Genomic DNA, 56,935 nt, shown 5'->3' with positions numbered 1-56,935 from the left:
TAGGGCTTTTTATTTATCTCACAAACTTTTTCTGCCTTTTTTTGAAAAAAAATTCTACAACAATAATCAATATGCTGTAAATCAAATATTTATATCAAACAACGGAAAAACATCCTTCTATTAAACCTTTTACTTCTTATTGCTAAAAAATATAATAGTTGCCGATATTTATTAGAACAAGTCCGCTCTGTACAATATAAGGACGCCTTGGCACATTGTGTCAAGGCGTCCTTAATAAAGCAATCATTATATCATCCTAATACCATCAAAAGTTCTTTGGAAACCTTCTCTGCTGCATCTTTTCCGGCTGCTATAGAAACTATCCCCACAGCAAATTTCAAAGAATCGGCGACTCCCCTACCTGTTATTACATTATCTTGTATTTCGATCGGTAATCCGGTATAAGTTGCACCCGATAAAAAATGCATATAAGCGGGTAAAGCTGTTGCATTCTTTTCATTTAGCATTCCCAAATCGCCGAAGATAGCAGGAGCCTCTCCTATTGCAGCAACATGTCGTCCCTGATTATAATGATTCAATAAATTCATTTTAAAGTCATCATTCATAAAAAGCTGCTTGGTCCCCTCTTCCCCTCCGGGTAAAATATAGAATCCTTCTACATCGTCAAATTTTATATCTTTATATAGCCCATCCGCCATAACTGTTATTCCATGTTCACCGGTTACATCACGGCCATCGGCCATAGATATCATTTTAATTTCCGCGCCAGCCCTGCGCATTACATCGACTACAGCCAAGGCCTCAATTTCCTCAAACCCTTTGGCTAAAAACAAATAAGATGTTTTCATTATTTTATCATTTTATTAGGTTCCTATTTTCTGATTTAAAAAACAACACGATTCGATGTTTTGTTTTTAGATTGTATCTAATTCAGTCAATTATTGTTTTTCGATAAATATTTATTGTTTCTTTTGTTTATATTAAAAAAGTTTGTATGTTTGCAACGTTAATTACATTATACTATATAATAGAATATTCAAACTAATTTAAAATACAAATACATGAAAAAATTTTTCACTACTATGTTCGCCTGCGTTTTTGGCGTTCTTATTGCCGGATTTGTCATGTTCTGGATCATGATTTTATCTTTTGCAGGCATAGCGACCCTATCTTCTTCTGCAGAATACCAGACAAGTCCTAAAACAATTCTTCATATTAATCTAAGCGGGATATTAACTGAACGTACGAAAGAGGACCCCATGAATATGATTTTCGGAGATAATACCGAAACACTAGGACTGGATGAAACTCTTAAAGCTATATCTATTGCAAAAGATGATAAAAATATATCCGGTATTTATATAGAAGCCAACGGACTAAGTGCAGGGGTTGCATCTATAAACGCCATACGCGACGCTTTGAACGATTTCAAAGAATCAGGAAAATTCATCTATGCTTACGGGGACAATTATTCCCAACGGGAATATTACCTTTCTGCCGCTGCCGACAGCGTATTTATGAATCCGGTAGGCATGCTTGATTTTAGAGGACTTGCCAGCGAAATAACATTTTATAAAAACCTGATGGAAAAGGTTGGAATTGAAATGCAAGTTTTCAAAGTGGGAACATACAAATCGGCTGTAGAACCATATATTGCGACTAAAATGAGCGAAGCTAATAAAGAACAAACCAGAATATACATGGATGCCATCTGGAGCGATCTTCTGACGAACTTATCAAAAAGCCGCTCTATCCCCGTTCTTCAATTAAATGCTTATGCCGACACATTATTAATGACTAAAGCACCGGAAACCATTTTAAAATATGGTTTTGTCGACAAATTAATTTATCGTCCGGCATTCGAAAATCTCCTAAAAGAAAAGGTAGGTATAGATAAAGATAAAGAACTTACATTAGCCAGTGTTAAAGAAATTGCATCTATTTCCCAACCGAAAAACAATGCAAAAGATAAAATTGCAGTCGTATATGCCGTTGGTGAAATAGACGGTGCTTCTGGAGACGGCATAAATACCGAAAAATTAGTAAAAGACCTTACTAAAATCGAAGCGGATAAAAATATAAAAGCTGTTGTTCTGCGCGTAAATTCACCGGGTGGAAGCGCATTTGGCTCAGAACAAGTATGGGAAGCTTTGGAACAGATCAAAAAAGCAGGTAAACCTGTAGTTGCATCCATGGGAGATGTCGCTGCTTCGGGCGGTTATTATATTTCATGCGGTGCTAACCGCATTTTTGCAGAACCTACTACATTGACAGGTTCAATAGGAATATTCGGTTTGATTCCTAACTTCGGGAATTTACTGACTGACAAAATAGGCCTTACCTTCGATGGCGTCAAGACAAACAAATATGGAACTTTCCCGAATGTTACGAGTGCCATGACTCCCGACGAAAGACTTCAAATGCAACAATATGTAGAAAGAGGATATGAATTATTTGCTTCACGTTGTGCCGAAGGCCGCCATATGGACATTGCTGCTATCAAAAAAATAGCCGAAGGTCGTGTATGGGACGGAACCACCGCAAAAAAAATAGGTTTGGTTGACGAACTTGGGAGTATGAAAGATGCTATTGAATGGATAGCCCAGGAAGCTAATATGGAAAAATATGCTTTAGAAGAATATCCGAAAAAAAAGGGTATATTTGAAGAATTAATGGAACAATTCGGCAATAAAACAAAAACAGCTGTTCTTAAATCATATTTGGGAAGTGATTATATATACTTCGAAACTTTAAAGAATATGCGTGAAATAGATCCGTTACAATGCCGGATGGAAGACATAGTTATTTATTAATAAATATGCTTGAAGAAAACCACGTAAAAATAATCACTGCACTTACTCCTTTATCTTTACTTTACGGCGTGGGAGTAAGCATAAGAAATAAACTCTTCGACTGGGGCATCCTCTCCAGCGAAGAGTTTGATATTCCTGTTATTTCGGTTGGAAACCTGACTGTAGGGGGGACCGGAAAAACTCCTCATATAGAATACCTCATCAGATTATTCTCCGAAAAATACAGAGTAGCAGTTTTGAGTCGCGGTTATAAACGAAAAACAAAAGGATTTATCCTCGCACACAATAATTCGACTTCGGCTGAAATTGGAGACGAACCTTATCAGATACTAAAAAAATTTCCTAACGTAGTCATTGCAGTCGATACCGATCGACGCAGGGGCATAAGAAAATTGACGGAACTGGAACCGGCTATAGATGTTGTACTTCTGGATGACGCATTCCAACACCGATACGTATCTCCTTTGATATCCATTATTTTGACAGACCATCACAGACCTATCTATGACGACAAATTATTACCTGCGGGTAAATTACGCGAACCAATATCCAGCTTATACAGAGCAAATATAGTTATTGTAACCAAATGTCCGGAAGATATCAAGCCAATAGATTTCCGTATTATTTCCCGTAAATTGAATTTATATCCTTATCAAGACCTATATTTCTCGCATTTCACATATACATTACCCAAAAAAATGTTTGGAGAGGAAGAAGAATTATCCCTATCCTCTCTTACCGGAGACGATTCTCTCCTATTGGTTACAGGTATCGCCAATCCGGCATCATTATATCAGTATATAAAAAATTTCCCTGCTCATTCAGAAGCGATTTCTTTCCCCGACCATCACAATTTCACTCTTAAAGATATTAAAACCATTGAAAACAAATTCAAGACTCTTCCTGGCAAAAACAAATATATCATTACGACAGAGAAAGACACAGCGAGACTATGTTCTTCTCCTTTTCTCTCAGAAGAATTAAAATCTCATTTTTACAATATACCTATATCTGTCGATTTTTTACAAAATGCTAATACTGTTTTTTCTAAAAAAATAATCGAAACTGTACAGAAGAATCGGCGTAGTAAAAAGAAATAAATATCTTTCTTTTGAAGCAAATCAGGTATTTCTATTTTCAATAAAAAGATTATTAAGATTTGTTATTGGTAGAAGATTTATTATATTTGTAAATTAATACCTAACTTGTTAAACTATGATTGAAAAAATTAAAGAAACAGCAGCGTATCTTAAAAGCAAGGTACCTGTTATGCCTAAAACAGCTATTATACTAGGTACCGGATTAGGCGAACTGGTAACACATATTACTGATAAGCAAGAAATCCCGTATAACGAAATACCTAATTTTCCTGTATCTACTGTAGAAGGCCATAGCGGAAAACTTATCTTCGGTAAATTAGGCAAAAAGGATATCATGGCCATGCAAGGTCGTTTCCATTATTATGAAGGATATGACATGAAGCAGGTCACTTTTCCTGTACGAGTTATGAAAGAATTAGGTATAGAAACCCTTTTTGTATCCAATGCTGCGGGAGGCATGAATCCGAATTTTTCCGTAGGAGATATCATGATTATACGGGATCATATCAATCTATTCCCCGAGCATCCGCTACATGGGAAAAATTTCGAAGAACTGGGAGTACGTTTCCCGGACATGAGTGAAGCTTATTCTAAAAAACTTATTGATAAAGCTCTTGAAGTAGCAGCAAAAAATAATATCAAAGTACAGCAAGGAGTATATGTAGGAACTCAAGGACCTACATTTGAGACTCCTGCAGAATACCGGTATTTCCATATTATTGGTGGAGACGCCGTCGGCATGTCCACAGTTCCCGAAGTAATCGTTGCCCGCCATGCAGGAATGGATGTATTTGCGGTATCTGTTATTACCGACCTGGGAGTAGAAGGTATTGTGGAAAAAGCTTCTCACGAAGAAGTGCAGAAAGCCGCAGCAGAGGCCCAGCCTAAAATGACACTTATCATGAAAGAACTCGTAGAACAATTCTGATAAGAAAAACATTGTATTTGTTATATATCCTGAAGCCCACACACTACATCGCATAAAAGGGTGTAATATGTGGGCTTCATTCAATAAAATTTGCATGGAACAGAAAAAACGAACAGAAATATCTACCTTAGGGGAATTCGGCCTTATTAATCATTTGACCGATAAAATAAAACTTAAAAACACCTCCTCTGTTAAAGGAATAGGAGATGATGCCGCCGTAGTTGATTACAAAGATAAACAGGTGCTTGTTACTACCGACTTACTTTTAGAAGGCGTACATTTCGACCTTACCTATGTTCCGTTGAAACACTTAGGATATAAATCGGCAATTGTAAATTTTTCTGATATTTACGCTATGAACGGTCAACCGAAACAAATGACCGTATCTCTTGGTATATCCAAAAGATTTTCAATAGAAGACCTGGAGGAAATATATTCCGGATTACAATTGGCCTGCGATGTATATGGCGTAGATTTGGTAGGAGGAGATACTTCTGCTTCTATGACAGGTTTAACCATCAGTATAACTTGTCTCGGAGAAGTAGAAAAAGAAAAAATAGTATATCGTAACGGAGCAAAAGAAAACGACCTGATATGCGTAAGCGGAGACCTGGGAGCCGCTTATATGGGTTTGCAATTATTAGAAAGAGAAAAAAAAGTTTTCTCGGGAGAAAAAGTATTTAAACCGGCATTCGAAGGAAAAGAATACATTCTTGAACGCCAGCTAAAACCGGAGGCCCGAAAAGATATCATAAAAGAATTATCTGAGCATCATATTGTACCAACTTCAATGATGGATATATCGGACGGCCTTTCTTCCGAACTACTGCACATCTGTAATCAAAGCCATACAGGATGCCGCATCTACGAAGACCGTATTCCCATAGATTATCAAACAGCTACTATGGCTGAAGAATTCAATATGAGTCTCATAACGGCAGCTCTCAACGGAGGTGAAGACTACGAACTACTTTTTACCATTCCCCTCTCTGCACACGATGAAATCATCACTATTCCGGGCATACGTATTATAGGACATATCACAAAAAAAGATCTCGGATGTTACATGATCACTCGGGACGGAACTGAAATCGCCCTTAAGGCTCAAGGATGGAACTCTCTTAGCGAAGAATAGCATATATTTCTTCAATATAGTTGGAAAAATAAAAAATATATCTATCTTTGCATTCGCAAAAATGATGGTGCCATAGCTCAGTTGGTAGAGCAAAGGACTGAAAATCCTTGTGTCCCCGGTTCGATTCCTGGTGGCACCACTTTTAAAAGACTTCAAATTTGGTAAATCCCTGAAAATTAAACATTTCAGGGATTTTCTTTTTCTCTCAATCCGCATATTTCTGGCAAAATAACGCACTTCCGTAGTGCTAAATCGTGGACAATTTTAGTTTCGAAAAAAATATCCACGAATTGTACCGTAAGTCGTTGATTGTCTTAGCGTTTGATTCTTGCTATTCTGCACGATTCAGTAACTTTAAACATTAATTTTTAGAGTATGAAACGACAGACTTTCAACGTGCTGTTCTTCATCCGCAAAACAAGAACAGTAAAATCAGGTGAAACACCTATCATGTTGCGGATAACTATTCAAGGTCAATTAGCTGAAATGCAGCTAAAACGAACCGTTAAGCCAGAACTTTGGTCGCAAGCTAAAGAACGGTGTACAGGTAAAGATTCTAAATCAGTAGAAGTAAACCGTTATCTGGAATCGGTAAAATTACGCTTGTATGAGATTCATCGGACTTTGGAAGATGAAAACAAACTTATTAATCCGATGGAAATCAAAAGACGTTTTCTCGGGCTGGATGAAAAGCACATGATGTTCTTTGAAGTATTCCAAGAACACAACGACAAATGCAGAGAACTGATAGGCAAGGATTATGCAAAGGTCACTATCTCCCGTTTTGATACATGCTTAAAGTATTTTAAAGAAATGCTTCTAAAACAGTATCATCTAAAGGATATTCCGATGAAAGAAATAAATAATGCCATCATTCAGGATTATATTCATTTCTTGAAGTCGAAAAAGAATCTGCAAGAAAATACAGTTATCCGCTACATGAAAGTAGTCAAGAAGATTACTAACATGGCTCTTGCAAATGACTGGATAGATAAGAATCCGTTTATGAATATCCACTTCCATGAGCAGGAAGTACATAAGGAATTTCTAACCAAAGAAGAATTAGAAATTTTACGAACTAAAGTTTTCAATGTGCCACGTTTGGAATTGGTACGTGATATTTTCTTATTTCAGTGCTGGACTGGATTAGCGTTCATAGATGTATCGGAATTGAAACCCGAACATTTGGTATCAGATAATCAAGGGAACGTCTGGATAAGAAAAGCTCGCCAAAAGACAAAAGTCATGTGTAACATTCCACTCTTGGATATTCCATTAGCTATATTGGATAAGTACAAAGGCTATCCGCTTTGTGAAAAGAAAGGTACATTATTACCTGTTCCATGCAACCAAAAGGCAAACAGTTATTTGAAAGAAATAGCTGATTTCTGCGGAATTAAGAAGAACCTGACCACGCATACCGGACGTCATACATTTTCGACTGTCGTTACGCTGGCTAACAATGTATCATTGGAAAATGTATCTAAGATGCTCGGTCATACCAATACAAAAATGACACAGCGATACGCCAAAGTATTAGATCAAAGTATTCTCCGAGATATGCAAAATGTACGGGAGAACTTCTCTATTAAAACGACCTAAAGATGAAAACGGCTACCCAATCTATTCAGACGGTAGCCGTTTATCTATCTTCATTATATTAAAAGCTAAAGAGAATAATCTTCTATATTATAGGCAGAACGAAACCTATCTTCCAAAACCTTCTTTATATCCGATTCACGAAACAGCACTTTGCCCAGAAGTTGAATAAAAGGGAAAATACCATCATCCCGATAATACTGTAAAGTTCTACGGCTGATTTTGAGTATAGAACAAAGTTCTTCACTTGTCAGATACCGTTCACCCTCAAACATGGGCTTATTACTCTTCAATACATATTCTATATAAAGTAAAGCCTTATCTAAAGATTGCAATAATTCTTGGCTATCCTCATTCGTGTACAAATCCATAAGTAATTATTCTTTAATGGTTACTTTTATTCTACCTGAATCCAATAATTTTTGTACTTCGGAAACCTTATAATATACTTTCTTGCCAACGGTCGAAAAAGAAAGTTTGCCACTCTCCCGTAAAGACTGTAATGTCCGCAAAGATATATTTAAGGAAGCTGCCAATGTCTTGCCCTCTATCCATTCTTTCTCAATACACATATCAAAGGAAACTCTTTCTATTGCTACTATATCCATATATAAATTACTTTTCAAAATTCATTATCTCAATCCTTTTTTAAGTAAGTTTTGAGGGTAGCAGGTTATTCCTTCCAACTTTCAAAGTAGTGCTTTTCGAGCAGTTTGTCAATATCACTTTGGCGGTAGATGATTTTACCTTTTATCTGGATAAAGGGGATTAATCCTGTATCTCGCCATTCTTGCAGAGTTCGTAAACTGACATTCAGCTTTTTGGAAACTTCATGGTTAGAAAGAAAATGCTCTCCGTTCAGGTGGGGCTTGTAGTGCTTGACAATAGATTCAATGCCGTTCAGCATTGAATCGAGCGAAGAAATAAAGTCTTTGACTTGCGGTGTATCTTTATTTATAAGTTCCATGATTGAAAAATTGTTTTATTGAAAGATTGATTTCAAGATTGCTAGATAGCTAATCAGTTATATGATTAGCTGGTTGATATGTTAGTTACGCAGATAGTCACCTAGTGATGAAATGCCAAGTACATCTTTTGCCGGATCATAATCAATATAGAGCCGTTTGGATGCAACGGTAATAAAATACTGGCTACCATCTTTCTGTATCTCATACGTAGCAGGAGAAGCCTGTTTGGTGGTTTCCGATACATATATAATAGAAAGGAGATGTTTTTTGTCATTCCGGTAGATGATAACCGTAGGATTCAGATTAACGCTTTCCCATGTGCCGACAATGGAAAACAGGTTGAAGGACGGATAATCTTCTTTAGTTCTTTTCATAAGGCGTGGTTTGTTTGGGTGATTGATTCAGTTTTTCACTGTCTGCAATAATTCTTTCAATATCAGCAGATTTATAATAAATCTTACTGCCTATTTGAGAATAAGACAATCTTCCGCTACTCCGATAATATTGCAGCGTTCGTTTACTAAAGCCCAATAATAGGCACACAGCCTGACTATCCAGCCAGTTTTCTACTTTTTGTGTATGAGTGCTGCACAAACTTTCTATCCGTTTGGCAAACTCAGTGAATCGTTCGCAGACATACGAAAAGGTTCTCTTTTCAATGGTTACTACTTCCATACTTTTAATTTTAATGGTTTATAAACGTATTGATTCTATTTTCATCGGCAAATGAAAGAAGAATCAAGAGCCGTTTTAAAAACTGTCTGGAAGTGGCATAGTAAAGCTACTAATGTCTAATCTCATCCTTTAGGCTTAAACCCTTTTATACAATGCCTATGAGTGAATTACATAATCGTTACATAGACGTTGAAGATTTAGAGGATATAGAATAAAACCAGCTAAGAAGTTCCATTTCTAGCGAAAGAAACATTCAGACATGTATTCAGTTTATCTATAGAATGTTTTACCGAAATACGAAAAAGAGTTGCCCGTCAAATTTGTTTTCAGAAAAACATTAAAATATATCTCTATTTAAAAAGGAATCACTATTTTAGCCCACTGAATCAATACTTTCTATATGTAGATACACGGATATTCTATCCATACAAACTTTTAGATGTAGCAGAAAACCTTTCTGTTACTCGTTTGCGTATCATTTCCAACGTTTTTGTAATATTGTCTTTAGCCCGAAAAAGGTGCGTGAATTTTCATGTTTGTAACGGATAGTTGTATTTCATATCCTACTATGGGATTTTCTAATAACAAATATTCAGAATACAAATGAGAATCATCAACAAAAAGCCCGCTTTATTCGAAAAGTCCAATCATAATATTTGGACTGATCCTTATATTCAGCAACAAATACTAAAAAAGCATCTTGATTTACAGTCTGATGGAGCTAGCCGAAAGCAAGAGTCTATTTTAAAGATAGTGAATTTTGTTCTTAAACATTCAAAACCTGAAAGTCATTTACTTGATTTGGGATGTGGTCCGGGATTATATACTTCGCTTTTCACAAATGAAAATTATATTGTAACAGGTATTGACTTTAATAAGGCTTCGATAGAGTATGCAAGGAGAAAACAGGATGGAGTCGAATACATTCTGAATGACTACATTAATAATTATCCCAAAGGTAACTATAATACTATAATCATGATCTATTGCGATATGGGAACACATTCTGATAGTGATCGTGACCGATTACTGAATAGTATATATTGTTCTTTGACTGATGATGGAGTTTTTATTTTTGATGTTTTTTCAGAAGGTATTATTAATGATAGACAGGAAAATCAAAGTTGGGAATATGCGCCTCATGGTGGTTTTTGGAATGAAAGCGAATATCTGCTTTTAAGTCAAACATTCCATTATCCAAAGAATAAAGTATTCGCATACCAATATAATTTGATACTCGAAGGAACAATTAAACATTTCATTATTTGGGAGAGATATTATTCAGAAAAAGAAATAATAGATGTATTAAAAAAGGTCGGATTCTGTAAAATTTCTATTTATAGAAAATTACTTGGCAAGAACAATTTCACGTCCAGCAGTGAAATTTTTATAGTTGCAAAAAAAAGAAAGATATGATTATGTATGTAACGTAACTATTTAAAGTGTAAGTGAAACGTTTTTTAGAAACAAAGTTATTCAACCTGCTCTCTTGTTCTGCTAATGGCAAAGAGATTGACCGTATAGAGTTATCAATAGCTTATGATGATTTTGTACGACAACTCTTTTTATTTTGTCAGGAGGAACAGAATATTATACTATTATGTTTTACCATAAATTACACGGCAGCAGAGATAAAAGAATTGAGCATGCGGCTAGAAATTAAAAATGATAATTCTTTACTTGAAATCCGGTTGTTATTGGCTAAACTATTGAATATATTGGATTCTACTTTTAGAGTGGTACAATTTCGCTTAGATAATCCTGATTCCTTCCCACTAAACACAGAGGATAGTTTTGAATCTGATGTTTATTTAGCCAATGATGTGGATATGATTGATATAATGGAATTAATTTGCGGCTTGTTCTATTCTCATGCTGTAAGGAACAAGGTTGGCAACCCTGTGAACTTTTCTGAACTGACACGGGTATTTGAGAAAGGAATGAATTTTAAGTTTGCGGATATATACAAGAAAAGGGATGATGTTTTTAAACGCAAGGCAACAAAACTGACAGAGTTTCTAAATGAATTGATAGTCGCCATTAAAATAGAAAGTAAAAATAGAGGTTATTTGTAAATCAGCAACTTACTAATAATTTATAGGGGAATAGGTGATCTACTCCCCTAATTTATTTTTCACCATTTGCTGAACTTTGCTTCATCAATCGATTGAAAACAATAATGTTGAACTAAAAAATGAAGCAAAATGTATATAGACAATGAAAACTTTGACATGTGGATGGAAAAGCTATCCAAGAAGCTCACTGAAATAGGTAAAGACTTAAAATCCCTAATCAATACCGATAAAGTATTAGATGATAATGAAAAGATACTCGATAATCAGGATTTAGCCTTTCTTCTGAAAGTATCTTTCCGAACTCTTCAACGTTATAGGGTAAGCGGGCAACTACCTTTCTTTACCATCGGAAAGAAAACTTATTATCGTGCTGGTGATATTAGGTCTTTCGTTCGTGAACGTGCCGATTTCCAAACCTACAAACAGTTTGAAAAAGCCAATCAATTAGAGAATCAGCTCTGAAAGCAAAAGGTAGCAAATTTAGGAATGAAGCATTCCTGTTACTCCCTTGTGCTATCACCCTAATTTAGCTGAAACAGCTACGCCTTTCGGCTTCGCTCGTTTCGCTAAATTGAGCAAGAGGGAACTGGACAAGTCCTGTTCTTCCCTCTTGCCCTGCGGGGCAAAGCCTTCGGCTTTAGCGGTTTAAGTTAAACCGCTGTAATGACACCTGTAATAATCAATTTAAGTTTATTGCTTATTATCAGGCGATTAATAGAACGAATTTCTATAAAATTGTAATTACTCATGCAAAATAGCAGCAGGAAAACCATATTTACCACCGTTTCCATAGACAAGGAAACCGGCGGGTTAGTAGAAAAGATAAGCAAACGCTATTCGCTGAAAAAAGCGGAAGTAGTGAAACAGGCTTTCAAGTATATCGACAAGGCAAATATCAATCCTGCCGATGCCCCCGAATCGGTCAAAGCCGAACTTTCCAAAATCAACAAACGGCAGGATGATATTATTCGTTTCATTCGGAACTACGAGGAAAAGGAACTTAACCCGATGATACGGGCGACCAATTCAATAGCCGTCCGCTTCGATGGCATTGTGAAAGCATTGGAAACGCTTGTTCTTTCACAATTAGAGAAGAATCAGGAGAAATACAACGCCGTTCTGCAAAGGATAAGCGATAAATTTACCGAGCATGCCAATGTGATAAATGGTCAGGGCAAGCAAATCGGCACATTACAACAGGTACAGAAAAGAGATAACGAAAAACTTTTGAAGTTGATTAGCCTTTATGCGGAGTTGGCAGCTTGCGGAGTGATGGACGGCAAACGTAAAGAAAACCTAAAAGCAGAAATAACGCACCTGATAAACGAATAGTAAGCATGAATATAGATTTTCCGCCACCATCAAACGGAGTTTACAACAATGCAGGTAGCAGCCGACAGTTGGCAAATTATTGCGAGCATGAAGATTTGCAACGGATGGAGCAGGGAATTTATACCGAAGGCTTTTTCAACCTTACGGATGATAATGTCTATAAATCCCAAGTTGTAAAAGACATTGAGGGGAACATCGGGCAACTGCTAAAAACGGATGCCAAGTTTTACGCTGTCCATGTCAGCCCATCGGAAAAGGAACTGCAAGCGATGGGCAGCACGAAACAGGAACAAGCCGAAGCCATGAAACGGTATATCCGAGAAGTGCTCATTCCCGAATACGCCAAGAATTTCAATAAAGGACTATCGGCAGAGGACATAAAATTCTATGGCAAAATCCATTTCAATCGCGACCGTTCCGACAATAAACTGAACATGCACTGCCATTTGATTGTAAGCCGTAAAGACCAATCGAACAAAATCAAGATAAGTCCGCTTACCAACAACCGCAACACCAAGAAAGGCGTTATCACAGGCGGTTTTGACCGTACAACCTTATTTGAGAATGTAGAAAAAGGTTTTGATAAACTGTTCGGCTATAATCGGCAACTATCCGAAACGTTCGAGTTTTGCAACACCATGAAAAATGGCAGTATGACAGATAAACTACGGATGCAGGAACGGGAACTGAAAGCCCCCGAACAAAATTTTGCTGGTGAAAAGAAAAAGATTGTTGATATACAAACAGATGAAAATATAAAAACACAAACAAATAAAAATATAAAAAACGATTTCAGATACTTCAATACAACAGCAAATCAGTACGTCAGTAAATCAATCAACTAATAATTCAGTAGGTCAATCAAACGATGGAAATGGTTTGTCTTCTTTGTTTTCGATACTTCCATCGGCTGCGGATGTCAATCCAGTGGATGAACAACAAGCATCGAAACCCAAGAAAAAGAAGAAACGAAGACCAAGATTTAGTTGAAAAAATTAGATTTATATTGTGCCAAAAGTTATCTCCCGTCCAACTTCGGTTATTTCCCGTTCATGGCTTCCCAGCCCGTTCTGAAGGGCGGAAACCCCACGAGAATAACCGATAGTCCGAGAATTACTTTTGGCAGTGTAATGGCGATTTTATGCAGCTTCATAATAGCGTGGTTCAGAAGATTATTATGTGCTGAAAATCATCAAAATACCAATAGAAATTAGTATCTTTACTCAAAATTTTAAAAAATGAGCAATTATATCTATTTAGACTGGAATATTTTTAATAAGATAGAAAAAATGGATGACTTGGATGAAGAAGAGAAACAAGTTTATTCAACAATTGAAGGATTAATAGTTAGTGAGAAGATTACAACTCCTTACTCTAATGCTCATATTAATGATTTGCTACGAGGATATGCTAATAATCCTGTTTACATTCCACAGCACCTCAATACTATCAAGCGTCTAACGAATAACCTTTGTATTGTTCAATATTGGGGAAATACTCAATCAACATGGCATTATCGAGATGTTGATGAATTTTTCAATTCGGCATTAAATGAAAAAGACAGAACTTCTGATTCATTTCTTGGACTTATGGACTGCGATGACACAGGCTTGATGAGAAAAGCCATGGAAATGTATCGTTTTATCCATGTGCCATCAAATTTTAAAGAGATATACAAGGCTGCTCCAATTTTCAATTTAATGTTTCCACAAACAAAATCGGAAATGAATATGCTTGCACTGATGGAAGATATTTATAATTTTTCAAATAATGCAAAGAAAGATTATTCGCTTTACAAATCATTGAAGACGTATATAAATCAAAGTAAAACGAAACTTAAACAACAAAAAGATTTGTTTAAAGGAATTAATAAAGACCTCCCTTCATATTTGGAATCTGACAAATTTTGGGAAGAATATGCTCCGAAGAATAAAACAAGTGACAATCCTGCATATCAAAAAATTACTGATACTTATTTTAGAATTGATTTTAAAGGATACAAATCGGATGCTCGATTTTCAAATATGATTGATGATGCTTTACATGTGTTTTATGGAGCTCATTGTGACTACTTTCTAACCATAGATGATAAATGTCATTATAAAGCGGCAGAAACTTATCATAAGTTAGGGATTATGACAAAAGCACTTAAACCAACAGAGTTTGTTAACAATCTTGGAATATTAAAAACATAAAACGTTAATGTTCCATTTTGCGGCTGATAAACGCAGAGTGTAGTTAAAGGTATAAATATTATGGTTTAAAAATGACTTATATGAATAAAACAACAAGAAATAATGAAATAACAGAGGAAATGATGAAAGATTCAAGATTATTTCCCCTGTTCTGTGATACAACAAAATTATTATTTCAATTATTTGTATTAGAAATTAAGAATAATGACACCAATGAAAAAATATATAAGATTGTATATGGTTTGTGTATAAGAACGACTCGAGAAGATGTAAGTGATGAATACTTTTGTAGTGATTTCAACAAGGTTTATACTTCCATTAATAATACGTATTCTATTTCCAAAATCAGCATCTACAATTATCCTTCAATAATTATTGACTTAGTTAATGAGTTATTATTAGGAAAAAGCCTAAAAAATGCAAGTGACAAATTAAATGCTAATAAATTAAAATTTGATGTATTTTATGCGAAAAACTTCAGTATACGTCCTGTCATTTTCAACGAAACAAATACTTTCATTTCTCGCAATCCGTATGAAAAAAACGCATTGATTAGTCCATTTAAAGATATTCCTTCTTTTACTTTAATTATCTACAATTTAGATAAAATGAATGTTCTTTTTATAGATGAGAAGATAAAGAACTCTGCTTTATTATCAGTGCTAAAATATTTACAAGAAGAAACCAACTTGCCTTTTCTGACAACGGGTTGTGTCCGATTTGGTAATATTGAATTTATCAATACTCAATGCGCCGATGAATTTGAAGTCGGGTATGTAAATTCTGGAACTATTAAAGAAACTATCACAATTGATTGCAAAGAAGAATCCATTTGTAAGAAGATTTCTATTTCAATAAAACCCAATATTTATACTTGCTCTAAAAAACTGTTAATTAATTGTTTCTTGAAAAATGGGGAACAAGTGATATTAGATGAATGCAAGGAAATATTTCACGAAAAGGAACAAAATCTCTCAATCATTTTTGAGAGCCAAGAACAAATAGGGAGTATTTCTATAAGTATTTGGAAAGAAGAAAATAATGTATTTCAAATATGGTATAAATATTCTGTAACATTGTGCCGGCAAATTCAATTTAATATGGGAATGGTTGGTTTGCATGGAATTGTGCAATCTCCTTGGTTGGACGCCATTGAAAATAGTAATAAGAAGACGAAAGAAAAAATATCAGAGGCTAAAAAAATATCGAAAACATCATATAAATCCTCAACCATTGGTCAATATACTCAAGACCCTTGGGTGGAAATAGATAGAAATTTTTCCAAATATGTTAATCGAATAAATCCAAAAAAGTCTGATGCTGAATTCTTCCCACAAGGTTGGGATGCGAAAACGGAGGAACATGGCTCTATTTCTTTTTTAGAATGGTTTAAGGAACAAACAAAAAATGCTAAACAAGTAGTTATTCAAGACCCTTTTTACGATATTTTAGGATTAGAATTTCTTGTCCGAACAACGAATGCGGATACAGATTATATCATCCTTACTTGCACGCAAGTAACATCAACAGATGACGATAAAAAAGAAACAACTGATAGTTCTAAATTTAATTTATACTCTCAAATTTTTAGCATATTTCGAAAGAGAAAAAAACCTAAAAAGGATATAGAGCCTAATAGAGCAACTAGAATAAAGTCATTTATTTTTTCAAATCCTTCATTATGTGATTCACTGAAGTTAAGTATTTATGATATGAGGAGCACAGGAGGTGGAGATATAAATCTTTTGCATGACCGGTATATTCTAATTTTTAACGGAAATATATTGCAAAAGGGGTTCCATTTATCAAATTCAATACAAGGAGCAACGAAAAAGCAACCATTGCTTATCACGCCCATTCCAGAGGATGTACTTCAAAAAGTTAATAACCATATCAATGATTTAATCAGTAAAACAGAAATCGAAAATAGTGTTATTAAAATAATCCCATTGTATAATTATAAAGACACAAAAACGAAATTAGAAATCAATGATGAGGAAAAAATAGCTAATGCAAAATTGTATGAGCAATTGAAACTAGAAATTACAAAAGATGAAAATGTATCGAAAAATGTCATTGAAAATTTTATATCTAAGGCTTTATCGAAAAAAACATTTCCTGAATTTTGGGCAACTTTCGGATATCTATTAGCAACAACGACCCATGATGATAAAATCATATCTATATTAGAAACAGTAGATAATCCAATGTTTGCTGTTGAATTAAGAAAATATATGGAATCAACTATCTCTGCAAAATTTCCGCTTGGATTTTCTCAAAGAAGACGTTACCGAGAATATGATTTTCATTTTTTATTCATTGAAGAATTTAAAGATATTGTCGAAAAGGTTGTACGATTGGGTGACTATATATCGGAAACTTATGGTTATGGTAATTATGGCGTCTATTATGGTTGTAGTTTACTTTTAAATATTAATTTTAATGAATACATTACACTCATAGAATTCATTAAAAATCAATATGCCAGAAACAAAAATAAAGATTTGAAAAATGCTCCATTGTCCAAGTTGTCAACGATTTTATTTGCCAACTTATTAGAATCTCTATTTTGGCGAGATGACTCAGGTTTTTTAACAGAAAAAATACTTCACTGCAATATCCCTTTTATGAAAGCAGTGGCAACATCTGCACTTATTTCTAATATTCTGAAAGAAACTCCAAGTATAACATTTGATAAATTTAAAAGATTGCTATTTAGTAATTTATCTATTGATGAATCACTGTGCGCTTTTGTTATCTGCTTGCTTAACCATAAATTCAGGAATCGACATATTGATACCCCTCTTGAATCTAGTGTTTTATCTTCTATTTCATCTGTTTTAGTTGAAAATTATAGCAAAGACCGACTTGAAAATATGTTTAGGCAGATATTGTATTCTTACTATCCATCGATTGAGAAAAAATTTGTAGAAGAAGTTTTGTTGAAATTAGAGGCAGAAAATTTAATTGATGCTAAAGCTATATTTCAATTATGGAGTGATGAATTTTTAGCATTAATCGGCAATTTCGATTCTGTTCGGAATTATTCGGGAATTATCGATATGACAGGTTGGTCTTTTCAAATTATTGACAAAGAAAATAAAGATAAGTTTGTTGAGAAATTGAGAAGATTATTAAAAAAAGAAATAAATGAAATCAGAAAACCTTTTAGAAAAGAAACAAAAGAATGGAGTACATCATTTGAAAGGATTTTATTGATTAAAACGGTTCTAATGATAGCCGTTTTATATACACGAGAAACAACCGATTGCTCTGATGAAATTCAAATAATAAACGAAATAGGCAAATTGGAGAGAGATTATCAATACAATAAAGATTATAGCACGATATATTCTTTTTCTCAACAAATTGAAACTGAATACGAAAAAGTAATCTAAGACACTATATTTCTGTACTATCGACAAGACAAAAATAGTCTATTTTCGTCTCGTCAACAGAACAAGAATATCTTCAATTCATCCCAAATATTTTATTTTGTTTCTAAAATGCACTATATTTGCAGCATAATGGAAACAAAATAAAGAAATGAAATTTCTGGAATTTAAGGAACAGCTATTTGATTTGGCATGCTTCAATATCTATCAGGTATATGCATGGCAACCGGATTTTGACCGCAACAACCTTACACGTTGGGCGAAGAAAGGATATCTTATCCGGTTACGTCAGGGGTATTTCGCTTTCTCGGAATATAAGAGCAAGCCGGATTATTCCCTTTATTTTGCCAATCGGATTTACCGTCCGTCCTATATCAGCCTGCACACGGCATTGGCGTTTTATGGGATAATACCGGAAGCAGTGATACAGATTACCAGTGTGACGTCATTAAAAACGGCATCATTCGCCAATGACTTTGGCGAATACTCTTATAAGAACGTCAAAGAAAACCTGATGTTCGGATACGAGTTAAAGCTCATGGCAGACAATCGCACCATACAGTTTGCCACACCTGAAAAGGCATTACTTGATTTGCTGTATCTTTATCCGTTCTATGATAGCAAGCAGGAATTGGAAGAACTGCGGTTGGATGAAAATTACCTGCAAGATGATTTAAACAAGGATTTACTAATGGACTACTGTGCCAAGTTTCAAAGCAAGGCGCTTGACCATCGGGTAAAGTTACTTTTTAAGACTTACGATTTATGATACAGATTGAACAAATAAGAAGTTATTTTCCGGCTCAAATCCGTGGAAATTCGGGTTCCGATAAACACATACTGAAAGAGTATTTACAGTTGATGATTCTGGATTACCTTTCTTCTACGCCAAGCATCCAAAAGATGGCTTTTATCGGTGGGACAAATCTGCGTTTGGTAAAAGGGATAGACCGATTCTCAGAAGATTTGGATTTTGACTGCAAAGACCTCTCGAAAGAAGAATTTATTGAAATAACAAACGGAGTAATTCAGTTTTTGGAACGTTCTGGGTTACGAGTGGAAGCAAAGGACAAAGAAAATCCGAAACTAACAGCTTTCCGGCGCAATATCCATTTTCCTGAACTATTATTCGATTTGGGGTTGAGTGGACACAAGGAAGAACGTTTTTTGATAAAGGTCGAAAGCCAAGACCAAGGAATCGTTTATCCTCCAGTTATCACAAATATTAAAGGTTGCGGATTCTTTTTCCCGTTTCCCGTTCCTTCCGATGGTGTATTATGCAGCATGAAAATTGCCGCTATGTTAGCCCGTGCCAAAGGCCGTGATTTTTACGACCTGATGTTTCTACTATCACAAGCAAAACCCGATTACGATTTTCTTTCAAAGCGTTGCGGAGTGCATAATTTGCAAGAGTTCAAGCAAGCGACAGCCGAATTGCTGAAAACAATTGATTTGAAGAAGAAGCAAAAGGATTTTGAACACTTGCTTTTCAATAAAGCAAATAGTGAGAAGATTTTAAGGTTTGGTGAGTTTGTAGATTCGCTTACAGAATAATTCAGTTCCGAAATGGGCATTTCGGAACTGACGGTTTCGGAACAAAGAAAAAGCAAATTAAACAGCCGTAAATTTTACCGCCATAAAAATTCCATTTCTATTTCTATTGTGTATTATTTTTACTGAACAACAGAAATAGAATGACTGATTGTTTCAACTTTTCGGGCAAATAATGGATTGATTTAATATTCTTTCTTACCTTTGCACTAACAATCGTGTTAAATCACGGGTAGAACGATGAGAAATAATCGTGTGCTAAATCGTGTGGATTTTCCAATAGAAGAAAAGATAAGTCGGTGATTGTCAACGGTGATACGTAAAGCGTTCACTTTCTGGTGGCACCACAAACGAAAGACAAAAATCCTTGTAAGACAAGAACTTACAAGGATTTTTCTTTTTGGGAGCCCAGACGGGTACTCACTCGGATATTGCGAGATTGCAAAAAACGAAGGATACCCAGCTTAATCGATATCCTTTGTTTTTCTTTAAATCTTGGAGAGGTCCTACAAAGTAACCTCCTAAATAAATAACTCTTTTTGGGGCTAAATTCTACTTTGCTAAAATATACATCTCTTTTCTAAGAGATGTAATCAGGTTTGAAAAATACTTATTTACCTAACCTTATTCTTATATATAATCTACAAAATGCTTAAAATACTCTCTTAAATTATCATCGCATACATAAATATAAGTGCCTTCAATAGCTCTTGTAAAAAGTACAGCATATGTATTCAATACATATTCTTTTATTTCTTCTTCTGTTGCATTCTTTTTTACGTCATTAGAATATAAATTTTTTTTATTGACTTTTATTTCATTATCTTTTTTATCGAAGTAAAGATCCGGACCTATTACCAAACCAATATAATTTAGATCAAGTCCTCTAAGAGTATAAATACTTCCCATCTCATATCTGGAATCCATATTTCCGATCCATTTTTCTTTATCGCGATTCCATCTAATCTTTTCATCTTCTATAACAATATCGGGAATTGAAGCATCATTCTTACTAATCCATTTCCACGCATACCCACCACAAAGTTTACTAAGTCCATAAATATCTTCTTTTCGAGATATTTCTCTTCTCATCTCAACAAAAGAATTGTAAAGTTTAAAATCAAAATTTTCAAAAGTTTGCTTTTGTATTGACCTTTGATAGAGAATATCATATATATAATTAACATAAGAATCTCCCGCTTTATTTCTCATTTGCGTTTTCAATTCTATAGGTCTGAATCCTCTTAGCTTATTATTATGAATCTTTTCTTTAACATAATCACTACGAATATCGGATCGTTTAACCATTTGTTTTTCATCATAAAACAATATTTGATACTCTGACTGCTCTAATATCCAATCTAATTCATTGTGAGTATTATCAAGTCCTAATCGCTCATTCCCAGCTTCAAAATGTTTTTTATAGAACACTAAATTTTCACCTCGTCTTAATGCATGAACTTCATCGCAAATAATAATATCATATTTCTGTTTTGTCAATTCTATTGGGCTAATTACATCTTTTTTACTAAGTCCCTCACACGTTTCATTGAATACATCTTTCAATATATTACGCATTTGCTCATTAGCAACGACCAAGGCTATTTTTTTATCCTTATAGCTGTTATCATTTCTCAAATAATGAAAAAGAGAAGTTGCTACAACAGTCTTTCCTGTGCCGGCACTACCGTTTATGAGTATAGGTCTTCTATCATATTTTTCTGAATATGGTTCTGTTTCATCCGAATTCAGAATATTCATAATATAGGTTAGTGCATCTATTTGTTCCTTTGTAAATGTAATGTATGGAGAATATTTATAGGTATTTAAATTTAGTACAAATTGAAAAGATTTTCTTTTTACCAGTTTTTTTTCAACCAACTGACTCCAAAGCTTATCAAAATGCAATTCAAATTCGTTCTGCCTTTGATAATGAGTTTTATACCCATCATTACCATTCACAATATTAAATAACCCATCGACTTTCATTAATCTTATTAACAACCTTTCATAATGTTTTGCCGGCGTTTCTTCCATCAGATCGCTTGTAATAATATGCATTCTTTTAAAGTTCAAATTCCAATATTTATTTCTATGTTGTTGAGCCCTAACTTCAGCAACTAAAGTCTCCCCAATATAAGCATCCCTACCGTTTTCCAAAACATAAACACAATGATAGTCATTTGGTAATTTCCATTTTTCAAAATCTTTCATGGAATAATTGTTAGAATATTCACAAGTTGTTATATTAAATATGTTTTTTCCCATTGAATATTAATTTTCGGTTATTATAAAAATTACTCATCAAAACAATGATTATTATAAAATTAAATTTAAATATTTACACAAATATAATCATGAATTTAAAATATAAAACTATATTTAAAAGCTTAAAGAGGCTTGTATCCTTATCGATCATGCTCCATTATTAAATCATTCAATTTTCCGTTTATTATATAAGGAATATTTTTCTTAATCTTACTAACCGGCCACTCCCACCATTTCAACATTAACAATCGTTCTATTACATCGGCATCAAAACGTTTTCGTATTTCCTTGGCAGGTATCCCCCCTACGATTGTATAAGGAGGAACATCTTTTGTTACTACGGCACACGCAGCGATTATCGCACCATCTCCGATATGAACTCCTGCCATAATCACAGCCCCATAACCGATCCAGACATCATTGCCAATTATAATATCTCCCTTATTATCCCAAGCCCAACTAACATTTGTCTTATCTAATCCCCACTCTTCATAAAACAGAGGAAAAGTATAAGTAGATAAAGACTTTAATGTGTGGTTAGCGCAATTAAACAAAAATTTCGCACCACAAGCGATTGAGCAAAACTTGCCAATAATCAATCTCTCCGAGTGAATTGGATAATGATAAAGCACGTTATTTTTTTCAAACAATAATGGATCGGACACAAAATCATTATAAATAGTATAATCACCAACTTCTATTTGCGGATCTTTCACGACAGCATTAAGATAAACCGTTTGCTTATCACTGAAACGCGGATATACTTTAGTTTTCATAAGTTCTTCAATTTAATAATGTTTTTTCTTTAAATAAACAACGGATTGTACTGCCAGCAAAATAACAAAAAGATATTCCGCTGTTAAATAGACAGCCAGAGAGTCCTGAAAATAATTACTCAACCAATAAAGATAAAGCAAATACACCACTGTTGTGATTACCTGAAATAAAAATGTAATTCTCGTTTTTCCCGTTCCTCCTACTGCATTAAGGTATACATACCCGGGTAAAGCAAATATATAGTTCAGCAGCATGACGATAAAAGGAATAAACGCGAGTTGCACCAACTGTTCATTATCAGTATAAAGACTTATGATCCAGCGGTTACAATACAATGCAATGCATGCTAACGGAAGTCCGATAGCATAGCCTAATTTTAAAATTTTACAGCAAATGGGAAAAAGAGCCTTCTTTTCTCCGGCTCCAATAGCATTGCTCACCAGCGATCCTGTAGTAACAGCAAAAGAATTCGCTATTACAAAGAATAAAGCTGAGACACTTCTGATAATATTGGAGACAGCCAGTTCCATTTTTCCTAAATGTTCAATCGCCACAAAAAACAAAAACCAAGGGGCTACACTAATAAAGGCATGAAACATACTCCATATTGACAAGTTCAGTACTTTAAAAAAGATCGTTCTATTATAAATCGGATTCAATCCATATTTTTTTACATCTATTTTTTTCCACATATAGATACAAAGCATAATAAATGAACCTGATTCTGCCAGTAACGAGGCTATTGCCGCTCCAGAAATCCCCAACTTCAATGTAAAGATCAAAAGAAAATTGAAACAGATATTGATTACCACAGCAATAATGGCAGCACCAAGCAGAGCCTTAGTATGTGTAATTCCTACTAAGAAAGACCGAACCGCCAGAAACGGGAATGAAAATAATAATCCGAAACTACGCCAATCTAAATATTGAACTACGGCCTGATAAATATCCGGAGAAATTATTAATCGTTTCAGGAAAAAAGGAGAAACGATCCGAATAAACAAACAAAGAAAAAGGGCCAACCCCAATAAAAAGAATAAACCCTGAAAGAAGGTCTTTCCTGTTTCCCTATAATTTTGCTCTCCATTTCTTCGGGCGACCATTACCTGTAGTCCTATGCTGAATCCAAAACCAAGCATATAAATAGCCAAATAATAAATTCCGGCTATAGCAGATGCCCCTAATTCGACTTCTCCCACATGACCCAAAAAAACAGCATCGGTAATATTAATTAATTGTTCTATTAAAATGCTCATCATCACCGGAAAGTTGATGAGCCATATTTGTCTATATGTATAATTCATTACTCAACTGTAAATAGAACGATATAACATACTACTATAAAAACAGTATGCCAAATCGCAAATTGAAAAACTAAAGGATTATTAAAAAAACTCTGTGACAAATATTAAATTATTCGTCAGATAGCTGAACAGCATTAGTTCGTAAGTAAGGCTATTCATTGAGTGTAGCTATATACAGAGTTTCATAAAAGATAAATATTACTAATTGAGTCTTACGCAAAAGTATATAAAAATAAAATAATTCAGGTTCTTATATTGTATTATTTTTTTCAAATAGACAAATAAGGAATTCACTTTTTATACTCTTGTACAAAAGTAACTTTATGAGAAAAAGATAAAAATAAAAAACGAATATCTATAGTAATAGTATATGAAACAGACTCATACAGAGTATAGAAAAAATGTGAGCAAGGCAACACTTTTAGTTTCAATCACTGATTATAAAATATGAGAGAATGGTAAAATGATGTTTAATTAATTATCAAAAATCAACTTAAGTTGTACACTTGTGGTATATATCAATAAATACAGATATACTTACGCGTCCATTAATTTTGGAGACAAGTTCGGATATGATGTCATAAAAAGCTACATACATAGTAAAAGCAAGGGAATTATTTAAATCCCGTATTCATCCAAGCGACAAATCTCAGCTCTAAACATTGCAAATAAATCTTAGCCAATTTATTTATAGTTTACCTCCCAAACAGAGACATGACAATATAACATTTGCAGTTTTCATATAAATAATACAAAATTCCATTAAAACAGTCAATCGGGCTATTAAGCCCGGGGGCTTAAAATAAAATCAAGGAATCCACTCTATAATTCCGGATACAGGATGTTGTTTTATCCATTCTTTAAATTCGGTATAAGTCCGCACACCACCCTGAATAACTGCCTGATAATAAATTATACCCATGATCTTTTCTGTTTCTGGTGTTTCAAATTTCAATTTCAGGATAGCATATTTGATTTCATCGGTCAAAAGAGCAGCAATACGTTTTGCTACATTTTCAAAATACCCCTCATATCGGGAACCCTTCAAAAGATGAATCATATCTATCTGCCAAAGTTCATGTTCCTCATCTTCATACCACGCATGCCATTCCAAACATGCTTCATCCGTATTCAACAAATTTGCATACTCTATTTTCCGGATAGCCGGGTTTTCCGCCAATTTTGCCATAATCCGGAAATCATCCGCCAAACTAACGGAAGAAGAATAGATATGAAAATCTATATCCCTATGTTTCATTAATAGCCCCATAGATAAAGAACCTACCAAATTAATATCGGCTCCGGTTGATCTCCAGGAATTCTCAATATCCGTTTGTCTGATAATTTCCCATGCTTTTTGCTGGTTCCGAGTCGCCAATTCTATCATTTGCCTCATAATATATTATTTAAAACTGCGAAGTTAGAAGGAAAAACAAAATAAAAAAATAGTTATTTATAATTATACTGAGAGTGATACAAGAAATGATCGCTACTGATATAAACCCGATACAAAAAAGTAAAACGACTCTAATAGAAATATGCTAAATGATCCTTGTCTTTTAAATTTATAAAACTGAATTTAAACGAATAATGAAGGGATCGGTTAAAAATAACCGATCCCTTCATTATTCGTATTTATAGAATATACAGCAAATAACACTGTAAACACTCTTTAGACAATAGTATGATCACCGACAAGTTCTGCAAGCGGCATGCCCCAGCTTGGAACTTTTCCGCCTAATGTATAATACATATTTTTAAATCCCATTTTGAGCAGATATGGAGTATAACCCATTTTCATTACACTTATGTCTCCACCCCACCATTCATTCGTATGCATATAGAAGCCTTTATGACTACCCATATCCCCAAAACACACAACCATAGGACTAAGCGGTTTTACTTCTTTTTTCTCACCTACTTCATTCGCTATCATTTTCGAAACGATCTCGGCTTGCATATGTCCTATAGCTCCTAATTTAGGAACGCTCAACGAAGCAGCATCTCCGACTGCAAAAATTTCAGGATAATCAGGATTATGCATATAAAGGTCTGTCACTACAAATCCCTGATCATCAACAATGGGCAAAGACTTCATAAATTCATGAGCTTCCCAATTCGGAAATATAATTTTTAATTCCGCCTCAAGGCTACTCCCGTTACGAAATTCAATACCATCTTTGTAAATACGTTTAATACCCACCGTATCGTTGATATAACCAAATCCCATATCCTTTACTATAGGCAACAACTTACCAAGTATTTTCTCTCCCGCATCTTCTGCAATCACTTTTCCAGGTGTAAACAATGTTACTTTTTTCGCATCCCCCAGTTTATGATGCTTAAGCCAGTCGGCAAATGAAAAGCCTAATTCTACCGGAGGCCCTTCACAAGCGGCAAGTGCTACCGGTATTTTGGGGAGTTTAGGACTCTGTCCCTGCACGAACCTGTCCGAACCTATAACAATCGGGCCTCCTTTATATTCATTGTAAAGGTATTCACGAACCTGATTTCCATAATACGTATCTGAAAAAGTATGCCCGAATTCAGCAAAACCTTCGATCTTGTCGTATGCCAGACGTGCGCCCAGTGCTATAACCAGATAGTCATACCCGATTTTCTCTGACGGCGAACCATCCCTTTCATTCGGTTTATACCTCACCATACGGTTTTCCGGATCTATCTCTTCAATCTCACCCTGAATGAACCCGGACCTGTCATGTTTAAGAAATTTCTCAAACATAAATTCAAGATTATCGGCCGGATTATGACCGTTGAAAACCTCTATAGGTATATTAGGAATAAAATTGATGAAGTTTTTACGATCGATAACCGTAATATTTACATTGTCTTTCGCCTCCTGACGAATAAATCTCGCAACCGTTAAACCAGCGAAATTACATCCCAAAATTAATACACGTTTTTTCTCCATATTTAAATATTTAATATCGGTTCATTACTTAACTTCCCGTCTTTTATCTCAGCTCTGCTGCTTTATAATACAACAAATAATATATTTATAAAACTAACGATTATAGATATCAAAAATCAAATAGACAATTTGTGGTTGTGAAGTTTTCAAAGATTTATTTTGCCGGTAAATGCGGCATTTCTTTCTGCTTGTCGTTTGTCCCTTTACTCCTCCATATAAACCGGAAACTCACAGACTAATCATATAAAACAATAATCTTTATATATAAAGAGAAATCAATTGTTTTTGTTTTCTTTATAAAGTTATATTTTCCCTTATATTCTTTCTATCTGTTTTTTTATCCCTCAAAAACACATTCAACCTTTATTGCCCTTAATATTATTTCAAAAAAAACAAAAACATAAACTAAAGCATCTGATTGCCTGTTTACTATCTAAAAACTATAGAATATGGACAAGATAATAATATACTCATTATTCTGTTCTCTTGCTTTTTTTGCGACAGATTGTTCAGATGGCGACAAACATTCCAGCAATGACGAGCCAAGGGGAAATCTTATTCAACCGGAACTATATGCCAATGTGAGTACTATAAACTCCGTATCTCCACTTACAGGGATTCTGGAAGCTTACCCATGCAAAGAAAATACATCCACCTATATAGGCAATTATAGAAATGGTTCTTTGAATTCCATATATGCAAGTTATCAGGTAAGTAACGGGAGCACTATATCCGGTAATAATCCGGTATGGCTTCCGATAGGAACTTACAATATGATATATTGGGCTGTACCAAAAGCGACCGTCCCTATTTATGAGGGCATGGCCGAGAATGATCCCCCCATAAGCATAGGAATGAACCTTGCCAATACATACAGATCTTTAAGGTTACGTTCAGGTAGCTCCGGTAATTATTATCCGGTTTTCGACTATGTTTTCGGCACACAAAAAATAAATATAGGAAAAGATAAATTGAATGCAGCCCTTCAAAGAGTAGTCGCAGCAGTTAATGTAACTATTAAAAATCAAAATGATTCTGTTTTCGATTCAGCAATAGACAGTGTATGGGTCACGATAGGCAATATATCCGAAAAACTGGATTATTATACGGCGACGGCTTCCAATCCGAGTAAGACCGTGAGTTTTGAACTGACACCGACCGCTGACAGGAAGCAGATGATAAGTAATATGGTCAACCTTTTTCCTTCAGCCGCGACTCCCCCATTTCAACTGAATATCCTATTATCCAACAATAAAGTAAAAACTTATCAGCAAAACCTCTCATCCACCCTGTCTGCGGGAACAAAAGTTACCCTGACGCTCACTTTAAACGGGATTCTTTCTGAAGAAGACGAAACCGGACACTTCGAAGTAACGGATTGGGTGGAAAAGAGTGAAAATATAGATGTGCCACCTTTGCAATAAATCATTTTATATAAATAGACCCTTAAAAAGCTGAAACTTAAAAGTCCCGGCTTTTTTCATAACCCTACAAGCGCTCCCTATAAATGGATATCTGAAAGAACATATCCGGTCCTCCAACCGGACGCTTGTTAAAATACATACCCGAGATTCAGATAAAAACCCACTTTATGTGTTCTGTTAGAATAGCCGAATGATATTTCCAAAGGTCCGGCAATACTATCATAACCATACCCGATACTTCCGCCGAACAAATGTTCCCCATCCCATAACTTTAAGAAATCATTTTGCGTAATTCCGTAATTCAATATCAGAGATACATAATTTTTAGGCCATAAACGCTGGCGGAACTTCGTACGAATCACCAGAACCGAATTATCCACCATTTCCAAATAATTAATTCCGGCAAATGGCAACTGCTGAGGTACATAATGACCGTAAATATCACCTCCCAAAGCATTCCTGTATGGATAAGGGACATCTGTCCCGAATAATATTCTTCCATAAACCGAAGGTATTATAGCAAAACGCCTGTTCAGAGAATACACCGAAGTCCAAGAACCCGAAAGTGCAGAGAACGGGGCATGTCCTTTATAATGTATCATATTGTCAGTATAAAGCGAATAAGTAATCTCGGACATAGTACCTTTCGTAGGAAAACTCCGTTTATTATAAGTCAAATAATTAAGCCCTGTAAAATATCCCAGAAAACCTTCCGGCTTCACTTTCAGGTCGCCACCTATCATATTATTATAATTATAATGTTCAAATCGTAACCCGGCAGAAAACTTTATCATCCTGTACAAATAAACAAAATAACTTATTTCTCCCTGATTATATTTGTATGTAGTATTATAGGCACGCTTTCCACGATTATATATATTTACGTCATTATATTGAAACATATACGAAAAATTAAAATTTTTATCCAGCCACGGTTGTACAGAAAAGTCTATTTTCCCGAGCGATCTCTTCCCCAGCCGACATGTGGCAGAGACTGAAGACGGTGTTTCTGTCTTAAGCTGTAATGTTGCATTTAGCAAAATAGCGGCAACCTCTTCATTATCTACTCTTACCCCCAGATTCAGAGTACTTGTCCTCCGGCTTTTTACATCAAAGCGAAGATCATATCCATCGGGAACACTTATAAGTTCATAATTTATATCCTGATAAGACTGTGTTCCCGCCAATATAGAAAGAGCATTCTGTATCTGCTCCATCGTATTCTTGTTATCTTGACGCAAACCACTCTTTTTCATGAGCCATTCACCATTATTGCCACTTAACCCGTCAAATATTATCTTATTAATATAAAAACTGTCACTGCCTGCATACGGAACAAAAGGGCCGGGCCGGTTAGCCATGTAAGAAGAGTCTAATCCCAACTGCTGTTTCACAGCTAATAAATCGTTCCACTTATCACGGGCAGCTTTCTCTCCCCTTTGTATTAACGTATCTATGGCAGGTATCGTAAAACTGGCAGCAGAATATCCCTCCACATCCACCTTCATATATACAGTCGTATTTTTTATATTTTCTTCATAGTTCTTTATACCGAGCAAATCAATGATCTGTCCCAGAATATCCGGAACAGTATTTAATTCACTTCCGTCTTTCAATCCGCTTTGAACATCAACACCGATAATAATATCTGCACCCATTTCACGGGCGACGTTGACTGGAAAATTATTTTTCATTCCTCCGTCTACCAAGACCATTCCATTGACACGTACCGGTGTAAACACCGCAGGAATAGCCATACTGGCACGCATGGCTTTTGCCAGAATTCCTTCATGAAAAACGACTTCATCCCCGTTTACCACATTTTCCGAAACACATGCAAACGGAATAGGTAACCGGTTAAAACTGATTGAATCGTGATATCCCACCGTCAAATCTGAAAAAAGAATATCCAGATTAAGGCCTTCAATAACACCGGCCTTTAATATATCGGATGGCTTCTTTGTAAACGGTACCGATAAAACATATTTCTCTGCACGTTCTTTCTCAACATAAGACTGGTCGCTGCGGCGTATTCCGTCACTGAGCAGTAACTTCCAATCCTGTTTATTCACCATGCTGTCCAACTGATAGGGTGTATAACCTATAGAATACAGTCCTCCGACAATGGCTCCCATACTGGTACCCACCACAAAATCGACCGGAATACCCGACTCGTCAATGATCTTCAAAGCTCCTATATGAGCCATACCTTTCGCACCTCCTCCACTAAGCACCACCGCAACTTTTTTACGAGACTGCACCGCGAAAGGTATCAGAATAAATATCAACAAAAAAACAAAGTATCTTTTCATAGACAATTATTTATAACCATAAAAAAGGAATAAACTTTGTTTTTATATTCATTCACAAAGCTTACAACTCTAAAACAAAACAAAAGACACTAAGTTTTATTTAATAGTTATAAATGCAAACAAATATCCATTCTGCAAGATATATAAACCTTTTTTCCTAACAAGCAATAGATATATCTTGACTCAAAATAGGGATAATTGAGGATCTGGAGAAGAATGATAAAAAATCATCTCGGAACTTAATCCCAAACGAATAACCTCATTCTGAAAAACATCACTCAATAATCTTTGTTTCGGACTATCGCATATATATCTTTTTCCAAAATCAGACTCATATTTCTCTTTCAGTCCCGGAAAAGTCTTCTCCAATGATTTATAAAAATAATCTCTTGAACCGTTTCTCATAGTTACACCGAACATAGGTAGCACATAAGCTGCACCGGAATCCTTCGCCATACGGAGTAAAGAACAAAGATTCTCAGGCGTATCATTGATATATGGCAATAATGGCATCAAAGTCATACCCGTATAAATACCGGCCACCGCTATTTTCTCCATTGCCTTAAAACGTCTGGAAGATACCGGTGCTCCAGGTTCCAGTTTACAACATAAACAATCGTCTGCCGTAGTTATAGAAAAACTTACGGCAGCATAAGTTCTGGATATATCCTTCAACAAATCGATATCTCTTTCAACCAGACTGCTTTTCGTTATTACATGTACCGGAAAATTATATTTTGCAATAAGAGCCAAAGCACGGCGTACAAGCTCTGTATCTCTTTCCAGCGGCATATACGGATCATTCATAGAACCAGTACCTATCGTACCCTTCTCCCGTTTGACACGCAATTCTACCGATAGTAAATCCAGTGCATTTTCTTTTATACATATCTCCGAAATATCCCCGATACCATAACAATCGCTTCGAGTATCGCAATAAATACATCCATGCTGGCATCCCCTGTAAAGATTCATATTATACGATATCCCGAAAAAAGTATCGCACACACGCAATTTCGATAAAATAGTCTTAACCTGTATATTTTGCGACATACCTCAATTCAAATTTATAATTCCTGCGAAAGTACCTAATAAACGGCATTCACTGTTATTACCGGAACCTGCTTATTATCATATGCCCCACATGTAAGCATAAGGTTTACAATGAATACGAAAAATAATGAAAGAATGCCGCAATAATAGTATATCGGAACAATTTTCAAATGATCATAAAGACAACATCTGCAATAATCGATCCTATAACAAAACATTCATAGGATAATTGAGCAGATACAAAGATAAAATAATATCATTACTTTTGTACCCAAAATCCATATCATAAATAAAATGAAACATATAAAAATACAGGGAATATTCGGGATACTATTCCTTTGCTTAAGCATGGCTGCATGTACTCCTAAGCCCGAAACAACAGCCCGCGACTTTGTAAATGCAATGACCCGTACCGATTTCGATAAAGCAAAAGAACTGTGTACAATCGAAACACAACATAATATAGACTTTTTTGCTGTTCTCATAGGAAATCAGAAAGAAGAAGTTCGGAATACACCCGTTAAATTCGAAATAGATAAATCCATTTCATCTGTCAATAACGATACAGTACAGATAATTGGTCGCTTGTACGGAGAAGAAGGAACAAAACTTTTAAAAAAAATAGATTTACAAATAATTAAACATGATAACAAATGGCTTGTCAATTACAACAAACAAGGTTATTAAACTTGTACGAACTGTTTACCCCAGCATTTGTTATTTCTTTATAAATACAAAATAAATACAGATATGAACAATTTTGAGGAAATGATATCCGGAGACAAACCGGTTTTGGTAGATTTCTTCGCCGAATGGTGCGGACCTTGCAAAGCCATGAAACCTATACTTGAAGAAGTAAAAACAAAAATGGGCGATGTAGTAACTATCCTGAAAATAGATGTGGATAAAAATAATACCGTAGCATCGAAATACAGGATACAAACCATACCAACCCTCATCATATTCAAAAACGGTGAGGTCAAGTGGAGACAATCCGGCGTTATGACAGCCGGAGACCTGATAAAAAAGATAGAAGAATACAAATAATAAATCAGCTATATGCCGGTAGATGGTAAGGAATCTACCGGCATATATTTCTTTATTTCCTCGTATTTACCCTTATTATTTATAACTTTGCATCTGTTTTAAAAAAGCAATAGAATGAATATTTACCTACAGATGTTCATTTCCTTTTTCAAAATAGGTGCATTTACTTTTGGTGGCGGTTGGCCCATGATACCTATTATAGAAAAGGAGGTGGTTGACAAAAAAAAATGGATCGACCGAACCGATTTTATAGATGCATTGGCTATTGCACAATCATTACCGGGCATATTAGCCGTCAATATTTCTATTCTGGTAGGCAATAAACTAAAAGGCTTTAAAGGCAGTCTCGTATCTACGCTGGGAACTATTCTGCCGTCTTTTATCATGATCCTCGTAATAGCCATTTATTTTTCCAAATCATACGATAACCCCATTGTTGAACGTATTTTTAAAGGAATACGCCCTGCCGTAGTAGCCCTTATCATATCTCCCGTTCTCACCACGGCAAAATCAGCCGGAATAAATTGGAAAACTATATGGATACCCGCTTCTGTCGCATTATGTATATGGCTGGCAGGAATGTCACCAGTCTATTTTATAATACTTGGAGGCGCGGGGGGTGTACTTTATTATAAGTATATCAACCGGAAACTAACCGATAAATCAGATAAAAAGAATATGTAAATATGGTTTACCTGAATTTATTCATAGCATATATCAAAATAGGCCTTTTCGGTTTTGGAGGCGGATACGCCATGCTTTCCCTTATCCAGCATGAAGCCGTAGAAGTTATCCATTACGGCGAATCCCAACCTTGGCTTACCTCGACTGAATTTACCGACATCGTAGCCATATCTCAGATGACCCCGGGTCCTATAGGAATAAACAGTGCTACCTATGTAGGTTACGTTGCAACCGGAGGAAGTATATGGGGCTCGTTGCTCGCCACTTTCGCCGTATGCCTTCCTTCCTTCGTACTGGTATTACTAGTCAGCAGATTTATCCTGAAAAATAAGAATAATCCTATCATCAAAAGTATTTTTACAGGACTACGTCCCGTAGTCGTAGGACTTATTGCATCGGCCGCCCTGATACTGATGAACAAAGAAAATTTCTCCGACTATAATTATAGTATCCTTATCGCAGTTTTATCTTTCGTAGCGGTACAATACATAAAAGTACACCCGATCTTAGTAATAATTTTGTCCGGAATTGCCGGATTTATCATTTATTAGACATGACTTATCAGGAAACTATAGAGTACTTATATAACGAACTACCCGCATTTCAGCATATAGGAGCACCGGCTTATAAACCAGGATTACAAAATAGCGAACTACTGGATGAATATTTCGGTCATCCCCATTGTAAATATAAAACGATACATATCGCCGGAACCAATGGAAAAGGTTCGACATCACATCTGTTGGCTGCTATTTTACAAAAAAGCGGATATAAAGTAGGCCTATATACATCGCCGCATCTGATAGATTTCAGAGAACGCATCAGAGTAAACGGTAAAATGATCCCGGAACAAGACGTGATAAATTTTACAAACCGTTACTTGAATATCAAAGAGTTTATAAAACCTTCTTTTTTTGAACTTACCATGATGATGGCATTCGATTATTTCGCACAGCAAAATATAGATGTAGCTGTTATCGAGGTCGGATTGGGGGGAAGGCTGGACAGTACCAATATCATTACCCCTGATATGTGTATCATAACAAATATCAGTTACGACCATATTCAGATATTAGGTAATACCTTACCGGCCATAGCCCGGGAAAAAGCAGGCATTATAAAAAAAGATATACCTGTAGTAATAGGTGAAGCGGAAGGAGAAGTAAAAGACGTATTCCTGCAACAGGCTCATACGGCTGGCGCACCTATCATATTTTCCGAAGAAAAACGCACTATCAGTGAATCACGTCACACTCCTGCAGGACAATGGATATTCGAAAGTGCTGAATATCCGGAATTACTGGGCGAATTAAACGGGCTATGTCAGGAAAAAAATGCTTCAACCGTATTAACAGCCGTAAAAACATTAAAAGATATAGGATACGATATCCCGGCCGAAGCCGTTTACGAAGGATTTGCACACGTCACCACCATAACGGGACTCATGGGACGCTGGCAGCAAATAAGTATAAATCCACGTATTTTATGTGACACCGGCCACAATACCGGAGGAATCCAATATATAACAGCCCAGTTACAACAAGAAAAATATAATACGCTACGCATCGTAATAGGAATGGTTAATGACAAAGACATTTCAGGTATTTTACATATGTTGCCCAAACGAGCCGTATATTATTTTACAAAAGCTTCTGTTCCCCGGGCACTACCAGAAAAAGAAATGAAAAAATTAGCTGACAAAGAAGGACTGACCGGAAAAGATTTCCCAAGCGTTCCTGAGGCAGTAAACGCAGCCTGCAAAGACTATATACCCGACGACCTCATTTTCGTTGGGGGAAGTACTTTCATTGTAGCCGATTTACTAAATATGGAAAGATTTCATTAAAAAGAAACAGGCTGAACGACTTCTCGTATCGGAAAATCTTTCAACAACATATCTCCCAAATCGCAACATTGGCACTCTCTCATTTCATACAGAGCCTGCCATTCTTCCTCAAAACGGGTAGCAAGATCCAGGATAAAACTTTCATTCCATTCATCATCGTTTGTATGTCTCTCTATTTTATCCAGAACATATTTTACGGTAATCGTTTGTATATCTATAGCAGGTAAATAGGCAACAGTTCGGCTGTCTTCCAAAGTAACAGGAATTATAACATGAGAATTTTCCAGCAGTTCCACAGCCCCAGCAACTAAGGGGAAATAAATATTTATTTCTTTATATAAATCGCTTATCGTATAAGGTTTTTCTCCTTTTTCGAAACGCTTTACGATATATGTGGCTACCACCAAAGCAACAAAATCCTTATTCCGGCGGGAAACTTCACTGATACGGCCGAAACTGAACTTACCCACATTCTGTATAGAATATGTCAACAAAGCACCGAATAAACATATAAGCCAGGATAATTGCAACCATAACAATAATAATGGCAAAAAAGCAAAACTACCGTAAATAGCATTATATTTCGACACCCATATCTGACCGGAAATATACAGGAACTGAAAGATCTGAAATGCACAACCGCATATCACTCCTGAAATAAGGGCTGCTGTAAACTTTACTTTCGTATTCGGTATGAAAATATACATTGCCGTAAAGAACAATGAGGTAAGCACATAAGGTGCGAACGATAGCAAATTACGAACTAACGGACTTATAAAGTTAAGATATACGACATTATCTATAGAAGCCGAAACAAATAAAGAAAGACCGCTGGAAGAGATCATTAATATCGGCAAAATTATAAACATAGACGTATAATCAGTCACTTTACGATAAAAAGACCGCCCCTTTACATCCCATATATTATTAAATGCCGATTCTATATTGGATAAAAGACTGATCAAAGTCCAAAATAAGAAAACCAAGCCTATACCCACAAATACGCCGCTTTTCGTTTGAGATAAATAAGCATCCACAAATTGAAGAGCATGTTCCAAAGCCTCGCGCTGAGCAGGAAAATAATCAAACAACTGACTCTGTATGATATTCTGAAAACCAAAACCTTTGGCAAATGCAAATAACAAAGCCAGAACCGGAACTATTGCCAATATGGTATTATATGTAAGTGCCGACGCCTTTGATTGCAACTGTTCATCCACGAAAAAATGAGCCGTGGCATTTACAGTTTTTATTATATTGATATGCAACTTATTCTCGGTGATTTTCCAGACATCCACCGTCACAAAGCGCCAGAAAGATAAAGCCTTATCAGATAACCTGGCGAAAAATGAATTTTCACGTTGCTTTCCCATACTAAAAATAAAAATACAGCAGGCCTGTAAGCCGGGTTCTGTACTCCCCGAAAGGAGTGTTTGTCATTTATCTCGACTTTATGTCACCATAAAGCTCCAGCGGTTTACCCCCCGGCATAGAGCGAGCAGCCCTACAACGCCGGTATACATAACCTTACAACCCGTAAGACGTACGGCACCTTATGTTGCCATAAGACCCGGTGAGCTCTTACCTCGCCTTTTCACCCTTACTGCTTGCGCAGCGGTTATTTTCTGTTACGTTACTCCGCCCTCACGAGCGGCTTCCCGTTAAGAAGTACGGTGCTCTTTGTTGCCCGGACTTTCCTCTCATATCTCTATGAGCGACAAACCGTCCTGCTGTATGCCTGCAAAGATAATCATTATTATCATATATAATCAACAACCGGGATAGTTATCTGTTCTGGATATTTTCTGTCCGGGTTACTTTTTGTCATGCTTGCACATGAAAAAATGTCTGTTTTTATCTATGGATACCGTTAAGCCCTGTTAAGCAGCTATATTCCTTATTAAAAGAGCTTAAAAAGGAATATACAAAAGAATAATCGCATGAATATTGTATTAAATTTAACGACTAAAACATTTAAAACACTCCATTAATTAACAATTAAAATATGGACATCATGAAAGATTACGGAAAAAAATTGACAGGTTTTGCTATAGTTGCCTTGATAAGTTCCGGCATTTCGGTTGGAGCATACGCAATGATAAACAGTTCAAATTCAAATAATAAAATAACAGACGAACTGATTGATGACGGTTATGCCAAACCGACCGGATTTACACGAGTATCAAATCGACCACCTGTCGAAACAGATTTCACAAAAGCAGCCGAGAATACAGTAAACGCTGTAGTAAGTATTAAATCGACTTCAACTCCTAAACAGGATCAATTCAACGGAATGAATCCGTTTTTCGAATATTTTTTCGGATATGGAGGTAAACAGCCGGCGCCACAACCCCGCACCGGACTGGGATCGGGGGTAATCATATCTCCTGACGGATATATCGTAACAAATAACCACGTGGTAGAAGGTGCTGACAAACTGGATATAACCCTGAACGATAACCGTGTCATGAACGGACGTGTAATCGGAACCGACCCCTCGACCGACCTTGCATTAGTAAAAATAGACGCCAAAGATCTACCTAGCGTACGTTTCGGGGACTCGGATAAACTAAAAGTAGGTGAATGGGTTTTGGCAGTAGGCAATCCCATGGGATTGACATCTACCGTAACTGCAGGTATTGTAAGCGCCAAAGCACGCAGTATCAGCTCAGCAACCAACAGTAAACAGATGGGAATAGAGTCATTCATACAAACAGATGCCGCTATCAACCGCGGAAATAGCGGAGGAGCCCTGGTCAATACAGATGGAGAACTAGTGGGAATCAATACGGCCATCTATTCCGAAACAGGTAGTTATGCAGGCTATTCTTTCGCCATACCGACAAGTATCGTAAGTAAAGTCATTGCCGATCTTAAAGAATACGGAACAGTACAACGAGCCGTAATGGGTATAGGATTTAGAGAAATCAATCCTGATTTTGCAAAAGAAAAATCACTGAATGTTCAGGAAGGCATATATGTAGGAGAAGTATATAACCGCAGTGCAGCTATGGAAGCCGGAATAAAAGAAGGAGATATTATTACTGCAGTAAACGGTGTTAAGATTAAAAACGCAGCAACGATGCAAGAACAAATGAGCCGCTACCGCCCAGGTGATAAAATAAAAGTAACTATTTTAAGAAATAACCAAAATAAAGAGCTGGCTCTCACGTTAAAGAATAGTCAGGGTAACACAGAAGTTACTAAACTGGCAGGAATAGATTCCCTGGGAGCAGGTTTTAAAGAACTGAGCGATAAAACTAAAAGAGAATTGAACATCGGAAACGGAGTTCAGGTCATAGGTATTAAAAACGGCAAATTCAAGGATGCCGGTATACGTGAAGGATTCGTAATCCTCGAGATAAACGATACGCCTATACGGTCAATAAGCAATATCGAAGAAATGTTCGACAACATTACGAAAAGCAATAATGACCGAAAAGTGATGTTTATTACCGGCATATATCCGAACGGTAAAGTAATGTATTACGCCATAGATCTGGCTGAATAAAAGTTGATTGTCCCATAATCCGGCTTTTGCCGGATTATGACATTTTAAAAGAGGAACTAATCAACCTTAAAAACAAAACCGAATAAGTAACTTAAGTGTTCTATAGATACAAATAGAAATGTAAAAAGAAGCATCCCTATTTTGTTTAATTCAAGAAGGCATTTTACAATTTTTTAAATTATTGTTTGTTATAAAATCATTATATTTGCATTCCAAAAATCTCTATATAAATAATGAGACAATTAAAAATTACAAAATCGATCACAAATCGGGAAAGTGCTTCTCTGGACAAGTACCTTCAGGAAATCGGACGTGAAGACCTGATTACGGTAGAAGAAGAAGTAGAACTGGCCCAACGCATCAAGAAAGGTGACCACATCGCTTTGGAAAAGCTGACGCGTGCAAACCTGCGTTTCGTCGTATCGGTTGCCAAGCAGTATCAAAACCAGGGATTAAGTTTGCCTGACCTTATCAATGAAGGCAATCTGGGGCTGATCAAAGCTGCAGAAAAATTTGACGAAACACGTGGATTTAAATTCATTTCTTATGCCGTTTGGTGGATTCGCCAGTCCATCCTTCAGGCTTTAGCCGAACAATCTCGCATCGTTCGCCTTCCGCTCAATCAAGTGGGCTCACTGAACAAAATCAGTAAAGCCCTTTCAAAATTTGAGCAGGAGAATGAACGTCGTCCTTCCCCGGAAGAACTAGCAGAAGAACTGGATATTCCTGTCGACAAAATTTCAGATACTCTTAAAGTATCGGGCCGTCATATATCGGTCGACGCACCATTTGTCGAAGGAGAAGATAACAGTCTGTTGGACGTACTTATCAATGACGATTCCCCTATTGCCGATCGGTCACTCATTAACGAGTCACTTGCAAAAGAAATCGACAGAGCCTTGGGACAACTCGCCGAAAGAGAACGGGACATAATTAAAATGTTTTTCGGGATAGGTTGTCAGGAAATGACACTGGAAGAAATTGGCGACAGATTCGGACTTACGCGTGAACGTGTCCGTCAAATTAAAGAAAAAGCCATAAGAAGACTAAGACAAAACTCCAGAAGCAAGTTACTTAAAACTTATTTAGGATAAAAATCGACTACACAAAGTAGGAAGGACCTGATAAAGTAAGAATTTATCAGGTTTTTTTATCCTTTCACCAAAACAAATTGATAATTCATAATTTAAAAAGATTTAGAAAGAACACTTTAAAACTTTTTCAGCAAATAATCTATCATTTTATTTTGAAAACCAAAAACTATATATAACTTTGCAGTCATAATAAAGCCATTCATTAAGCAAAAGCAAATATGAGAACTCATAAACAACTACTACACGGTCTGATTATTATTCTATCGGGAGCTACCGGGGAGAAATGAGAAAGCCGTGTTTTTACCACATATAATATGTACAACCTTTCTCACTCCAAAGTGCGAAAGGTTTTTTTATAACAGAAATTACAAATTAATAAAATATATGAGCGACAGATTATTTATTTTCGATACCACACTAAGAGACGGCGAGCAGGTACCCGGCTGCCAATTAAATACAGTTGAAAAAATACAGGTAGCAAAAGCACTGGAAACATTGGGTGTAGATGTTATCGAAGCCGGATTTCCCGTATCCAGCCCGGGCGATTTCAAATCAGTCGTAGAAATATCAAAAGCCGTTACCTGGCCCGTCATATGTGCCTTGACGCGCGCTGTGGAAAATGATATAAAGGTTGCTGCAGAAGCTCTGCAATACGCCAAACACAAAAGAATACATACAGGAATAGGGACTTCCGACTCTCATATTAAATATAAATTCAATTCAAACCGGGAAGAAATAATCGAAAGAGCCGTCGCTGCGGTCAAATATGCAAAAAAATATGTTGAAGATGTCCAGTTCTATGCAGAAGATGCAGGACGTACCGACAACGAATATCTGGCCCGCGTAGTCGAAGCAGTCATAAAAGCCGGAGCGACTGTGATTAACATTCCCGATACCACAGGTTATTGCCTGCCCGATGAATTCGGACGTAAAATAAGATTTCTAAAAGAAAATGTAGATGGCATCGAAAAAGTAGTGATCGCCACTCATTGTCATAATGACCTGGGCATGGCGACAGCTAATACGATATCGGGAATACAGAACGGTGCACGCCAGGCAGAAGTAACCATTAACGGTATTGGAGAACGGGCAGGAAACACCTCTCTTGAAGAAGTCGCTATGATTTTTAGAAGCCATCACGAGCTAAATGTAGAAACGAATATCAATACCCAGAAAATATATGGGATGAGCCGAATGATTTCCAGTCTTATGAATATGCCGGTACAACCCAACAAAGCGATAGTTGGACGCAATGCATTCGCTCATTCATCAGGAATTCACCAGGACGGAGTACTAAAAAACCGGGAAAGCTACGAAATTATCGACCCCAAAGATGTAGGCATAGATGAAAATTCTATCGTGCTCACGGCCCGGAGCGGACGCGCCGCGTTAAAACACCGTTTATCCGCCCTGGGCGTGGAACTGGAACAAGAAAAGCTGGACCAGGTATATGAAGATTTTTTAAAATTAGCCGACAGAAAAAAAGATATACACGATGATGATATTCTTGTACTGGCCGGTGCCGAACGAAGTACCAACCACCGCATAAAATTAGATTATCTGCAAGTGACCAGTGGCGTAGGAGTACGATCCGTAGCCAGCTTAGGCCTAAATATTGCCGGAGAAAACTTTGAAGCCGCAGCCAGCGGAAATGGTCCGGTAGACGCAGCCATTAAGGCTTTGAAAAAAATCATCAACCGGCATATGACCTTAAAAGAATTTACTATACAGGCAATTAGCAAAGGAAGCGACGATGTAGGAAAAGTACATATGCAAGTAGAATACGACGGACATGAATACTACGGTTTCGGGGCCAATACCGACATTGTAGCAGCATCCGTAGAAGCTTATATAGACTGCATCAATAAATTCTGTTAATAAACCAATAACCTACGGCCAAATACCGTACTGTACCTATTTCACATATGGCAAATACATTATTCGACAAAATATGGGACGCACATATAGTAACAGAAGTTACTGACGGCCCTACACAACTTTATATAGACAGACTTTACTGTCACGAAGTAACCAGTCCCCAGGCATTTTCCGGTATGCGTGAAAGAGGGTTGAAATGCTTTCGCCCTGAAAAAATATTCTGCATGCCCGACCACAATACACCCACACATGACCAAGATAAAGAAATCGAAGACCCGATATCCCGGACTCAAGTAAACACGCTGGCAAAAAATGCAGCACACTTCGGTCTGGCACATTTCGGTATGATGCATAAAAAAAACGGAATCATACACGTCGTAGGTCCGGAAAATGGCTTGACATTACCAGGCATGACTATTGTTTGCGGAGATTCACATACATCAACACACGGAGCCATGGGAGCCGTGGCCTTCGGTATAGGAACCAGTGAAGTGGAAATGGTACTCGCATCACAATGTATTTTACAATCCCGCCCTAAAACTATGCGTATTAGTGTAAACGGAAAAACGGAAAAAGGAGTTACGGCAAAAGATATCGCACTCTATATCATATCACAAATGACAACAGGGGGTGCGACCGGTTATTTTGTAGAATATTCGGGAGAAGCGATCAGAGCCCTGAGCATGGAAGGCCGGCTTACACTCTGTAATCTATCCATCGAAATGGGAGCCCGGGGAGGAATGATAGCTCCTGATGAAAAAACATTCGAATATATCAAAGGCCTCGAATATGCCCCGAAAGGAGAAGCATGGGAACAAGCTCTGTCATACTGGAAAACTTTAAAAAGCGAAAACAACGCTGTATTCGATAAAGAAATCACATTCAGGGCAGAAGATATTGAACCAATGATTACATACGGCACTAATCCTGGTATGGGTATGACGATATCCGGGCAAATACCGGTCGCTACCGACATACCGGAAGCCGGACGAATCTCATTTATAAAATCGCTCGAATATATGGGATTCAAAGAAGGAGAATCCATATCGGGCAAAAAAATAGACTATATATTTCTGGGCTCGTGCACGAACGGCCGCATAGAAGATTTCAGAGCTTTTGCATCCATAGTCAAAGGAAAGAAAAAAGCCCCGGACATAACAGCATGGCTTGTCCCTGGCTCCTGGAAAGTAGACCGGCAAATTCGCGAAGAAGGACTGGACAAGATATTAAAAGACGCTGGATTCGAGCTTCGGCAACCAGGTTGCTCCGCTTGCCTGGCTATGAACGATGACAAGGTTCCCGCCGGAAAATATGCCGTATCCACATCGAACCGCAATTTCGAAGGGAGACAAGGTCCCGGGGCACGCACATTACTTGCCAGTCCGTTGGTCGCAGCCGCGGCAGCAGTGACCGGAGTAGTCACCGACCCCAGAACACTATTGTAATTCCTTTTATTGATACAGATTATACCCGATAAATATGAAAGAAAAACTTAACATACTCACAAGCACTTGCGTCCCGTTACCATTGGAAAATGTGGATACAGACCAGATTATACCCGCACGCTTTCTGAAAGCTACATCCAGAGAAGGTTTTGGAGACAACCTGTTCAGAGATTGGCGTTACGACAAAGAAGGTAATCCTGTCGGGGATTTCGTATTGAATAATCCCGAATATTCCGGAAAAATACTGGTAGCCGGAAAGAATTTCGGAAGCGGGTCGAGCCGGGAACACGCAGCATGGGCAATAAGCGGATATGGATTCAGGGTTATCGTGTCGAGCTTCTTTGCCGACATATTCAAGAACAATGCCCTTAATAACTGCGTACTGCCTGTAGTCGTATCGGAAACATTCCTGAATAATCTATTCTCTTCAATCGCACAAGACTCTCAAACGACAGTTACGGTAAATCTGGAAAAGCAAATCATTACAAACGATAAAACAGGAGAGACCGAATCTTTCGAGATCAATCCTTATAAAAAAAACTGTCTGATGAACGGGTTGGATGATATCGACTTTTTATTGACCAATAAAGATAAGATCGAAGCATGGGAAAATGCGTCAAAATAGAAATCATGGATACGACTCTCCGCGATGGTGAACAAACCAGCGGAGTATCTTTCGTACCTCATGAAAAACTGATGATCGCCCGTCTATTACTGGAAGAATTAAAAGTCGACCGTATAGAAATCGCATCGGCACGTGTATCTGACGGAGAATTCGATGCTGTAAAAATGATATGCGACTGGGCCGCCCGTAGAAATCTATTGCACAAAGTAGAAGTACTGGGATTCGTCGACGGAAAAGCATCATTAGACTGGATACATGCCACAGGCTGCCGTGTCATCAATCTGCTCTGCAAAGGTTCGTTGAAACATTGCACCTATCAATTGAAAAAAAGTCCGGAAGAACATATCGAAAATATACTGACTGTCGTAAATTATGCCAATGAACTGGATATCGAAGTAAATGTTTATCTCGAAGACTGGAGTAACGGAATGAAAGATTCTCCCGAATATGTCTTTCAAATGATGGATGCCCTAAAACCTACGACGATAAAACGTTTCATGTTGCCCGACACACTGGGTATACTGAATCCGCTACAGGTAATCGAATTTATGAGAAAAATGAAAAAACGATACCCAGATACCCATTTCGATTTCCATGCCCATAACGATTATGACCTGGCGGTAAGTAACGTTCTGGCTGCCGTGCTAAGCGGAGTAAAAGGACTGCACACGACCATAAACGGTCTGGGAGAAAGAGCCGGAAACGCACCGCTCGCCAGTGTACAAGCAATCCTAAAAGACCATTTCAATGCGATAACGAATATTGATGAAAGTCGCCTGAACGACGTCAGCCGGGTAGTGGAATCATATTCCGGAATCATGATACCGGCCAATAAACCCATCGTGGGAGAAAACGTTTTCACACAAGTTGCCGGAGTGCATGCCGACGGAGACAATAAGAAAAACCTATATTGCAACGACCTGCTCCCCGAACGTTTCGGGCGCATACGTGAATATGCGCTGGGCAAAACTTCCGGGAAAGCTAACATCCGGAAGAATCTTGAATCCCTCGGACTGGAACTGGACGAAGAATCCATGCGAAAAGTCGCAGAACGTATCATCGAACTGGGAGACAAGAAAGAACTGGTCACACAGGAAGATCTGCCATATATCATTTCGGACGTATTGAAACATGACGGAATGAACAATAAGGTAAAACTGAAAAGTTATTTTGTAACCTTGACCCACGGACTGAAGCCTATGGCTACATTAAGTATCGAGATCAACGGAATAACTTACGAAGAAAGCTCCTCAGGAGACGGACAATACGATGCTTTCGTCCGTGCATTACGCAAAGTATACAAAGTAACATTGGGCCGGAAATTCCCTATGCTTATCAACTATGCCGTAAGCATTCCCCCCGGAGGCCGTACCGATGCATTCGTCCAGACAGTTATTACTTGGAGTTTCAACGACAAAATATTACGTACCAGGGGACTTGATGCGGATCAGACGGAAGCAGCCATTAAAGCGACTATTAAAATGCTCAATGTCATAGAGAATATGGACTTAACCGAAAATTAATTTATTACATTATATTATTTTCATATGAAATTAAACATCGCAATTTTACCGGGAGACGGAATAGGTCCCGAAATCATAGGACAGGCATTGGAAGTGACCAAAACCGTGTGCAAAAAATTCGGTCATGAACTCATTTATAAACACGCACTCGTAGGAGCTTGTGCCATAGACGAAACCGGTTCCCCCTACCCCGATGCAACGCACGAGTTATGTATGCAATCGGATGCCGTTCTTTTCGGTGCCATAGGCTCACCGAAATATGATAACGACCCATCCGCCACCGTAAGACCGGAACAAGGTTTACTGGCTATGCGTAAAAAGTTGGGACTATATGCCAATATACGTCCTGTAACGACATTCAAAAGCCTTATCCATAAATCTCCTCTCCGTTCCAATCTGATCGACGGCGCCGATTTCATGTGTATCCGGGAACTCACCGGCGGACTTTATTTCGGACGTCCACAGGGACGAAGTGAAGACGGACAGACTGCCTATGATACTTGTGTTTACACCCGGGAAGAAATTGAACGCATAGTAAAGCTTGCATACGAATATGCCATGAAACGGCGAAAAAAATTAACTGTCGTAGACAAAGCGAACATTCTGGCAACCTCCCGTTTATGGAGAGAAGTCGCCCAGGACATAGCAAAAAAATATCCCGAAGTAGAAACCGATTTCCTTTTTGTCGATAATGCGGCCATGAGAATGATCCAATGGCCCAAAAGTTTTGACGTTATAGTTACAGAAAACATGTTCGGCGACATTCTCACCGACGAAGGATCGGTCATCACCGGTTCACTAGGAATGTTGCCCTCCGCCTCAATAGGAGTGTATACGTCCGTCTTCGAGCCTATACATGGCTCATATCCTCAGGCCGCAGGAAAAAATATAGCCAATCCGTTAGCAACGATTCTCTCTGCCGCTATGATGTTGGAATACGCATTCGGCTTAAAAGAAGAGGCCCGGCTCATAAGAGAGGCTGTTAATGCTTCCATAGAAATCGGTATTGTTACGGAAGATATCGCAGGAGAAGGATCTAAAGCATACAAAACCAGCGAAGTAGGTGAATACATAGTAAACTACATCAGCCAAAAATAACCCTATTAATATAGGAATACACTTACAGAAGCTCATAAAAATTCTATAATCTTTTTTACAAATAAGCTCCGGATCTATACGACACCGGAGCTTTAATTATTATTGAAAATACATATTCCCAATAATCTCCGCAATGACAGACACTTACAATTTACGCAAAAATTTATTAGTACCAAACCCGTAAAATTAATAAAGCACTATTCTTTTTTTAAAAAAGAATCTGTAGTTTTGTGTAAACGATCTTAACCTCTGATTATACTTATGAAATATATCACATTACCCGATAATAAGGTCCGCCGTTTATCTTTCTACCTCGCTATGGAGGAATATGTGGCCCGGCATTTCGGAGATGAAGAATATTTCTTTATGTGGCAAGTCAATCCCACTGTTATTTTTGGCCGTAATCAACTCATGGAAAACGAAATCAACATGAAATACGTACAAAAAAACAAGATCGAATACTACCGTCGCAAATCGGGCGGAGGTTGCGTATATGCCGACCGAAGCAACATCATGTTTTCTTATATTACCAAAGACTTCAATGTAGGGTTCACCTTCGATAAATACTTACGGTTAGTTGCCCACACCTTGAATAAACTGGGAATCAAAGCAGAAGCGACAGGACGAAACGATATTACGGTAGATGGAAAAAAAATATCGGGAAATGCTTTTTACAGAACCGCAGGAAAAAGCATAGTACACGGCACTATGTTGTTCGATACAAATATAAAAGACCTCGTACTGTCTATTACACCCAGTAATGAAAAACTGATAACCAAAGGCATAGAATCGGTACGGAAACGCGTAACCAATCTGAAAGAATATCTGGACATCGACATCGGCACATTTAAATCATTTATGCGTACACAGTTATGCGATTCCGAAATTGCTATTCAGCCCAAAGAAATTACCGGGATCGAAAATATTGAGAAAGAATATCTCAAAGAATCCTGGATATTAGGGAACAATCCCCGGTACACTCTCATTAAAAAAGGTTATGGAACAGCCGGAGAAATAGAAATCCGACTGGAAATCAAAAACGGAATTATAAAAGAAATAAATTTGATGGGAGACTATTTCCCTATAGGAGAAATGGAACGTTTCCTGAACACATTCACCGGAGTGACATTTGAATACAATACCATAAGGAATATTTTGGACAAAATAAAAATAGAAGAATATATCCTGAATCTTACACAGGATCAATTTCTGGAAATCCTTTTTGAAGAAAATAAAGAACCTAAACATTAACAAATGCTACCGACATGGAAAACACTAAAAAGACTTGCTTGTATGACAAACACCTGGCATTGAACGCAAAAATGATGCCTTTCGGCGGCTTTGACATGCCACTGGAATACAAAACTATCATAGAAGAACACAACGCCGTTCGGAACCATGCAGGAATATTCGATGTATCTCACATGGGAGAAATTCTTATCAGCGGTCCCGACAGCGAAAAATATATTAATCATATTTTCACAAATGATATCGGTAACGCCCCCTCCGGTAAAATTTTTTACGGTATTATGCTATATCCTCACGGAGGGTGTGTAGACGATCTTCTGGTATATAAGAAAAATGACGACACATTTTTTCTGGTCGTCAACGCATCCAATATAGAAAAAGATTTCGAATGGATGAAAAAAAACAGCGAAGGATTCGACATTACCATTGATAACCAGTCGGAACAATATGGAGAAGTTGCCGTACAAGGACCCGAAGCCTGGAAAATAATAGAACGTTTGCTCAAGATAAGCGTAAACGATCTTTCTTTTTATACATTTAAAGAAATTCTCTATAACGGAGAGAAAATTATTATTTCACGCACCGGATACACAGGTGAAGACGGATTCGAATTATACGGAAGTCCGAAATTTATCAATTATGTATGGGATACACTCGTGAATTCAAATGAAGTACAACCCTGCGGACTCGGGTGCCGGGATACATTACGTTTCGAAGTTGCACTTCCTTTATACGGACATGAACTTTCCGAAGATATAACCCCATTAGAAGCCGGCCTGGGTTCTTTTGTAAAACTAGACAAAGAAGAATTTATAGGGAAAGGATCACTGGCGTTACAAAAAACAGAAGGAATCAAACGAAAAATAGTAGGTATAGAATTATTCGATAAAGCTATTCCCCGGAACGGATACGAAGTGTATGCCAATGGAAAAAATATAGGATACGTAACAACCGGATATAATTCTATTTCTACGGGAAAAAGCGTATGTATGGCACTTATAGATCAGAGATATAGTGCTTTAGACACCGACGTTGAAATTCACATACGCAAGAAATTTTTCCCTGGGAAAGTCGTAAAGAAACGATTCTATCAGAAGAATTACAAAAAATAGAACTTATCTAATAACCATTTAAAACAAAAGGAGAATATATTATGAGCAGAGTACCAGAAGAGTTAAAATACACCGAGTCTCATGAATGGATAAAAGTAGACGGAGAATACGGTTACATAGGAATTACCGACTATGCCCAGCACCAACTGGGAAATATCGTATATGTTGATATGCCGGAAGTAGATGATGAAATAAACAAGGGTGAAGAATTCGGAGCCGTAGAAAGTGTCAAGGCAGCCAGCGATCTTTTATCCCCTGTAAGCGGTACTGTCGTCGAAATAAACGAAAATCTGGAATCATCCCCGGAGCTTATCAATGAAGATGCTTACGAAAACTGGATTTTCAAGATAAAACTGAGCGATCCCTCCGAACTGAACAAACTTATGAATAGTCAGGAATATGAAGCTACCTGTAAATAATTAATTTTACCATACCATGCATAAATACTTTCCGCATACCTCGTCCGACATAGAAACAATGCTCAAAAAGATAGGAGCTAAATCTCTGGACGAATTGTATAAAGAAATTCCGGAAGAAATTCGCCTGACAAGAGATTACGCACTACCCTCTTCATTTACGGAGAGCGAAATACGAGAATACTTTAGCAAACTGGGAGACTTGAACATTCGTTTGATCCCGTTTGCCGGAGCCGGAGCCTACGATCATTATACGCCGGCTGTAATTCCGCAACTTATCTCCCGGTCGGAATTTTTAACAGCTTATACACCTTATCAACCCGAAATTTCGCAAGGCACATTACAGTATATTTTCGAATTCCAAAGTTACATATCGGAACTCACAGAAATGGATTGTTGTAATGCATCCATGTACGACGGGGCTACAGCTACGGCAGAAGCGATGTTCATGGCAGTGGCTCAGGCCAAGAAAAAAAATAAGATACTTATATCGCAAACCGTACACCCGCATATCCTGAACGTTGTACGCACTTATGCCAAATACAAAAACATAGAGATAAGTGAGATCGCTGAAAAAAACGGCATTACCGACAAGGAAGATATGCAAAGACAAATCTTGGCAGGAGATGTGGCCGGAGTCATCGTAAACAATCCTAATTTTTACGGAATTATAGAAGATTATGACGGATATGCCGACATGATACACGCTCAAAAAGCTCTGTTTATCATGAATAACGATCCCTCTACCCTGAGTATTCTGAAAACTCCGGGAGAATGGGGAGCCGATATTGCTTGCGGAGACGGACAGTCATTGGGAATTCCTCTGAATTTCGGAGGTCCTCACGTCGGTTACCTGGCTTGTACCAAAGAATTGATGAGAAAATTACCGGGACGCATAGTAGGTGCTACCAGGGATATGGACGGAAAACGGGCTTTTGTTCTCACCTTACAGGCACGGGAACAACATATCCGGCGGGAAAAAGCTAATAGCAACATCTGTTCCAATCAATCCCTTATGGCGCTATACGTAACAATATATATGTCCTTGATGGGGAAAGAAGGTTTAAAGAGGGTTAATGAAATATCTTATTCGGGAGCTCATTATTTATGCAGTGAACTGTTACGAACTGGTAAATTCAGTTTATGCTACGACCAGCCCTTTTTCAAAGAATTTGCAGTTACAACGACATTAGATGCTAAAAAACTATATCAGAAATGTATAGACCGGGGAATATTGTGCGGTATCAGGCTGGAAACAGTGAAACCTGAAATGAAAAACGCCTTGCTGCTATGTGTCACCGAAAAAAGGACTAAAGCCGAAATAGATAATCTACTGTCATTAATCGAGAAGGAGATATAGATCATGAAATACTATGATAAATTGATTTTCGAGTTATCGAAAAAAGGACGCATCGGCTATTCCTTACCTTCGGATAATATTTTCACAACCTGTTCCACAGAGGATATACCAGTGAATCTGAGAAGAGAAAATGAAGCAGAATTACCCGAAGTAAGCGAACTGGATGTGGTAAGACACTATACCAATGTTTCTAATAAAAATTTCGGAGTAGAGACAGGATTTTACCCTTTGGGCTCCTGTACAATGAAATACAATCCTAAAATTAATGAAGAAATAGCGTCATTATCTGCTTTTACATCTTTGCATCCGTTCCAACCGGAAAATACGGTACAGGGAGCTTTAAAACTATACTACGAACTGGCTGTTGCTCTTTCCGAAATATCCGGACTGGCAGCTTTTACTCTCAACCCTTTTGCCGGCGCTCACGGGGAGCTTACAGGTCTTATGATCATGAGGCAGTATCACATAGACAGAAACGACCTGAAACGCACTAAAGTAATAGTCCCTAACAGTGCACACGGAACGAATCCGGCAAGTGCCGCCGTATGCGGGCTGGAAATAGTGGAAGTCCTTTCTAATGAAGACGGAACTATTAATGTTGACGATCTGAAAAAACATCTGGATGAAACGGTTGCCGGTATCATGATGACTAACCCTAATACCTTGGGGATATTTGAAACATCTATACCTGAAATAGCAAGGCTTGTACACGATTGCGGAGGGCTACTGTATTATGACGGGGCAAATCTGAATCCGTTACTGGGAAAATGCAGACCGGGAGACATGGGATTCGATATCATGCATATTAATCTTCACAAAACATTTTCAACCCCTCACGGAGGAGGGGGGCCCGGCAGCGGTCCGGTAGGTGTATGTGAAAAGCTGGTAAATCTGCTCCCGAATCCCCAGATAAAAAAAGACGGGGAACGCTATTATATCGCCAACAGCGATAAAGCCATCGGAAGAGTTTCAGGGTTTTTCGGAAATTTCACTGTAATGATGAAAGCCTACTGTTACATACTGTCGCTGGGAAAAGAGAATTTGAGATATGTTGGTCCCCTCGCCACTTTAAATGCCAACTATATCAAAGAATCCCTGAAAGATCATTACTTTCTTCCTATAGAAGATATATGCAAACATGAATTCGTATTCGACGGGCTTAAAGATAAATCTACCGGTGTCACCACACTGGATATAGCAAAACGTCTGCTGGATTATGGATATCATGCGCCTACGATTTATTTTCCTCTCTTATTTCACGAATCGATCATGATAGAACCAACGGAAACGGAATCTATCGAAACACTGGATGAATTTATAGCAGTAATGAAGAAAGTAGCAGACGAAGCTCTGGAGCATCCCGATATCGTAAAAAATGCCCCCCATTCTACTCCCGTCCGCAGACTGGATGAGACTATGGCGGCAAGAAACCCGATATTGAAATACAAAGACTTACCAAACCTAATTTAATTATGGAAAAGAAGGCAAAGGACTATATTTATCATTAGTTCCTTTGCCTTCATTTATATGAAAAACGAACTATGGAAAGTGATATTATTATAATAGGAGGAGGGCCGGGCGGATATGAGACTGCTCTTTACGCTGCAAAACAAGGATTATCCGTAACTCTTTTCGAAGGAGGTCGTTTGGGCGGAACATGCTTAAACGAAGGATGTATTCCTACAAAAAGTTTGTGCAGGAACGCTGCAGTCTTAGAGGATATAAAAGAAGCCGGTACATGGGGAATAAAAGACTTAACTTATACATTTGACTGGCAAAAGGTAATAGAACGAAAAAACGAGATTGTAAACAATCTGGCATCGGGCATCGAATTCCTGATGAAACACAAGTTAATAAAAGTGGTACGGGAATATGCGACCTTTCGGGACGACCACACCGTAACCAGTCCTTCCGGTGAAAGCTATACGGCACACAATATTATCATAGCTACCGGTTCCTACGCACGCACGTTACCTATCGAAGGAATAAATTTGCCTGGTGTGATCACCTCAAAAGAACTACTGGATATTAATCACATTCCAGAACGGTTATGTATTATCGGAGCAGGAGTTATCGGTTTGGAATTTGCTTCCATCTTCCGTAGTTTCGGAAGTGAAGTAACTATTTTAGAATTTGCAAAAGATATAATCCCGAATTTTGATACAGATATAAGCAAACGGCTCAAACAATCCCTTGCAAAAAAAGGCATACAAATCGTAAACCAGGCAATAGTCGGTCATATTAAACCGAAAGATACCGGGCTTATCATCTCTTACGAATTTAAAGGTGTACAACAAGAAACGATTGCCGACATTGTACTCGTTTCTGTCGGCAGGAATGCTAATACGGAAACATTGAACCTGGAGGCCACCCATGTAGAGCAAACTTCAAAAGGTATCGTTACGAACGATTTCTTCGAAACTACCGTCCCCGGAATATATGCAATAGGTGACGTAAACGGAAAATGTATGTTGGCTCATGCCGCTACATACCAAGGGAAAAAAGTAATTAATAATATTTTAAATAAACGAGACGATATTAATCTCAAGCTTATACCATCTGCAGTGTTCACAACCCCCGAAGTAGCAGCGACCGGACTTACAGAAGAGGATTGCAAACAAAAGAACATTTCTTTCAAATCTCATAAAGCCATGTTCAGAACAAACGGTAAAGCACTAAGCATGGGATCACCGGACGGTTTATGTAAAATTATTGTTGACGAACAGGAGAACATCATAGGCTGTCATATACTGGGCGCCCATGCGGCAGATCTTATACACGAAATAACCGCATTGATTGCCACCAGATGTACCCTTCCTCAATTACGGGATATAATTCACGCCCACCCTACTCTTTCCGAAGTCATACAGGATTGCGCCCAGGAATAATATATTGATATTTTCATAATATCTCAAAAATTAAAATTACCTCAACCCATATGAAAAAAATCTTTCAGACCATTTTATTCTTATTCTTCTTTATATTTCCTGCTCATGCAAATGAAATTCATTCAGAAAAAATTAAACAACAAATTTTTATTTATGGTGGAGATATAGAATACAAATTCGTTGAATACATTAATAACCTGATTAATAAAACCGACCCACAAATTTGTTATCTTCCAACAGCAAGTGCAGACAATGCTAAAAACATAAAATACTGGGAATATATATGTAAGGAACTAGGTATAAAATCAAATATTTTAAAAGTATGGATTGATTCCGAAACCCAAAAACAATCTTTTGAAGATATTTTATTGAGCATGGATGCAATTGTTGTAGGAGGAGGAAATACTTTAAATATGTTAGGTATTTGGAAATATCAGGAAATAGATAAAATATTAAAAAAAGCATTAGATAAAGGGATCATTTTAAGTGGAGGAAGCGCAGGTTCTATTTGTTGGTTTAAGAACAGTATAAGCGATGCCAGACCTATTAAACTATCCATAGTTGAAGGTCTTGGATTTTTGCCATATAGTCATTGTCCTCATTATAATATACCATCTAAAAGAGCTTTATATAATAATTATGTTGAGGATGGGAAATTACAATCCGGTTATGCATGCGATGAACATTCGGGTATTTTATTTACAAACAAAAAGGTGACAGATGTCGTTAGCACCAATAATCAGTCCTACTCTTACTTTGTAAAAAAGGACCAAAGCCGATCGGATATAATAAAACTAAATACCAGAGTGTTAATTAAAAAAGGTGCATTAGATACAGCTACATATCGAAAAGAACTTATTCATAAAAAAATAACAGACTATACCGATATTCCAATTTCAATGGATACGCCGTTATTATCATTTATAAATATACAAAAGCTCTTTGCTGAAGGTAAATATTCCGAGTATTATAATTATGCAGCCTCATCAATAAGAGATAATGTAAAAAACATGCAAGATCAAGAAGTTTGCGCGGCAGATAGAGATTCAAAACTTTCAACAAATATTATTTCATCTTTTATATACGGAGATTTAGCTGCAATGTTAACTAAAAGTGCCGCCGACTATTATTCTTTATGGTATTTCATATATGAAGACGGAAAATGGAAATGTACGGGAGAAGACATAGGCGGTGATTCTGTAAAAGACGCAGAAATAACATTCAGAGAGAAAGCCCCGGTCATAATCAAAAGCATTCTCAAAAATTAAACAGTTAAAATCCAAATCTCACAAAACAAAAAGTGTCCCGCTCATAGTAAGATGAGCGGGACACTTTCATTTTATCTCAAAAAAGAGTTTCAGTTATTACTGGTTAGCGGTAGTTGAGAATACAACTATACGGTTCCAGTTATTATTGTCGGGATAAACTTGTTTGTCGCTACCGTTAGCGATAATGTTAATACGATTTTTATCGATTTTATATTTATTGACCAATGAATTAACAACAGCTTGTGCACGACGCTTACTTAATTCCATATTCAATTTTGCACTGCCTGTATCTTTGTCGGCATAACCCACAACATTTATACTGCAAGAAGGATTATTATTCATCCATTGTGCAATATTGTACACGTTCACCATTTCTTCAGGAGTAATCACATCACTACCGATAGTAAAACGCACCGTACTCGTTAATGTCTGACTGCAAGGATCCGGTTCTGCAACAATAACAGTTTCTTCTACTTCAGGGCAAGGAGGACATTCAACAACTCTGGATTCGCAAGCATTCAATTTTGAACGCAAATCGTTTACACGGCTATTCAGATCATTGATAATCATGCGGTCTCCGTAAGGATTATAGGCAATGAAACGGTTCGAGCCGAACTTAATGGTAAAACCGCCGATAAGAGAAACGATAGATTCTACCTGTTTGCCTTGTACTATACCGTTAAATTGGTCACCCAGCAGATTTCCCCGTCCTTCAAAGAACAAGTCCAGATAATGATTCAACCGGAAGTTCAATTTAATACCGGCCGTTACAGGAAATGCATAAGTTTTTTTATGATGATTTTGGGTATTGTGAAAAGCTAAAGCACCTCCACCTCCTACAAAAGGAATAATAGAGAATACGCGCTTTTCATTATATCCGGCAAACGTATTGAACATATTCCACATTAAATCTCCGTAAACTCCAACATAACGCATATGTGTCATTACACCGTCTTCATAAGCCGACATAGGGTGCAAAGCACCGCCTACTGCTCCTAAACGAAGACCGAAAGCAGGAGTCAGCCATTTACCGAAAGCAAAATTCATTGCCAATGTATATTGAGTATCTCCTCCCTTATGTTCTGTAAAAAAGGTCTGTGCACCGGCTCCTAAAGATATGAACCAATTGTCTTTAAAAGTATTCTCATAATAAGCGACTTTACCGGGAACATAATCGGTCACGGTTACATCTTCCTCCACAACGGTAACTTGAGCATGTCCGGTACCGGAACAAGTGAAGATCAATGCAGTAGCTAAAGCTAAAGGATAAAGAAAATGTTTTGTTTTCATCTTGAAACGATTTTAGTTTTACAAAATATGATTATTTCTTTTTTAATAAAATGGATAACACCGATACCAGACTGCCTTTAAAAAAGGATTTTATTGTAGATCGGATATTCCGCATTTTGTAACTTACAACAACCAGAGAAAAGATTGTGTTCATATTTTTTGCTAAATCATGCACCTAAAATAAAAAAATAGATGAAACAGTACTCTTGTTGTTCTCTTTTCTAAAAAAAACAAAATGCAACTATTAGTTCAGTTTTAAATTTGTAAATTTGTCGTAGTAAGATGATTGCAAATCATAGATATTATTTGTAATCGATACAAAACTATAATCGAGAAAATGATAAAAAGAAAAAAACAGCATACCTTCTGGAAAAAGGTAAAATCAAAATACAAACTTTCATTCTTCAATGAAAATACGCTGGAAGAAGTATGGACTTTCCGGGTCTCCCGATTAGGAGCTTTTACCCTGTTCTCCGTACTTATTCTTTCATTGATTATCGCTGTCACTTCCTTAATCATAGGTACTCCATTAAAAAATCTTTTACCCGGATACTTAAAGTCGGAAGACCGTGCTGTTATGATAGATAACTCTCTGCGTATCGATTCTTTGTCTCACGAAATAGCTCTTAAAGATGCATACATAAAAAATATCGCAGCAATCATCACAGGTAATATCAGTATCGATTCCATTTCATCACGAGACACCACCAAGCTCTACTCTTTAAACTCTCTGAAAGAAAAATCGCCCGAAGCGGCCGAATTTGTAAAAGAGTACGAAAAAGAAGAAAAATATACCTTACATGTA

50 protein-coding genes, 1 tRNA gene and 1 other RNA gene (1 of these 52 running past the window's edge) are annotated in these 56,935 nt (G+C 37.1%); 36 read left to right on the top strand and 16 right to left on the bottom strand.

The genetic code is table 11. From position 1 onward, the window contains the following. Positions 1-251: 251 nt before the first annotated feature. Positions 252-809, bottom strand: a complete 558-nt coding sequence (locus OCV73_RS13655) for a DJ-1/PfpI family protein (RefSeq protein ID WP_147553058.1) — start codon at positions 807-809, stop codon at positions 252-254. A 213-nt stretch (positions 810-1,022) separates the two neighbouring features. On the opposite strand from OCV73_RS13655, the gene sppA reads away from it, so the two are divergent. The 6 genes from sppA to OCV73_RS13625 all read left to right on the top strand — a co-directional run bounded on the left by sppA (position 1,023) and on the right by OCV73_RS13625 (position 7,539). Continuing rightward, positions 1,023-2,774 carry a signal peptide peptidase SppA gene (sppA, locus tag OCV73_RS13650; RefSeq protein ID WP_147553056.1) on the top strand — a complete coding sequence of 584 codons (1,752 nt, stop codon included), beginning with the start codon at positions 1,023-1,025 and terminating at the stop codon, positions 2,772-2,774. Positions 2,775-2,779: 5 nt separating this feature from the next. Continuing rightward, a complete protein-coding gene (gene lpxK / locus OCV73_RS13645; RefSeq protein WP_147553054.1) occupies positions 2,780-3,874 on the top strand; it encodes a tetraacyldisaccharide 4'-kinase in 1,095 nt (364 codons plus the stop codon). 115 nt (positions 3,875-3,989) lie between these two features. Beyond that, positions 3,990-4,802 (top strand): purine-nucleoside phosphorylase, encoded by an 813-nt coding sequence (locus OCV73_RS13640; protein ID WP_147553052.1) that lies wholly within the window; start codon positions 3,990-3,992, stop codon positions 4,800-4,802. Between the two features lie 94 nt (positions 4,803-4,896). After that, positions 4,897-5,937 (top strand): thiamine-phosphate kinase, encoded by a 1,041-nt coding sequence (gene thiL, locus OCV73_RS13635; protein WP_147553050.1) that lies wholly within the window; start codon positions 4,897-4,899, stop codon positions 5,935-5,937. Between the two features lie 66 nt (positions 5,938-6,003). After that, positions 6,004-6,076: transfer RNA gene (locus OCV73_RS13630), tRNA-Phe, on the top strand. Positions 6,077-6,312: 236 nt separating this feature from the next. Beyond that, positions 6,313-7,539: a site-specific integrase gene (locus tag OCV73_RS13625; protein ID WP_147553048.1), complete on the top strand. Its 1,227-nt coding sequence runs from the start codon at positions 6,313-6,315 to the stop codon at positions 7,537-7,539. A 65-nt stretch (positions 7,540-7,604) separates the two neighbouring features. Here the strand turns inward: OCV73_RS13625 and OCV73_RS13620 are convergent, their stop codons facing one another. From OCV73_RS13620 to OCV73_RS13600, 5 genes are all read right to left on the bottom strand, one after another. Continuing rightward, on the bottom strand, positions 7,605-7,907 hold the full coding sequence (locus tag OCV73_RS13620; protein WP_147553046.1) for a helix-turn-helix domain-containing protein: 303 nt from the start codon (positions 7,905-7,907) through the stop codon (positions 7,605-7,607). Positions 7,908-7,913: 6 nt separating this feature from the next. Beyond that, positions 7,914-8,144 (bottom strand): helix-turn-helix domain-containing protein, encoded by a 231-nt coding sequence (locus OCV73_RS13615; protein ID WP_147553044.1) that lies wholly within the window; start codon positions 8,142-8,144, stop codon positions 7,914-7,916. Positions 8,145-8,209: 65 nt separating this feature from the next. Continuing rightward, on the bottom strand, positions 8,210-8,503 hold the full coding sequence (locus tag OCV73_RS13610) for a helix-turn-helix domain-containing protein (RefSeq protein WP_147553042.1): 294 nt from the start codon (positions 8,501-8,503) through the stop codon (positions 8,210-8,212). Between the two features lie 81 nt (positions 8,504-8,584). Beyond that, positions 8,585-8,878, bottom strand: coding sequence for a DUF3876 domain-containing protein (locus tag OCV73_RS13605; RefSeq protein ID WP_147553040.1), 294 nt, complete (start codon positions 8,876-8,878; stop codon positions 8,585-8,587). Then, positions 8,865-9,179: a helix-turn-helix domain-containing protein gene (locus OCV73_RS13600; RefSeq protein ID WP_147553038.1), complete on the bottom strand. Its 315-nt coding sequence runs from the start codon at positions 9,177-9,179 to the stop codon at positions 8,865-8,867. Before OCV73_RS13600 ends, OCV73_RS13605 begins: the two co-directional genes overlap by 14 nt. 603 nt (positions 9,180-9,782) lie before the next feature. On the opposite strand from OCV73_RS13600, the gene OCV73_RS13595 reads away from it, so the two are divergent. The 9 genes from OCV73_RS13595 to OCV73_RS13555 all read left to right on the top strand — a co-directional run bounded on the left by OCV73_RS13595 (position 9,783) and on the right by OCV73_RS13555 (position 19,730). Beyond that, entirely contained in the window at positions 9,783-10,595 is an 813-nt protein-coding gene (locus tag OCV73_RS13595; protein WP_147553036.1) for a methyltransferase domain-containing protein, read from the top strand. 32 nt (positions 10,596-10,627) lie between these two features. Then, the gene (locus OCV73_RS13590) at positions 10,628-11,254 is read left to right on the top strand and encodes a hypothetical protein (RefSeq protein WP_262512971.1); all 627 of its coding nucleotides are present in this window, start codon (positions 10,628-10,630) and stop codon (positions 11,252-11,254) included. Between the two features lie 129 nt (positions 11,255-11,383). Beyond that, complete coding sequence (locus OCV73_RS13585; RefSeq protein ID WP_147553035.1) at positions 11,384-11,716, top strand: helix-turn-helix domain-containing protein; 333 nt, start codon at positions 11,384-11,386, stop codon at positions 11,714-11,716. Between the two features lie 285 nt (positions 11,717-12,001). Beyond that, the gene (locus OCV73_RS13580) at positions 12,002-12,586 is read left to right on the top strand and encodes a BfmA/BtgA family mobilization protein (protein ID WP_147553033.1); all 585 of its coding nucleotides are present in this window, start codon (positions 12,002-12,004) and stop codon (positions 12,584-12,586) included. A gap of 5 nt (positions 12,587-12,591) precedes the next feature. Further along, positions 12,592-13,431, top strand: a complete 840-nt coding sequence (locus OCV73_RS13575; protein ID WP_262512970.1) for a DUF5712 family protein — start codon at positions 12,592-12,594, stop codon at positions 13,429-13,431. 393 nt (positions 13,432-13,824) lie between these two features. After that, positions 13,825-14,781: a hypothetical protein gene (locus tag OCV73_RS13570; RefSeq protein ID WP_122127209.1), complete on the top strand. Its 957-nt coding sequence runs from the start codon at positions 13,825-13,827 to the stop codon at positions 14,779-14,781. Positions 14,782-14,861: 80 nt separating this feature from the next. Next, positions 14,862-18,179 (top strand): VPA1262 family protein, encoded by a 3,318-nt coding sequence (locus OCV73_RS13565; RefSeq protein ID WP_147553032.1) that lies wholly within the window; start codon positions 14,862-14,864, stop codon positions 18,177-18,179. 148 nt (positions 18,180-18,327) lie between these two features. Further along, positions 18,328-18,945: a type IV toxin-antitoxin system AbiEi family antitoxin domain-containing protein gene (locus OCV73_RS13560; protein ID WP_147553030.1), complete on the top strand. Its 618-nt coding sequence runs from the start codon at positions 18,328-18,330 to the stop codon at positions 18,943-18,945. Continuing rightward, the gene (locus OCV73_RS13555) at positions 18,942-19,730 is read left to right on the top strand and encodes a nucleotidyl transferase AbiEii/AbiGii toxin family protein (RefSeq protein ID WP_147553028.1); all 789 of its coding nucleotides are present in this window, start codon (positions 18,942-18,944) and stop codon (positions 19,728-19,730) included. The genes OCV73_RS13560 and OCV73_RS13555 overlap by 4 nt, the downstream gene beginning before the upstream one ends. A 627-nt stretch (positions 19,731-20,357) precedes the next feature. Here the strand turns inward: OCV73_RS13555 and OCV73_RS13550 are convergent. The 5 genes from OCV73_RS13550 to OCV73_RS13530 all read right to left on the bottom strand — a co-directional run bounded on the left by OCV73_RS13550 (position 20,358) and on the right by OCV73_RS13530 (position 27,008). Next, entirely contained in the window at positions 20,358-21,941 is a 1,584-nt protein-coding gene (locus OCV73_RS13550; protein WP_262512969.1) for a DNA/RNA helicase domain-containing protein, read from the bottom strand. A gap of 194 nt (positions 21,942-22,135) precedes the next feature. Beyond that, positions 22,136-22,771, bottom strand: a complete 636-nt coding sequence (locus OCV73_RS13545; RefSeq protein WP_147553026.1) for a CatB-related O-acetyltransferase — start codon at positions 22,769-22,771, stop codon at positions 22,136-22,138. A gap of 12 nt (positions 22,772-22,783) precedes the next feature. Beyond that, entirely contained in the window at positions 22,784-24,076 is a 1,293-nt protein-coding gene (locus OCV73_RS13540; RefSeq protein WP_147553024.1) for an MATE family efflux transporter, read from the bottom strand. Positions 24,077-24,884: 808 nt separating this feature from the next. After that, entirely contained in the window at positions 24,885-25,472 is a 588-nt protein-coding gene (locus OCV73_RS13535) for a phosphoglycerate mutase family protein (RefSeq protein ID WP_147553022.1), read from the bottom strand. Positions 25,473-25,748: 276 nt separating this feature from the next. Then, positions 25,749-27,008 (bottom strand): NAD(P)/FAD-dependent oxidoreductase, encoded by a 1,260-nt coding sequence (locus tag OCV73_RS13530; RefSeq protein ID WP_147553020.1) that lies wholly within the window; start codon positions 27,006-27,008, stop codon positions 25,749-25,751. Between the two features lie 449 nt (positions 27,009-27,457). Between OCV73_RS13530 and OCV73_RS13525 the strand changes: the two genes are divergently transcribed. Next, on the top strand, positions 27,458-28,432 hold the full coding sequence (locus OCV73_RS13525; protein ID WP_147553019.1) for a FimB/Mfa2 family fimbrial subunit: 975 nt from the start codon (positions 27,458-27,460) through the stop codon (positions 28,430-28,432). Positions 28,433-28,560: 128 nt separating this feature from the next. Here OCV73_RS13525 and OCV73_RS13520 read toward each other — a convergent pair whose 3' ends face one another. Both OCV73_RS13520 and OCV73_RS13515 read right to left on the bottom strand, forming a co-directional pair. After that, on the bottom strand, positions 28,561-30,744 hold the full coding sequence (locus tag OCV73_RS13520) for a patatin-like phospholipase family protein (protein ID WP_147553017.1): 2,184 nt from the start codon (positions 30,742-30,744) through the stop codon (positions 28,561-28,563). 183 nt (positions 30,745-30,927) lie between these two features. Then, positions 30,928-31,797 carry an SPL family radical SAM protein gene (locus OCV73_RS13515; RefSeq protein WP_147553015.1) on the bottom strand — a complete coding sequence of 290 codons (870 nt, stop codon included), beginning with the start codon at positions 31,795-31,797 and terminating at the stop codon, positions 30,928-30,930. A gap of 294 nt (positions 31,798-32,091) precedes the next feature. Here OCV73_RS13515 and OCV73_RS13510 point away from each other — a divergent pair, with 294 nt between their 5' ends. The 5 genes from OCV73_RS13510 (at position 32,092) to OCV73_RS13490 (ending at position 35,374) form a co-directional block, all read left to right on the top strand. Then, positions 32,092-32,484: a hypothetical protein gene (locus OCV73_RS13510; RefSeq protein WP_147553013.1), complete on the top strand. Its 393-nt coding sequence runs from the start codon at positions 32,092-32,094 to the stop codon at positions 32,482-32,484. 63 nt (positions 32,485-32,547) lie between these two features. Further along, positions 32,548-32,844 (top strand): thioredoxin, encoded by a 297-nt coding sequence (gene trxA, locus OCV73_RS13505; RefSeq protein ID WP_147553011.1) that lies wholly within the window; start codon positions 32,548-32,550, stop codon positions 32,842-32,844. A 114-nt stretch (positions 32,845-32,958) separates the two neighbouring features. Next, on the top strand, positions 32,959-33,528 hold the full coding sequence (locus OCV73_RS13500; protein WP_147553009.1) for a chromate transporter: 570 nt from the start codon (positions 32,959-32,961) through the stop codon (positions 33,526-33,528). Positions 33,529-33,530: 2 nt separating this feature from the next. Then, positions 33,531-34,079, top strand: coding sequence for a chromate transporter (locus OCV73_RS13495; protein WP_147553007.1), 549 nt, complete (start codon positions 33,531-33,533; stop codon positions 34,077-34,079). Positions 34,080-34,081: 2 nt separating this feature from the next. Continuing rightward, positions 34,082-35,374 (top strand): bifunctional folylpolyglutamate synthase/dihydrofolate synthase, encoded by a 1,293-nt coding sequence (locus OCV73_RS13490; protein WP_147553005.1) that lies wholly within the window; start codon positions 34,082-34,084, stop codon positions 35,372-35,374. Here OCV73_RS13490 and OCV73_RS13485 read toward each other — a convergent pair. Next, positions 35,371-36,747 carry a YihY/virulence factor BrkB family protein gene (locus OCV73_RS13485; RefSeq protein ID WP_147553003.1) on the bottom strand — a complete coding sequence of 459 codons (1,377 nt, stop codon included), beginning with the start codon at positions 36,745-36,747 and terminating at the stop codon, positions 35,371-35,373. The genes OCV73_RS13490 and OCV73_RS13485 overlap by 4 nt on opposite strands. Positions 36,748-36,758: 11 nt before the next feature. Beyond that, positions 36,759-37,108, bottom strand: an RNA gene (gene rnpB, locus OCV73_RS13480) — RNase P RNA component class A. A gap of 280 nt (positions 37,109-37,388) precedes the next feature. On the opposite strand from rnpB, the gene OCV73_RS13475 reads away from it, so the two are divergent. The 14 genes from OCV73_RS13475 to OCV73_RS13410 all read left to right on the top strand — a co-directional run bounded on the left by OCV73_RS13475 (position 37,389) and on the right by OCV73_RS13410 (position 54,840). Beyond that, complete coding sequence (locus OCV73_RS13475; RefSeq protein ID WP_147553062.1) at positions 37,389-38,885, top strand: Do family serine endopeptidase; 1,497 nt, start codon at positions 37,389-37,391, stop codon at positions 38,883-38,885. Positions 38,886-39,118: 233 nt separating this feature from the next. Further along, positions 39,119-39,979 (top strand): sigma-70 family RNA polymerase sigma factor, encoded by an 861-nt coding sequence (locus OCV73_RS13470; RefSeq protein ID WP_147553001.1) that lies wholly within the window; start codon positions 39,119-39,121, stop codon positions 39,977-39,979. A 384-nt stretch (positions 39,980-40,363) separates the two neighbouring features. Then, entirely contained in the window at positions 40,364-41,857 is a 1,494-nt protein-coding gene (locus OCV73_RS13465; RefSeq protein ID WP_147552999.1) for a 2-isopropylmalate synthase, read from the top strand. Positions 41,858-41,904: 47 nt separating this feature from the next. Then, a complete protein-coding gene (gene leuC, locus OCV73_RS13460) occupies positions 41,905-43,302 on the top strand; it encodes a 3-isopropylmalate dehydratase large subunit (RefSeq protein ID WP_147552997.1) in 1,398 nt (465 codons plus the stop codon). Positions 43,303-43,336: 34 nt separating this feature from the next. After that, on the top strand, positions 43,337-43,927 hold the full coding sequence (leuD, locus tag OCV73_RS13455; RefSeq protein ID WP_147552995.1) for a 3-isopropylmalate dehydratase small subunit: 591 nt from the start codon (positions 43,337-43,339) through the stop codon (positions 43,925-43,927). After that, positions 43,906-45,450, top strand: coding sequence for an alpha-isopropylmalate synthase regulatory domain-containing protein (locus tag OCV73_RS13450; protein WP_147552994.1), 1,545 nt, complete (start codon positions 43,906-43,908; stop codon positions 45,448-45,450). Before leuD ends, OCV73_RS13450 begins: the two co-directional genes overlap by 22 nt. Before the next feature lie 24 nt (positions 45,451-45,474). Next, entirely contained in the window at positions 45,475-46,548 is a 1,074-nt protein-coding gene (gene leuB / locus OCV73_RS13445; RefSeq protein WP_147552992.1) for a 3-isopropylmalate dehydrogenase, read from the top strand. 261 nt (positions 46,549-46,809) lie between these two features. Beyond that, a complete protein-coding gene (locus OCV73_RS13440) occupies positions 46,810-47,799 on the top strand; it encodes a lipoate--protein ligase (RefSeq protein WP_147552990.1) in 990 nt (329 codons plus the stop codon). Positions 47,800-47,813: 14 nt separating this feature from the next. Beyond that, positions 47,814-48,908, top strand: a complete 1,095-nt coding sequence (gene gcvT / locus OCV73_RS13435) for a glycine cleavage system aminomethyltransferase GcvT (RefSeq protein ID WP_147552988.1) — start codon at positions 47,814-47,816, stop codon at positions 48,906-48,908. Between the two features lie 41 nt (positions 48,909-48,949). Then, the gene (gene gcvH / locus OCV73_RS13430; protein ID WP_147552987.1) at positions 48,950-49,327 is read left to right on the top strand and encodes a glycine cleavage system protein GcvH; all 378 of its coding nucleotides are present in this window, start codon (positions 48,950-48,952) and stop codon (positions 49,325-49,327) included. A 16-nt stretch (positions 49,328-49,343) separates the two neighbouring features. Then, positions 49,344-50,684, top strand: coding sequence for an aminomethyl-transferring glycine dehydrogenase subunit GcvPA (gene gcvPA, locus OCV73_RS13425; protein WP_147552985.1), 1,341 nt, complete (start codon positions 49,344-49,346; stop codon positions 50,682-50,684). A gap of 3 nt (positions 50,685-50,687) precedes the next feature. After that, entirely contained in the window at positions 50,688-52,154 is a 1,467-nt protein-coding gene (gene gcvPB, locus OCV73_RS13420; RefSeq protein ID WP_147552983.1) for an aminomethyl-transferring glycine dehydrogenase subunit GcvPB, read from the top strand. Between the two features lie 71 nt (positions 52,155-52,225). Next, a complete protein-coding gene (gene lpdA / locus OCV73_RS13415) occupies positions 52,226-53,572 on the top strand; it encodes a dihydrolipoyl dehydrogenase (RefSeq protein WP_147552981.1) in 1,347 nt (448 codons plus the stop codon). 50 nt (positions 53,573-53,622) lie between these two features. Further along, on the top strand, positions 53,623-54,840 hold the full coding sequence (locus tag OCV73_RS13410; protein WP_147552979.1) for a Type 1 glutamine amidotransferase-like domain-containing protein: 1,218 nt from the start codon (positions 53,623-53,625) through the stop codon (positions 54,838-54,840). 96 nt (positions 54,841-54,936) lie between these two features. On the opposite strand, the gene OCV73_RS13405 is transcribed toward OCV73_RS13410, so the two are convergent. Next, on the bottom strand, positions 54,937-56,130 hold the full coding sequence (locus OCV73_RS13405; RefSeq protein WP_147552977.1) for an OmpA family protein: 1,194 nt from the start codon (positions 56,128-56,130) through the stop codon (positions 54,937-54,939). Between the two features lie 337 nt (positions 56,131-56,467). Here OCV73_RS13405 and OCV73_RS13400 point away from each other — a divergent pair, with 337 nt between their 5' ends. After that, positions 56,468-56,935 carry the 5' portion of a murein hydrolase activator EnvC family protein gene (locus OCV73_RS13400; protein WP_147552976.1) on the top strand. 396 nt of this gene lie beyond the right edge of the window, so the window shows 468 of its 864 coding nt (coding positions 1-468); it begins with the start codon at positions 56,468-56,470; its stop codon lies off the right edge, out of view.

Origin of the sequence: Barnesiella propionica (assembly GCF_025567045.1) — a bacterium.
Lineage (GTDB): Bacteria > Bacteroidota > Bacteroidia > Bacteroidales > Barnesiellaceae > Barnesiella_B > Barnesiella_B propionica.
The sequence above is the reverse complement of the archived record's forward strand: the minus strand, read 5'-3'. Positions and strand labels throughout refer to the sequence as shown.

Coding starts and splice junctions, on each gene's coding strand:
- thiL (WP_147553050.1), top strand. CDS start 4,897: ATGGAACAGAAAAAACGAACAGAAATATCTACCTTAGGGGAATTCGGC.
- OCV73_RS13440 (WP_147552990.1), top strand. CDS start 46,810: ATGAAATATATCACATTACCCGATAATAAGGTCCGCCGTTTATCTTTC.
- OCV73_RS13610 (WP_147553042.1), bottom strand. CDS start 8,503: ATGGAACTTATAAATAAAGATACACCGCAAGTCAAAGACTTTATTTCT.
- OCV73_RS13500 (WP_147553009.1), top strand. CDS start 32,959: ATGAATATTTACCTACAGATGTTCATTTCCTTTTTCAAAATAGGTGCA.
- OCV73_RS13495 (WP_147553007.1), top strand. CDS start 33,531: ATGGTTTACCTGAATTTATTCATAGCATATATCAAAATAGGCCTTTTC.
- gcvH (WP_147552987.1), top strand. CDS start 48,950: ATGAGCAGAGTACCAGAAGAGTTAAAATACACCGAGTCTCATGAATGG.
- OCV73_RS13560 (WP_147553030.1), top strand. CDS start 18,328: ATGAAATTTCTGGAATTTAAGGAACAGCTATTTGATTTGGCATGCTTC.
- lpdA (WP_147552981.1), top strand. CDS start 52,226: ATGGAAAGTGATATTATTATAATAGGAGGAGGGCCGGGCGGATATGAG.
- leuB (WP_147552992.1), top strand. CDS start 45,475: ATGAAATTAAACATCGCAATTTTACCGGGAGACGGAATAGGTCCCGAA.
- OCV73_RS13580 (WP_147553033.1), top strand. CDS start 12,002: ATGCAAAATAGCAGCAGGAAAACCATATTTACCACCGTTTCCATAGAC.
- leuC (WP_147552997.1), top strand. CDS start 41,905: ATGGCAAATACATTATTCGACAAAATATGGGACGCACATATAGTAACA.
- OCV73_RS13655 (WP_147553058.1), bottom strand. CDS start 809: ATGAAAACATCTTATTTGTTTTTAGCCAAAGGGTTTGAGGAAATTGAG.
- OCV73_RS13485 (WP_147553003.1), bottom strand. CDS start 36,747: ATGGGAAAGCAACGTGAAAATTCATTTTTCGCCAGGTTATCTGATAAG.
- OCV73_RS13555 (WP_147553028.1), top strand. CDS start 18,942: ATGATACAGATTGAACAAATAAGAAGTTATTTTCCGGCTCAAATCCGT.
- OCV73_RS13605 (WP_147553040.1), bottom strand. CDS start 8,878: ATGAAAAGAACTAAAGAAGATTATCCGTCCTTCAACCTGTTTTCCATT.
- sppA (WP_147553056.1), top strand. CDS start 1,023: ATGAAAAAATTTTTCACTACTATGTTCGCCTGCGTTTTTGGCGTTCTT.
- OCV73_RS13565 (WP_147553032.1), top strand. CDS start 14,862: ATGAATAAAACAACAAGAAATAATGAAATAACAGAGGAAATGATGAAA.
- OCV73_RS13490 (WP_147553005.1), top strand. CDS start 34,082: ATGACTTATCAGGAAACTATAGAGTACTTATATAACGAACTACCCGCA.
- OCV73_RS13470 (WP_147553001.1), top strand. CDS start 39,119: ATGAGACAATTAAAAATTACAAAATCGATCACAAATCGGGAAAGTGCT.
- OCV73_RS13600 (WP_147553038.1), bottom strand. CDS start 9,179: ATGGAAGTAGTAACCATTGAAAAGAGAACCTTTTCGTATGTCTGCGAA.
- OCV73_RS13570 (WP_122127209.1), top strand. CDS start 13,825: ATGAGCAATTATATCTATTTAGACTGGAATATTTTTAATAAGATAGAA.
- OCV73_RS13625 (WP_147553048.1), top strand. CDS start 6,313: ATGAAACGACAGACTTTCAACGTGCTGTTCTTCATCCGCAAAACAAGA.
- OCV73_RS13475 (WP_147553062.1), top strand. CDS start 37,389: ATGAAAGATTACGGAAAAAAATTGACAGGTTTTGCTATAGTTGCCTTG.
- gcvPB (WP_147552983.1), top strand. CDS start 50,688: ATGAAATACTATGATAAATTGATTTTCGAGTTATCGAAAAAAGGACGC.
- OCV73_RS13585 (WP_147553035.1), top strand. CDS start 11,384: ATGTATATAGACAATGAAAACTTTGACATGTGGATGGAAAAGCTATCC.
- trxA (WP_147553011.1), top strand. CDS start 32,548: ATGAACAATTTTGAGGAAATGATATCCGGAGACAAACCGGTTTTGGTA.
- OCV73_RS13550 (WP_262512969.1), bottom strand. CDS start 21,941: ATGAAAGATTTTGAAAAATGGAAATTACCAAATGACTATCATTGTGTT.
- OCV73_RS13405 (WP_147552977.1), bottom strand. CDS start 56,130: ATGAAAACAAAACATTTTCTTTATCCTTTAGCTTTAGCTACTGCATTG.
- OCV73_RS13535 (WP_147553022.1), bottom strand. CDS start 25,472: ATGAGGCAAATGATAGAATTGGCGACTCGGAACCAGCAAAAAGCATGG.
- OCV73_RS13640 (WP_147553052.1), top strand. CDS start 3,990: ATGATTGAAAAAATTAAAGAAACAGCAGCGTATCTTAAAAGCAAGGTA.
- OCV73_RS13540 (WP_147553024.1), bottom strand. CDS start 24,076: ATGAATTATACATATAGACAAATATGGCTCATCAACTTTCCGGTGATG.
- OCV73_RS13465 (WP_147552999.1), top strand. CDS start 40,364: ATGAGCGACAGATTATTTATTTTCGATACCACACTAAGAGACGGCGAG.
- OCV73_RS13620 (WP_147553046.1), bottom strand. CDS start 7,907: ATGGATTTGTACACGAATGAGGATAGCCAAGAATTATTGCAATCTTTA.
- OCV73_RS13545 (WP_147553026.1), bottom strand. CDS start 22,771: ATGAAAACTAAAGTATATCCGCGTTTCAGTGATAAGCAAACGGTTTAT.
- OCV73_RS13520 (WP_147553017.1), bottom strand. CDS start 30,744: ATGAAAAGATACTTTGTTTTTTTGTTGATATTTATTCTGATACCTTTC.
- gcvPA (WP_147552985.1), top strand. CDS start 49,344: ATGCATAAATACTTTCCGCATACCTCGTCCGACATAGAAACAATGCTC.
- OCV73_RS13530 (WP_147553020.1), bottom strand. CDS start 27,008: ATGGAGAAAAAACGTGTATTAATTTTGGGATGTAATTTCGCTGGTTTA.
- OCV73_RS13615 (WP_147553044.1), bottom strand. CDS start 8,144: ATGGATATAGTAGCAATAGAAAGAGTTTCCTTTGATATGTGTATTGAG.
- OCV73_RS13450 (WP_147552994.1), top strand. CDS start 43,906: ATGGGAAAATGCGTCAAAATAGAAATCATGGATACGACTCTCCGCGAT.
- OCV73_RS13525 (WP_147553019.1), top strand. CDS start 27,458: ATGGACAAGATAATAATATACTCATTATTCTGTTCTCTTGCTTTTTTT.
- OCV73_RS13515 (WP_147553015.1), bottom strand. CDS start 31,797: ATGTCGCAAAATATACAGGTTAAGACTATTTTATCGAAATTGCGTGTG.
- OCV73_RS13410 (WP_147552979.1), top strand. CDS start 53,623: ATGAAAAAAATCTTTCAGACCATTTTATTCTTATTCTTCTTTATATTT.
- OCV73_RS13510 (WP_147553013.1), top strand. CDS start 32,092: ATGAAACATATAAAAATACAGGGAATATTCGGGATACTATTCCTTTGC.
- leuD (WP_147552995.1), top strand. CDS start 43,337: ATGAAAGAAAAACTTAACATACTCACAAGCACTTGCGTCCCGTTACCA.
- OCV73_RS13575 (WP_262512970.1), top strand. CDS start 12,592: ATGAATATAGATTTTCCGCCACCATCAAACGGAGTTTACAACAATGCA.
- gcvT (WP_147552988.1), top strand. CDS start 47,814: ATGGAAAACACTAAAAAGACTTGCTTGTATGACAAACACCTGGCATTG.
- OCV73_RS13595 (WP_147553036.1), top strand. CDS start 9,783: ATGAGAATCATCAACAAAAAGCCCGCTTTATTCGAAAAGTCCAATCAT.
- lpxK (WP_147553054.1), top strand. CDS start 2,780: ATGCTTGAAGAAAACCACGTAAAAATAATCACTGCACTTACTCCTTTA.